The organism is Rhodoferax sp. P2_H8_2, from assembly GCF_056403235.1.
Genome location: NZ_JBFUFW010000003.1, coordinates 285585 through 343255, shown reverse-complemented (window position 1 = coordinate 343255; position 57671 = coordinate 285585). Strand labels below are relative to the sequence as shown.

Genomic DNA, 57671 nt, shown 5'->3' with positions numbered 1-57671 from the left:
GTCAGCCAGGGTCTTCCGATTGGCAGCATCGTGAGCTCATCGATGAGAATGAGATCCAAGGGGGTGTGATCAATTTCGACCCGTTCCAAAATATGACTTACGTCAACGGTTCCTGAAGAAGAGCTGAAATTACGTTTCGCAGCGTCTTTGCCAAGGCGTGCCTCATCTACAAGGTATGTATTCAAGTCGTCCAGCCACCGATATACGGTGCTCTTTGAAGGCAGAGCAACCTGCCCCTCTGGCGGAGCCTTCATATTGGATTTCTGGATTGCCCTGGCAATGTAAGCAAGAACCTCGGACTTCGGCTTCTTTTGCGTTGTCAGATAAACCGAGTCAATTGCCTTTTCAAAGAAAAAATAGGCGCCTGCGTTCGGTCGGCGTCCTGAGCGCCGACGTTGGTCAATCAACCGTGTGGAGTCTTTTGAATGACCCCAAGCTCTGTACCAGCGCTTCAATGTTGCAACATGCGGTGGCACCAAATCACCAATTTTTTGTGCGACTTCGGCGATTTTTGCTCTCAGCCTTCCGGCACTGCTCGCACACATGTCGTTTGATAGCTCCGTCAAATATGTCGATTTGCGGATGGCATCTTTTTGCTGGCTTAGCGTGTATGTCTCCAGATCGCCCGGTGTGGCCATGTAGATCACATCATTTATTTCCTCCAGACATGAATCATCGACCCGCCAGGTACCGCTGTTCCAAAGCACGAGCAGCTCGTTTTTTGTCAATTGCCGAAATGCTCCTTCTGAATCCTGAAGAAGCAGTTTGCGGGTTGGAAGCTCACGGAGAAGCGTCCACTGGCGCGCGTCTTCATTGAAACGCAAACCCTTCTTAAATCTGAAACGTCGCATTGCGGGCCTCCGTCGAAATGAGCTGCAGCTTTGTTTCGTCTGAAATTGGCTGAGCCATATCAAAGCGAAAGCAACCGTGACTCATCAGCCGCATGACGGTCCGGCGGTCGTGCAAGAGGTGACACGCTTTGCCCAGCGTCAGATCTACCACCTGGCTGAGTGACTGCACTTTTGCCCAAAACTCAAAGCTGGTGGGCAGATCTCTTGTGTGGTGTTGAAGCCGCCGCAAATTGCTACGCATGGGTGCGTTGCGTATCTCAACTTCGGTCAAGATCCGAAAGTCTTTGCATTTCATCGCGAAGTGTTTTGCAATGAACCCCAGCCGATACTTGAGCTTTGGGCTGCGAAGCTTTGTCTCCGGTTTGACTTCGACATAGCATTCACACCCGTTACTCAACTTGAGTAAGAAGTCGGGGGTGTACTGAAACGGAGTGCCACTGGCATAGACACTCTCCGTGCAAGGTTGCTCTTCGAACCACAACACATCAGGATCGCGGTCGAAGATTGGAATCGCATCGCCTTCAAGCATGGATTCGCACTCAATCATGCGTTTCATCTTGAGCGAGGGGACCTGGCAGCACATTCCAATGTGGCGCCGCGTCACAACTTTTCTGACAGACATAGATATCTCCTTCGATTTCAAATCGGCAAGGGTCACCCTGACTTTCTCGCCATGGCTTTTGATGCTAAAAATTGCTGAAATTGGGCGTAAGAACACCCATCACCTGAGATATTTCAGGCGATCAGAAGTCACGAAGCGTGCGGGGGCTTGACCGAGATGGGCGCGAAGAGCGATACTGAAGGTTCCAATCTGTCAGCTCGACTGCTTCGGCGGTCACCAAAACGGGACACGCCTTAGGGTTGGTCCCGTTTTACATTGGCGTCTCCTTTTTACGGCGCCTGCGTAGCCGAGTTGGTTGGTGCCGTGGACGCTGCTCTACCTGGTCCTCAACGGCAATCATTGAATGCAAGGCTTGCATCAAAGCAGGATGCATTTGGTCGATCTTGGCCCAGAGGGCATTGCAGAACCGATACGTCTCTGTGGAAGCGTCATGCGGCAAGGAAAAGTGCCTATTCGACGCTGATAGGGCAACCTCGAGCCCCAAGCGATCCTCCTCGCCGAGCTGGACCTTCTCCACCAGGCGATTCAAAAACTCCTGGCTGGGGGTCTTCAACCCTAGCTCGATGGACGACAGATAACCCTGCTCATAGCCAATAGCTTTTGCCAAATCAAGCTGAGTCATGCCGATCCTCAATCGAAGGTCACGGAAATAGAGGGCAATCGGCCGGGTCATAGAAAACAAGTTGGTGGTGGTTGTAAGGGATTTTTCAGAAATATAGACCAGCCTTGGAAAATTCGCAACTATTTGATTTATATAGGTTTTTTGCACTTTTCTTACCTGTTGCGAATATCATTCCAGGCATAGTCATCGCCACTTAGTTTTGGTCGCAAATCAGGTCATGAGACACATCAAAAGATGAAGCTGAAGAACAGCCAAACCAATGCTTCATGGCATATGCCGAAGAGGCAGGATTTCCACTAAGTAGCGTTGGTAGAACGATCAAATTCCCAATGGGTAGGAATACCGATGTCTTTGCATGGCATGATTAAAAAAACCGCTATTGCAGACAACTATGCTGTTGCAACAATAAAAGCGGCTTGACCAAAAGCAACAAGTTAGGGGAGGGGTGAACATATGCGGAATATGAACATCATTGGGTCGAGCAAATGACCCGAACATCAATCTTCATCAGTCATGCGACGCCACAGGACAACGAATTTGTTCGCTGGCTTGGTGCGCGCTTGGAGCTCGCTGGCTACTCCGTCTGGCATGACCTTGCACGGCTTAAAGGCGGCGACTACTTCTGGCCCAAGATCGAAAACGCGATCCGCAACGAGTCCTTTCGTTTCTTGGCTGTGGTGTCCAAGGTTGCGGTGAGCAAGCAGGGCGTCCAGGACGAGTGGAGCTTGGCCAGGACCATCGAGGGCTCCCTGCCCGGTTTTTTGATCCCGCTTCGCCTCGACGATTTCAGCCACTCGCAACTACCCATCGGTATCCATGGCAAGAATGTCATCGACTTTGCTGGTGGCTGGCACATAGGGCTATCTGTTCTGCTCGATACATTGTCAGATGCCAATACACCAAAGGTGTCAGCCCCGGATCCTCGATCAGTCAGGCATTGGCTCGCCGAAATGAAAGAGAGCGCGATTCTGCGTACCGAGTCCAAGGAATCGCTCGACTCGACTTGGCTCAGCGTCGTTTCCTTGCCACCGATCGAAACAGCTCGAATTTTGGGGAGCGGGCGGGAGATTAAGGTCACCGACATCAACCGAGCTATCCCTTGGTTCGAGCATGAGGACCGCATTGTTGGGTTCGCGAAGGCGGCCGATCTTGTATCCAACATGTCCAAGTCGGCCATGCTCAAGGCCTCCACTGGCGTGGACTCGGCCATGTTCATTCAGAGCGGCGCCACCATCGGAGAAAAGCACGTCGATCCGCGTGAAGCCCGCAAGCGCGTCGCCAACCTCGTCCGGCAGGCGTGGGAACTCGCCATGGAGGTCAAGGGCCTCGGCGTCTTCGAGCAGGCAGGCGGGCGCAAGGTCTTCTATGTCACGCCGGAGCTCACCAAGGGGCGTGGCGAGAAGGTCGCTTTCGTCGATGTCGATGGTCGCAAGCGACGCAAAGGGCTAAACGGCCGCAGCGAGAAGAAGAAGGCCAATTGGTGCTACGCCGTGGGCATGGTGCCCCAGTTCGATGAGCCGTGGCGCATCGAACTGCGCTCCACCATCGTCTTCACCGATGACGACGGCAAACCGTTAGACGTGCCGGCAAAGGCGCACCGCCTGCGCATGAGTTTTTGTCGCAGTTGGTGGAACGATCGTTGGCGCGGCTTTCTGCGGGCCTTCCTCGCCCTGGTCGCAGATGGCAAAGCCGAAATAAAGCTGCCGGTGGGTTCCGGGCGCGAGGTTGTCGTGTCCGCCACTCCGATCATTTTCAGCTCGCCAGTGGGCCTCTCCGACTTGGCTCCATCGATCGATGACGATCCCGTCGATGAGCCCGACGACGACTTGGGCGGAGTCGATGACTTCGACGACGAGGAGATGCCGGCATGAGCCTCGAACTCACTCTGATCGAGATTGCTGAGCCCGAGCTGCTGTTCGGCTATGGACAGTCCATGGAACATCCCAAGGACGGCCTTCTGCTCTATGGCCCCAAGGAGAGCCCGCAGGCCGGGTCGAAGCTGCGCATTGGCGTGGTCTCCACAAAGGAAGGCCTGCGCCGCTATTCGGCATGCGTCGCCCGCTTGGCCAAGCCCATCGCCCCGGCGCTGGCCGACAACCCCAACCACACCCTGTTTCCGGGCTTCCAAGCCCTGTTCGGCGTGGAGTGGCCCGTGCAGCCCTCCTCATGGCTGGAAATCGATGCTTCGGAGCTCGCAAACGCGATCCGTATCTCCGACCGCCATCAAGCGATTCACAAGGCCGTCTCGCTCTATTCCGATGCGATCGCCAATCATCTGCGCGACGGCAGCGAATCGACCATCGATCTATGGATGGCCGTGGTGCCCGAAGAGGTCCACAAGTATTGCCGCCCGCAGTCCAAGGTAGAGGCCAGCCAGAAGCAACGCTCCGGCGTGCTGATGGACAAGGCTGCGGCGACCCGGCTGCTCAAGGCTCCGGGCCTGTTCGAGGAAGACAACGTGTCGGCCGAGATCTACCTCTACGAGCTCGACTTTCATAACCAGCTCAAGGCCCGGCTGTTGGAGCACAAGGCGGCGGTGCAAGTGGTCCGGGAGACCACGCTCGCCCCCGAAGAATTCGTCCGCGACAACGGCATGCCGGGACGCGGCCTTCAAGACCCCGCGACTCTTGCCTGGAACCTCGCCACGACCTGTTTCTTCAAGGCCGGCGGCAAACCTTGGCAGCTTGCTGCCTCACGGCCCGGCGTTTGCTATGTCGGCATCGTCTTCAAAAAGGATTCGTCGTCGGCTGAGCCGGGCAATGCCTGCTGCGGCGCTCAGATGTTTCTCGACTCCGGTGACGGTGTAGTGTTTCGTGGCGCGGTTGGCCCGTGGCTCACATCGACAAAGGACGACTTCCATCTTCCCAAGGAGAAGGCCAAGGCATTGATGGCGTTGGTCGTGGAAGCGTATCGTAAGAATCATGGTGGCCTTGCCCCCAGGGAGCTCTTTATCCACGGCAAGACGCGCTTTTCGGCCGAGGAGTGGGAGGGCTTCAAGGAGACCGTGCCGCCTGAAACCAATGTTGTCTGCGTGCGCATTCGCCAAGATGCCGGCATGAAGCTTTACCGTCACGGGACAATGAACATTACCCGAGGGGTCGGCTGGGTCAAGTCGCAGTGGATGGCATACCTATGGACCAAGGGCTTTGTTCCGAGGTTGCAGACCTATGCTGGTCGCGAAGTGCCGAACCCGCTCTCGATTGAGATATGCCGCGGCGTCGCAGACATTAAGCAAGTCATGGCGGACGTACTCGCGTTGACAAAGCTTAACTACAACGCATGTATCTTCGGAGATGGAGTACCAGTGACATTGCGCTTCGCCGATGCCGTGGGCGAAATTTTGACTGCAGCCCCGCGAAAGAACGAGCTTCCGCCGCTGCCGTTTCGTTACTACATATAGATAAGGATGAACTGCGACTAAAGCAAATGAGCTTGAACAGGAATATCAGAAAGGTCTTCTTTTGATAGAGGACATAGGGTGACCTTTTGTTACGCCCAGATCGAATGGCAAATGAAGGCGTTGCGCCCTGTGGCACCCATTGTTGGAGAGCAGTACAAGAACTTGGTGGGTATCTGCTCAGGTACATTTGTGCAAACGACCTCGTGCCCAGATATTTCGCCCGAATAGAACATAAGTGGCTCCCCACAATTCATTCATTAAACTGACCCCCAGCCAATACAAAATACGCGATGCAGCTACAAAACTCCGAGCACCTTGGGACACTCAACGCGGCTCAACTGCGCCGCCTGCTCACCGAACACCTCACTCAACAAAAGCTCGGTCTTTATTGGGAGAGTAGCGCCATTGAGCGCGACCTGGCCCTGAACGCCAATGTTGTGCTGCCCCGCCTAAACGAAGCGTACTCGCATGGCCTGCAAGACAAGGCCACCACCGGCACTGCCAACTTGATTATTGAAGGCGACAACTACGACAGCCTGCGCCTGCTCAAAAGCACCCACGCAGGCAAAGTGCGCGTGATCTACATTGACCCACCCTACAACACCGGCAATAGAGATTGGGTCTACAACGACCGCTATGTTGGCGCCAACGACCGCTGGCGTCACAGCCAGTGGTTGGAGTTTTTGTACCGCCGCTTAACACTGGCCAAAGACCTGCTCACGCAAGACGGCGTCATTATGGTCAGCATCAACGACGAAAACCGGGCGCGGCTGGAGCTGCTGATGGATGAGGTGCTTCCAGGGCGGCGGGTGGGTAGCCTGGTGTGGCGCACCAAGGACACGGGTAACGACCTGTCGCAGCGCTTTAGCCACGTACATGAGCATGTGTTGGTGTATGCCAATCCCGGTTTCAGCTTCAATGGTCGGGCCACCGACCGAAGCAAATTCCGCAACACTGACGGAGACCCGCGTGGCGACTGGTCACCGCAGCCATTGACCAAGGCACACACTTTCACAGAGCGAGAAAATACTTACTACCCTGTCCAAAACCCCGACACCGGCTATTGGTATCCCTGTGATCCAGACAGCGTTTGGCGATACGCCTCTGAAAAGGAAATTCGCCAGCGTCTGGGCAACGACGAAGTCGCCGTTCGAGCCGCTCTGGCGGGCTTGCGCAGCGACACCATGGAAGGGCTGATTTCCAAGAAGTTGATCTACTTTCCGCCCTGCAAACCCGACGACGTAATGCAATTCGACACCAAGGCCGAACTGCTGCAAGCCATTCAAAAAGGCAAAGGGCCGATGCTGCCCAAGAAGAAGACGCCTCTCCTGCGCGCTGACCTGCCCGACCTAGACTTTTGGATAGGCAAGCCTATCGCCACAGGTCGCCCGTCCCGCAAAGAGCACTGGACGGCCAAGCCTGAGGCGGAGCGATTAGCCCCTTTGAGCAGTTGGATTGCGGGTGTGAATGAAGACGTCAAGACGGTGGCAGACGAAGATGAAGACGAGCCGGTGGTGCTGCGCAGCGCACGCGGCGGCGTGGCTACCGACGAGGTGAAAAGCATTTTGGGCTCCAAAGCTTTTCCTTATCCCAAACCTTTGTCCCTCATCCAAGGCCTGCTTTCCCAGGCCACCCGCCCAGGCGACATCGTCCTGGACTTTTTTGCGGGCAGTGGCACCACCGGCCATGCAGTGCTCAATCTCAATGTACTGGAGCCCCACAAGTCGCCACGCAGCTTTATCTTGTGCTCCAGCACCGAGGCCACCGACAAAGAACCCAACAAAAACCTCTGCCGCGACGTGTGCGCGGCACGTATGACCAAGGTCATATCCGCTGACCCAGCATTGGCCCAAAACAGCTTTGCATATTTGCAACTCGACAAACTAGCGCCCGGTGATGCGCTGTTCGAGAGCGACTGTGCGCAGGCCTTCCATTTGCTTACGCTGCGCTTGGGCAAGGTAGCACGGCCCGTTCCCCACTCTGATGCCATGGCAAAAATGGGCATAAAGATCATTGTGCAAAGCGCCGAGCAAGGCAGCATGACCGTATTGATGGACCGCGTGACTCGCTTCGCGCTTGACGTCCTCGCAGCCCTGCCATTGCATCCCGATTCACGTTATGGGCACCTGCGCGTGTACTCCAGTCGCTCAGAGACAGTGCGGGAACATCTAGAGCACTTATGGGAGGGCACCAGTAAGACGGTGGAAAGCCTTTCGCTAGCGCAAGCCATAAAGCAAGGGCAACTCAAACCACGGCGTAAGAGCACCGTCAGCACAATAGACGTTGCAAAATCAATAGCGCCTAGTGCGACATCCACGGAGGCCGCATGACGCAAACCATCATCGTGCCCTCCACTCCCATCATCGCGCCGCAGGGCGAAACGCGCACGCCCAAGGTCTTTCAGGCGCGCATTATCGCCAACCTGTGCGAGTTGCTGCTCTCACCGGCACACCCGCCCTGCCTGCTGCGCAGCCCCACAGGGTCAGGCAAAACCTTCATGCTAACCCGCGCCTTGCAACAGGTGTGCAACCAGCAGCCTACGCTGTGGCTATGGTTTGTACCGTTTGTTAACCTAGTCGCGCAAACGGTAGATTCGATTGACTCCGAAGGCGTGGGTCTAGCTGCCGTGCAAATTGCCAACGCGCTGAACGAAGAGCCTGCCGCTGGCTTGGTACTCATTTCTACCGTGCAAGGCGTAGCCAGCGCTAAAGACCGAAAAACCGGCTACTCTGGCAATGAAGACGATGACAAGCGCAGCCTAGCTGCCTACGTGCAGCGCGCTCGCGCTGCTGGACTATCCATTGGTTGCGTAGTTGACGAGGCTCACATTGCGCTCAAAACTACAACTGAATTTGGCCAGTTTGTGCAGTGGCTCAAGGCCGACTATTTGCTTATGGCCAGCGCTACACCGCGCGATGAACGTTTATCACAGTTCATCATCAGTGCGGGGTACAGCCATTTTGAGTCGTTCAGTGTGAGCCGCGCCGACGTGGTGAAAGAGCGATTGAACAAGGCTTGGATAGAAACCGTGGTGTACGACCTGCGCGCCAGCATGCAGAGTGTGACGGACTTAAAGATGACCGTGCTGCGTCGCGCCTGGCGGCGCAACCAAGCTATTGAGCGCGGCCTGCGCGCCAACGGCCTGACGACTGTACCCCTGCTATTGGTGCAGGTGGGCAATGGCGACGAAGCCATTGGCGAGGCGCAAGACTTTTTGATGCGCGAGCTGAATGTGCCTGCACACGCGATTGGTATCCACAGCGCTGATGACCCTGATCCTGTAATGATGGCCGCTATTGCCAACGACAATACTAAGCAGGCGCTAATTTTCAAACAATCTGCGGGCACGGGTTTTGATGCACCACGCGCTTTCGTACTGGCCTCAACTAAGCCGGTAAATGACGCTGACTTTGCGACCCAGTTTATTGGCCGCGTAATGCGAGTAGCGCCTGAGCTGCAACGCCACTTCCCCAACCCCAATACGGCACCTCCAGAGCTCGATACAGCATATGTGTTTTTGGCAAATGCCGATGCACAAGCCGGCTTTGCGCAGGCGGCCGATGCTATCAAAGCGGTAAAGACCGAGTTAGAAGGCCAAACCGAAGAGTTGCACGCCCGTCGCACTGCGCGCGGCGGCGTGGCCTTGACCAACCGCCCGACAGACCAGGTACCGCTAACTTACGACCTGGGCGCAATTCCCACACGTTCGGCTGCGGGCGAGGTGTTACAGCCAGAAAGTCGAGCTTCGGACCCCCGCCAGTTGTCTACGCTGCCCCATGGCGCAACAGGCGGCTTGTTTGACGATTTTGCAGACGATGCCCAGGACTTAGACAAGCTGCTGGACGAGGCAACAGAGCCGCTGACCACCCACGATGCCGTGCCCGTCAATCGAGGGCGGCCTGCCGCGCCTGCCGCGCGTAAACTGCCGAGCAACTCCGATGAATTGGTAGCGGCATTTAGCGAGGCGGGCATTCGCAGTATTCGTAGGCGGACCGATTTGGCAATCCCCAGCCAGTTTGTTACCGAGACCCGGCCTGTGTTTGATGTGCTGGCCCTGGACGTAGATGCTGCTGTAGAACAGTTGCCTTTGGAGCCAGTGCTTACAGGCCATGCGGTGAAAGCAGCACTCAATCGCATGACCGAGAAGGAAATTTACACCGAGCTTTTTACTGGCGCGCAGCATGAGCAAGACGTGCAGGTGGTGACAGATACCTATGCGCTAGTGGAGACAACCTTGAACAAGCTTCAGGGGCTCGGCCTCGAAGAGCAAGGGGCGATAGATGCGGTCGCAGCTTTGGCCAATCGCATGCTGGACGCTGTAGAACAAGCTTGGGGTATGCAAGACGATGTCGAACCTCCCAAGCCAGGAGCCTTGCGTAGCAAGGCACGTCAAGCAGCCTGTTGGGTACTGCACAAGCGCCTGACTGAATTTCAGGAAATTTTGTACCAGCAGTGGGCCAAACGAGCGACCGAATCCAAGGCGGCGCCACTGCCGGACGCATTGCTGTTGCCTGCACGAGTACCGGTGCAGCCATCTCGCAAGAACAGCTATGGCATTTTGTTTCCAGCAGCAGGCACAGTGGTAACCGCGCGTGAAGCTTTGCGCCCCGAAGCTCGTAACTACTATGAAACCAATGTGTTTGTCTTGTCACCTGACTTGTATAGCGTTGCGGCCATTGATGCCACGTACGAACTAAACGAGCAAGAAATGTTGTTTGCCAAAGCTTTGGATCGTGCTGATTTTGTGACTTGGTGGCACCGCAACCCACAAGGGAAACCATCCAGCGTAGCGCTGATGCGCTCAGACAGTCAAAAAATGTTTTACCCCGACTTTGTGGTGTGTATGGAGCATCTTGCTGGTGAAGCACCGTTGATGCGGCTGGTGGATCCGAAACACGATACTAAAGATGCATCGCGGAAGTCGCAGCATGTGTCTAGCTTTTATGGCAAGGTGCTATTTTTGACGAAGGATTCAGACCGGTTCAAGGTGGTAAATGACGACGGCAGTGTGGGCGAGGTAGTAGATTTTGATGATCTAGACCAGCTTAAAATTTGGATGCGAAAAACTGCACCCAGACATTCAGAGAGCACGAGTTTTCAAAATTAGCGGGCCGATTTTAGTCGGGCACATCCCATATCCGTAGTCTTGACTTCTTCTCGCCTGCGGCGTCATTAATGTTACGAGACTTCAGCCATAAAGCGTGATCGCTGCTGTGCGCGCGTGTCGCCCCAAGGCATCATTCGTGTGGCAGGGTAAGTAAGGTAGAGCAGGCGCTTTGATCTGGTTACGGCAACGAAAGCATTACGCCGCTCTTCCGCCTGTTCCTTGGGACTATTCGCGCGATAGTCGGGGAAAGTACCTTCTGCCATTCCTGCGATAAAGACTACATCGAACTCTAGACCTTTGGCAGAGTGAACTGTGAGAAGCGCAACGCCTTCACGGTTTGCTTTTTGTGTGGCACCCAAAGCCTTGCTACTCATGAAGCTGCTGATCGATTTCAATCCGCTCGCCGATCTTAAATACTGGTCCCACTCCTGTCTAAAAACGGCGGTGTCCTCATAAATTGCAAGGCGATCTGGTTCCTTCATGCTGTCTGCATACTTCTCTAACTCCCTCAAGGCGGGCATTAGGTCTAAGTGGGCCGAACTGCTTGTAACAGCCTTAATTGCCTCGTAGACCGCGAAGGAACCCAATACATTTGCCGAGGACGCCATCGTGTTCAGCAAAGACAAGAAGTCGGAATCTGTCTTTGGATCGGGAATATTCCACTTCTTTGCAAGTGCTGACAAGTGGAGGCGATCCCGTGGGTTTGCCAATACCCTCAGAGCCAACTGAAAATTTTCTACGACCTCTGATTCGTTCTCATGATTCGCAGTCAATCTCTTATAAAACAGGACGTTATGTTTTCGCAACTCCTTCTCGACCGCCAATAGAACGAACCTATTTCTGCCCAGGATGGCGCATTTCGAGGGCTCAATACCGCCCTCAACATCCGGATGTCCGTTGACAAAAAGTTGCTGAAGTTTTTCAACAATAACTTCAGCCTCATTTTCCTCATTGACCCCCGTCAAAATTCTCACTTCTCCTGAAATCGGTAGTTGCGCTTCAACCATGTAGTTGGGGTCGAGTGACTGAGCCATTCGAACCACCTCCTTCGAAGAACGAAAGTTTTCATTGAGCTCTATGACTCTTGGCTCGAAATCAATGCGGAAGCGTTCCATATATTCCGGACCGGAAGTATTGAAGCCATAAATAGACTGCTTTGGGTCTCCAACCATCATTAGGTTTCGATAGCCATCACTGCAAAGCGCACACACAACTGCATACTGCGCTTCATTCATGTCCTGAGCTTCGTCAATGCAGATGAACCTGTATAGGCGTCGATATATGTCCGCCAATTTTGGATTCGCTATTAGCAGTCGATAAGTTAAAAGTAATAAGTCATCGAAATCGTATGCATTGCATGCACGCATTCCGGCTTCGTATGCGTCCAGAACCCGCATCATGGATTCTTCTTCGACTATCGCACAGGTTATGGGGTGAGACTTAATGTGCGATATGGTCTGGAGCCATGCGTCAACTCGCCTAGTGCGATCTTTTGCATCCGCAATTTGACTGATCTCTTCTGACAGATAGGGATCATCGGCAATCGCTTTCAGCAACACCTCTTTCCGGTCTTTTATTTGCTCGAAGATGCTGAGCGTTTCTGTAATGCCAATAGCCTTTCCGCGCTCAGTCAGTAAGTCCAAACAGAAGCTATGCAAAGTTCCGATAAAAGCTCTTTCCCGCACGTCTTCCAAATCAAGCAAGCGGTCGCGCATTTCATCAGCGGCCTTGTTGGTGAAAGTCAATGCAAGCACATGAAAGTGTCCGGACTCACTTGTAAGAAGTGCGCGAACACGTTCTGTTAGTACGCGTGTCTTTCCTGAGCCCGGCCCAGCAATGACTAACAGAGGGCCATCGACGTGATTTACTACTTCGGCTTGTTGGCTTGAAAGCCGCGCCTTAAATGCCTCGCTCATGATTAATCCTCAACTTTGCTTAGGCCGTGAGCTTCGCTCACGATTTCAAATAGATTTCGAATCTTTGTTGGGAATCTTCGCTCTGGTGTTTCAAGTTCAGAAATTACATTAGCTAGATGTTTCGCCAAATTGGTCTTGGCTCCTGACATAGCGTCGAGCGCAGCTCTTTCTCTGCCCCCGGCGGACTTGTAATCACGGAGTACGCCCCCTTTTGCTCGTTGTCCATGCATTGAGTTTATATAGTCATCGAGAGATGCCGCAGAACCACTCATGGCATCGATTGCCAGTTCAATCTCTGCAATGTAGCCCTCGGCAATGAGTTGCGTTTCAAAATTCCTTCCATCTGGAATGACAACAACGTTGGTGCAATCCGCAGCTTTTTGTTCTTCAGCCTTTTTCAGTGCGGCCTCCAGGTCCTTCAGTGGAGTTGCTTCGCCATCTGCAATTACGTACCAAGGTATGCCTAATGCCTTGGAAAGCCACATGAAGGGGAAGTAATCAGTCCCATTGACTCGCACAAAGCAAAAACCCAACTCATGTATAGATGAGCCCCAATACTTCTTCGCCCAAATTGGCAACGCCTGCTCTTCAGTTTGACCCTCGAAGAGAATCACGGCTCTTGCAAAAAGAATATCTCCACGGGAGTCAATAACGGTTTCTTGCAGCTTGCGCCGATCATTTGGATCAGGAAGCGTGCTTAAGTCCAATTTTTTAGTTGTTGTGTCACCCTCACATTTTATGAATAGCCGCAACTCTTCGAGTTGAGCTTGGCCGGCAAAGTACGGCGAGTGTGTGCTTACGATTCGCTGCCCGGGTATTTCTTTTATGTGACCGAATAAGGAGCGTTGCGCCTGAGGATGCAGATGTGATTCGGGCTCCTCGAGCGCCAAAATTGAATGTACTTTGTCCCCGCCTTTAGTAGCTTGTTGGTGACGCCATGAAGCAAAAGCTCGAAAAACTAATAGCGAAGCCAGGCTTCGTGTTCCCATTCCATGTCTAGTAAGTGGGAAGGATTGAGCTCCCAATGTTGTGAATGAAACGTCGACGCCCTTAGAAAGATCTCGCAACTTTCTTGCGACAGGGGCGATGTCCACTTCCCCACCGTCAGCAGACACCACGTTTTGAATGTCCGCTAAATTTGTTTTCAGGTGCCTAAGAATTTCGCTTTTGCCAACAATTGTCTGATTGATTCCGGATAGAGACTCTTCTAGCTCGGTAATGTCAGCAGTTGTGAGCCCCAAGTCATCTGTCATTCGGCGCCAGAAAGATCCGGGGCGGCGAAGATCGTCATCTAAGTCTCTCTTTGCATCCATGTAATGCAATGCCAAAGGCTCAATCTGGCTTGCGCTAATAGGCCTCTCTCGTGTGGTTGCTGAGGTCCAATCGTCGAACGCCTTCCACTCCTTGAGAAACCTGCGCTCGACTATGTACTCGCCTTTGAAATTGTTCCATTTGAGAGTCGTGCGCAATGGGGTAAATTCATTGAAAGTGACATCATCGGTTGCGATTCCCGGCGTACCCCACAGACCTGTCCAAAAGCTACCTTCCGGATATTTGTCTGCAACCTTTCCGTCGTCGGCGATTGGATGAATTTTTAGATCAATCATCACTTCCCGGTCTCTCGGTACGGTGGACTCACCGGGGGCAAGTCGAACATCATCTTGACCGAGCAACTTGCGACCTGCGCCAATCGCCGAGAACAGGGCGTCCAAGAAGCTGGTCTTTCCAGCGTTGTTAGCGCCAATCAAAATTGTTAGATCGCTGAGTTCAACTTCTACGTTTGCAAGTGAGCGAAAGTTGCTCACTCTCACAGTAGTGATCGCGATGCCACTGTCCTTTGCATATAAAGGCATGTTCTCTCCCCAGTTGTTCGCCTGCGACTCTCAGGTCAATTTGCGCAATAGATAGAGCACGATAGCATGCAGCAACACTGAGGGAAATCTTCAATACACGAATTCCGCTCTATGGAAAGCGAAGCCTTTAAGACGACGGCTTGCTTTTGAGGCGTTCCTGATGAAGAGCTAACGCTGAATAAAGGAGAGCTGTTTGGTCGAGCTGTCCACTCCACTCCTCCGGCTTCATTTCGTCATAGTTCGGCATGTCACTGAGCGAACCGATCTTTCGCGCAGCGTACTTTGGAACGATAGTTCGACCAAACATAAGTTGCTCCAGACGAGCTTCAGCCAACTGGACGGTTCGAGAGGCTTTGTGCTCTGTAAATAAATCACCTGGAGAGGTGAATTTCCCCTCTTTGAACCCTACATACAAAGAGTCATTCTTTTGATCATTTCGATAGTCCGCCGCAGCCTTTGTGCTTGCCAAAACGGCATCGAGACTGGGTTCGGTGATGCCAAGTCCCTTTAGCAATAACGCGCTCTCAACTATTTCAAGTTTGAGCTTTGACTTGTGATCTCGCAACCGAACCATTAAGCGCTTCCATTGAATAGGTTGCTGGGCCAGGATGCGGACTGCAGTAGATTGAAGCATCACTGCTTTGGACATTTCTTCGCGAGCTAAATGGGCCAAAGCAAATGCGCGAGCATAGCGAGTGGCATTGAGGAGAAGCCGAGCTTCCTCGCTCAATCCTTGTGCATTGGCAAGCAAGGCGTCGATAGCCTCGTCAATTTGCGCAAGTGAAAAGCTCATAGCCAGTTGAGCGGCATGTGAAACAACAAATCGTCGTCCCTTTCATGCGACATTGAAGGCGTGACTCTGTGGAATGCAATTGACCTCAAACTGCACCCCGTCCAGACCATTGATACCCACTATCAAGGCTCCAGAACAGTTAGTGGGAAAAAGTACAACTATTCTGGGAATCTACACGTTTAAACGTCGATGTTGCCAGCGCGCAAAGCGTTGGTTTCAATGAACTCGCGGCGGGGTTCGACCTCGTCGCCCATCAGCATCGTGAACACGCGGTCCGCTTCGATCGCGTCGTCGATTTGCACCTTCAGCAGACGGCGCACGGTCGGGTCCATCGTGGTTTCCCACAGCTGGGATGGATTCATTTCACCCAAGCCCTTGTAGCGCTGGCGGGAAGTGCCGTTCTCAGCTTGTGTGATCAGCCATGCCATCGCCTCGCGGAAGTCGGAGACCTTTTCTTCCTTCTGGCGCTCGCCCTCGCCGCGCATCACACGCGCACCCTCGGACAACAGGCCCTTGAAGGTGTTGGCGGCTTCGGCCAGCGCGGCGTAGTCGGCGCCATGCACAAAGTCTTGCGTCAGCACACTGCTCTTGACGTTGCCATGGTGGCGGCGGCTGATGCGCAGAATCGGCTTGTCGTTGCGGGCGTCAAACTCGCCAGCCACTTCGGCATCGGGCAGTCGGGCTTGCAATGCGGCTGCAGAAACCTCGGCGTCAGCCACCGTGTCCAAATTCAGTGCGACGCCATCGGCCACCGAGCGCAGGGCCTCGGCGTCCATGAAGTTCTTCAGGCGCGCGATCACAGCTTGTGCCACCTGGTGCTTGCGCGCCAGTTCGGTCAGCGTGTCGCCGTTGATGGTGGTGCCGTTCGGCCCGCCGGTGAACACCGACGCATTGACCAGCGCGATACGCAGCAGGAAGTTGTCCAGATCGCTCGCACCTTGCAGGTATAGCTCTTCCTTGCCGGCCTTGACCTTGTACAGCGGTGGCTGCGCAATGTAGATGTGGCCGCGTTCGACCAGCTCGGGCATCTGGCGGTAGAAGAAGGTTAGCAGCAGCGTGCGGATGTGCGCGCCGTCCACGTCGGCATCGGTCATGATGATGATGCGGTGGTAGCGCAGCTTGGCGACGTTGAAGTCGTCGTTGCCGGTCGTGCCACCGGCTTTGCCGATGCCGGTACCGAGGGCGGTGATCAGCGTCAAAATTTCGTTGCTGGTCAGCAGCTTTTCATAGCGCGCTTTTTCCACGTTCAGAATCTTGCCGCGCAGTGGCAGGATCGCCTGGAACTTGCGGTCGCGGCCCTGCTTGGCAGAGCCGCCGGCGGAGTCACCCTCGACGATGTAGATCTCGCACATCGCCGGGTCTTTTTCCTGGCAGTCGGCCAGCTTGCCGGGCAGGCCCATGCCGTCGAGCACGCCCTTGCGGCGTGTCATGTCGCGCGCTTTGCGGGCAGCCTCGCGGGCACGCGCGGCTTCGATGATCTTGCTGACGATGATCTTGGCATCGTTTGGGCGCTCTTCCAGGTAGTCGGCCAGCAGCTTGCCAACAATGTCTTCCACCGGGCCGCGCACTTCGGATGACACCAGCTTGTCCTTGGTCTGGCTGGAGAACTTGGGCTCAGGTACCTTGACCGACAGCACGCAGCACAGGCCTTCGCGCATGTCGTCACCGGTGACTTCAACTTTGGCCTTCTTGGCCATTTCGTTCTGCTCGATGTACTTGCTGATCACGCGGGTCATCGCAGCGCGCAGACCGGTCAGGTGGGTGCCACCGTCACGCTGCGGAATGTTGTTGGTGAAGCACAGCACTTGCTCGTTAAAGCCGCTGTTCCACTGCATCGCCACTTCAACACCGATGTTGGTGCCCTGGTCGCTCTGGCGGTCGCCCATTGCGTGGAAGATGTTGGGGTTCAACACCGTCTTGCCCTTGTTGATGAAGTTCACAAAGCCCTGCACGCCACCGGCGCCAGAGAAGTCGTCTTCCTTGCCGCTGCGCTCGTCTTTCAGGCGGATCTTCACGCCGTTGTTCAGGAAGGAGAGTTCGCGCAGACGCTTGCTCAGAATCTCGTAGTGGAAGTCGTTGTTCTCTTTGAAGATGTCGGTGTCGGGCAGGAAGTGCACTTCGGTACCGCGCTTCTCGGTATCGCCAATCACCTTCATCGGTGAGACTTCGACGCCGTTCTGCGTTTCGATCAAACGGCCCTGCACAAAGCCCTTGGAGAACTCCAGTGTGTGCACCTTGCCATCGCGGCGAATCGTCAGACGCAACATTTTGGACAGTGCATTCACGCAGGACACGCCTACGCCGTGCAGACCGCCAGACACCTTGTAGCTGTTCTGGTTGAACTTGCCGCCCGCATGCAACTCGGTCAGGGCGATTTCGGCGGCCGAGCGCTTGGGCTCGTGCTTGTCGTCCATCTTGATGCCGGTGGGAATACCACGGCCGTTGTCGACTACGCTGATGGAATTGTCGGAATGGATGGTGACCAGAATGTCATCGCAGTGGCCGGCCAGTGATTCGTCGATGGAGTTGTCGACCACTTCGAACACCAGATGGTGCAGGCCCGTGCCGTCGGAGGTATCACCGATGTACATGCCAGGGCGCTTGCGCACCGCCTCCAGGCCTTCCAGAATCTGGATCGAGCCTTCGCCATAGGCTTCAGTCGCGCCGGCCTGGTTGGTGTCGATGGTGGGCTGGAAGTTGGAACTGTCTGCCCCGCCCTCGCCCGTGTGCACGGATTCGTCGTTATTGGGTGTTGGAACAGACTTGTTTTCTTCAGACATGGCGTACTTCTCTGGCTAATTCGCAAAAAAACTCAAACTCTTCAATGACCAAACCCCCGGAGACCGGGGGTTTGCTTGCTAGGCTGTTCTAAACAGTTGGGGACAGAGCTAAAGATCTGTCCCGCAAACAATTTCGACTTTGTAGCGTTAAATTCTCATCGGCATCACCACGTATTTGAACGTGGCGTTGTCGGGGATGGTGAACAGTGCGGAGCTATTGCCGTCGGACAGTTCCAGCTTGACCATGTCCTGGCTCATATTGGCCAGCGCATCGATCAGGTAAGTCACGTTGAAGCCGATCTCGATGCTGTCGCCGCCGTAGTCGATGTCCAGCTCGTCCACCGCTTCTTCCTGCTCGGCGTTGTTACTTGCTACACGCAGGCTGCCGGGATCGATGTTCAGGCGCACGCCCTTGAACTTGTCGGAGGTCAGAATCGCGGTGCGTTGCAGCGTGGCCAACAGCGCGGTGCGGCCCAGCGTGATGCTGTTCTTGTGGTTCTTGGGAATCACGCGGTTGTAGTCAGGGAACTTGCCCTCGACCAACTTGGTGACGAACTCCATGCCGTCGAATACAAACTTCGCCTGGTTGTTGGCGAATTGCATTTCAATCGCGCCTTCGGCATCCGACAGCAAACGCTGCAGTTCGATCACGGTCTTGCGCGGCAGGATGACTTCCTGCTTTGGCACATCGACATCGAGCGTGGCAGAGGCAAACGCGAGGCGGTGGCCGTCGGTCGCGACCAGGCTCAACTGCTTGCCTTCAGCGACAAACAAAATGCCGTTCAGGTAGTAGCGAATGTCGTGCACCGCCATCGCGAACGCGACCTGACCGAGCAAATCTTTCAGCGTCTTTTGCGGCACGCTGAACACGGGGCCGAAGTTGGCCGATTCCTGCACCAGCGGAAAGTCTTCGGCTTGCATGGTCTGCAGCGTGAACTTGCTCTTGCCGCCTTTGAGGATGACCTTGCTCTGACTGGACTCCAGCGACACGGTCTGGTCCGAAGGCATGGTGCGCAGAATGTCGATCAGCTTGCGCGCACCGATGGTGGTGGTGAAGTTGCCGGTGTCACCGCCGAGGTCGGCGGTCGTGCGGATCTGGATTTCCAGATCGCTGGTGGTCAGTTGCAGGGACGTGCCCGTTTTGCGCACCAGCACATTGGCGAGGATGGGCAGGGTGTGGCGCCGCTCAACAATACCGGCCACCGATTGCAGTACCGATAAGACCTTGTCCTGCGTTGCCTTCAATACGATCATGTCAACCTCTGGTGATTGCTTGGTTTGTTATTTGCTGGCCTTTCGGCCAATGTCGCATTTTCCATTCCGGGAAATACGACATTTTCGCTGTTTTATGGGGCTTTTCCGGGTTTGGAGTGCTTGTTTTTTGATTAGCCCTTGAGCGTTTGCTCCAGGACGTGCAACTGCTGGTTCAGCTCGGTCATTTGCTGGCGCTCGCCGCCAATTTTCCGGACCGCATGCAACACCGTTGTGTGGTCGCGCCCGCCGAACAATTCTCCGATTTCGGGAAGGCTCTTTTGTGTCAGCTCCTTGGCCAGGTACATCGCAATCTGGCGCGGGCGGGCAATGCTGGCCGGGCGCTTCTTGGAGTACATGTCGGCGACCTTGATCTTGTAATAGTCGGCCACCGTTTTCTGGATGTTTTCCACCGAAATCTGCCGGTTCTGGATCGACAGCAGGTCGCGTAGCGCTTCACGGGCCAGCGCAATCGAGATCTCTTTCTGGTTGAAGCGGGAGTACGCCAGGATCTTGCGCAGCGCGCCTTCGAGCTCGCGCACGTTGGAGCGCACGTTCTTGGCAACGAAGAATGCCACTTCCTCGGGCATTTCCGAGCCTTCGGAGCGCGCCTTGTTGATCAGGATGGCGACCCGCATTTCCAGCTCCGGCGGCTCGATTGCCACCGTCAGGCCGGAGTCAAAGCGCGAAACCAGGCGCTCATGGATGTCTGCCAAGCCCTTGGGGTAGGTGTCGCTGGTCATCACGATGTGTGACTTTTTGGCCAGCAGGGCTTCAAAGGCGTTGAAGAACTCCTCTTGCGTACGGTCTTTGTTGGCAAAGAACTGCACATCGTCAATCAACAAAAGATCGAGCGAATGGTATCGGGCCTTGAATTCGTCGAAAGTCTTGCGCTGATACGCCTTAACCACATCCGAGACGAACTGCTCGGCGTGGATGTAGAGAACTTTGCTTCCGGGCTTATCAGCAAGTAAGCGATTACCTACTGCATGCATCAAATGGGTTTTCCCCAGACCGACACCGCCATAGATAAACAAAGGGTTGTAAAGATGGCCCGGAATCGTCGCCACATGCATCGCGGCAGCGCGTGCCATGCGGTTGGCCGTACCCTCCACCAGTGTCTCGAAAGTGAGCATGCTGTTGAGTCGGTTCTTGGACTCGCCGGGGGCTTTTTCCTCGACAAACTCAGGCGTCTCGTCAGCCGCAATGGGTTCTGCCGCACGAGGTCCGGCATTAGATCTGATAACAGCTTCTCTGGGAGTAATCGCTAACTCAACGTGAATTGGCTGGCCATACATCTTCTCCAGCATGGCAGCGATCCGCGTGCTGTACTGGGCGCGAATCCAGTCCAGCTTGAAGCGGTTGGCGACAAAAATTGTGACCCTGGACATGTCCTCCCGCACCTGTGCGTGCAGCGGTTTGATCCAGGTGTTGAACTGCTGTTCCGGCAGTTCCTGGGCCAGTTGGTCTGTGCAGCTTTGCCACAGGCTGGCGCCTATATCCGTACTTGCCGCATCGCCGGCAAGGGGCGTGTTTCCCTCATGCATTGTTCTAGTATCTTCTGTGGATAGATATTCTTGGTTTAACCGGTCATTGTAGATTATCAATAGCTTATCCACAATTTGGGGAAACCACCCGGAACTTGCGGTACTAGGATGTAAAAGACCGCCAAGGTGTTGCCGGGATTAAGAAAGTTTGCGATAATCGTCGGTTCCCCTGATTGTGTTCGGGGCGACTAGATAGAGATTATTATGAAACGCACTTACCAACCTTCCAAAATCCGCCGCGCCCGTACCCACGGTTTCCTGGTTCGCATGAAGACCCGTGGCGGCCGTGCCGTGATCAACGCGCGCCGTGCCAAGGGCCGCAAGCGTCTGGCCGTCTAAGGTTTTGCAAAGCCGGGGCTTGCGCACTGAGCGGCACAGGCTTTCGGCTTACGGACTTGTCTGAACGTATTGCGTGACGGTGCACCGGTTACTGACACGCCCGCAGTTTCAGGCTGTCTTGTCGGGGCGGACTCTGGCCCGTACCGCGCACTTTGCCTTGCATTTCGTGGCTCTGCCACTACCTGCAGACGATGTGCCTACGGCTGTTCATACAGTCCTGTTTGCCGGAACGGGTCCCTGGATGGGGGCCATGGTTCCCAAACGATGGGCCAAACGTGCCGTGACCCGCAACACCATCAAACGCCAGATCTATAACGTGAGTTCGGATTTCAGCCCCCAACTGCAGGCCGGTGCCCATCTGGTTCGCCTGCGTTCGGGGTTTGACCGCACCGTGTTCATCAGCGCCTCCTCGGATGCGTTGAAATCGGCTGTGCGCGCTGAACTGCAACAGCTGTTCACACTGGGCCTTCGGCCATGATGCGCGCTGCGCTGATTGCGGTCGTCAAGGGCTATCGCCTGCTGCTTAGCCCCTGGCTGGGCTCGTCATGCCGGTTCGAGCCTACCTGTTCCCAGTATTCCCTGCAGGCCCTGCAATCGCATGGCGCGGCGGCGGGTGCTTATCTCACGGTGGCGCGTATCGCGCGCTGCCATCCCTGGTGCGAAGGGGGTCACGACCCCGTTCCTGCACAAGCCCCGCGTCTGTTTGGCCGCTGGCTCCCAACACCCTCTGAAAAGAAAACGTCATGAACGATATTCGCCGCACCATCCTGTGGGTGATTTTTGGTTTCTCCATGGTCATGTTGTGGGACCAGTGGCAAGTGCATAACGGTAAGAAGGCCACATTCTTCCCCGGCCCCACGCACAGCGCGGCCCCTGCTGCTACGCCCGCTTCGGCTCCAGTGGCACAAAACGGCGTGCCTTCAGCTACGCAATCGACGGCGACAGTTCCCTCGACCGCCGCGCCTGCACAAGCAGCACCTGCTGCGCCCAAAGAACAGTTCATAGTCACCACCGATGTGCTGAAGATGACCTTCGACACCGAAGGCGGCTCGTTGGTGCGGGTGGAGTTCCTGAAGCACCTCGACATGGCCAAGAAGGATCACAACTTCGTGCTGCTGGATGATGGCGCAGACCGTGTCTATCTGGCGCAAACTGGCATCATTGGCGGCGTTGCTGGCAGCGCAACATTCCCGACGCACAAGACAGTGATGAAAGTCACCGGCGCGCGCAATCTGAAGGATGGCGAGTCCGAGCTCCAATTGAAGTTCGAGTCACCCGAAGTCGGCGGCTTGAAGCTCACCAAGACCTACACCATCCGCCGCGATGCCTATGACATCGCAGTGCGCCACGAAGTCAGCAACCTCTCAGCCCAGCCAGTGGCGCCCCAGCTGTATCTGCAGTTGGTCCGCGACGGCAACAAACCTTTGGGTGAATCGTCTTTCTATTCCACCTTCACTGGTCCTGCTGTCTATACAGATGCCAAGAAATACCAGAAGGTCGAGTTCTCTGACATCAAGAAGAAAAAGGCGGACTACGAGCACAGCGCCACCAATGGCTACGTCGCGATGGTGCAGCATTACTTTGCCAGCGCCTGGATATTGGCCGACGGTGTGTCGCGCACGATTTCTCTGGACGCCACCGACATTGGCTCCACGGTGCCTGATTGCTGCTACCGCGCGTCAATGATCACGCCGATCGACACCATCGCGCCGGGCACCAGCAAGGCGGTCGACGCGAAGTTCTTTGCTGGTCCGCAAGAAGAAAAGAAACTGGAAGCGCTGACGCCTGGCCTGGAGTTGGTCAAGGACTACGGCATCTTCACGATTCTGGCCAAGCCCATGTACTGGCTGCTGGACAAGCTGCACGGAATTATTCAGAACTGGGGCTGGTCCATCGTTGCACTGGTGCTGCTGCTGAAGATCGCCTTCTACTGGCTCAATGCCAAGGCGTACGCCAGCATGGCGAAGATGAAGGCCGTCAATCCCAAGATCATGGAAATGCGCGAGCGCTTGAAGGACAACCCGCAGCAGATGCAGCAGGAGATGATGAAGATCTACCGCGAGGAAAAGGTCAACCCTATGGGGGGCTGCTTCCCCATCATGATCCAGATTCCGGTGTTCATCGCGCTGTACTGGGTGTTGTTGTCCAGCGTGGAAATGCGTGGCGCGCCGTGGATTATGTGGATCCACGATCTGTCGTCGCCCGATCCTTATTTCATCCTGCCTGTGTTCATGACCCTGACCACGCTGCTGCAAACTGCGCTGAACCCCGCACCGCCGGATCCTATGCAAGCCAAGATGATGTGGTTCATGCCGCTGGCTTTCAGCGTGATGTTCTTCTTCTTCCCGGCTGGCCTGGTGATGTACTGGATTACCAACAATATCTTGTCCATCGCGCAGCAGTGGATCATCAACACTCGCATGGGTGTGCCGCCGCAGTTCAATCTGCCAAAATTTAAGTAACCCCCCGAAGCGCCTTCGGCGCCTCCCCCCAGGGGGCGACACCAGTGGCCCGGCAAAGCCGGTTCCACGGTGTCTCTGGCTAAACTCCCCCTCTATGCTTCCCCGCCACAACGATCCGATACTGGCCATCGCCACTGCCCCCGGGCGTGGTTCGGTCGGGATCGTGCGTGTCAGCGGCAAGAACCTTGCGGCTTTCATTGCGGCTTTGCTGGGGCGCAACCTCAAGCCGCGTGATGCGACCTACCTGCCTTTCAACGATGCCCAAGGCCAGCCGATTGACCAGGGCCTGGCGCTGTTCTTCCCCAACCCGCATTCCTTTACCGGCGAAGACGTACTGGAGTTGCAGGCCCATGGCGGGCCGGTGGTGTTGCAATTGCTGCTGGCGCGTTGCCTTGAAGTCGCCGCACAGGTTTTGCCGGGTTTGCGACTCGCAGAACCCGGTGAGTTTTCCGAGCGTGCCTTTCTGAACAACAAACTCGACCTGGCGCAGGCCGAAGCCATTGCCGACCTGATAGACGCCAGTACCGAAGCGGCGGCGCGCAGCGCCAGCCAATCGCTCTCCGGTGTGTTCTCGCGCGAAGTACATGCACTGCGCGATGCCTTGATCCAGTTGCGCATGCTGGTCGAGGCCACGCTGGATTTCCCCGAAGAAGAAATCGATTTCCTGCAAAAGGCAGATGCTGTCGGGCAATTGACGCGTCTGCAAAACGGTGTGACTGGTGTGTTGGCACACGCATCCCAAGGCGCCTTGCTGCGCGAAGGCATACAGGTCGTCATTGCCGGGCAGCCCAATGCAGGGAAGTCTTCGCTGCTCAATGCGTTGGCGGGCGCCGAGTTGGCCATCGTGACGCCGATTGCCGGCACGACGCGCGACAAGGTGCAGGAAACCATACAGATCGAAGGCGTGCCCATCCATGTGGTGGACACGGCAGGGTTGCGTGACAGCAGCGACACGGTGGAGCAAATGGGCATTGCCCGTGCCTGGGACGCCATAACGCAGGCCGACGTAGTGCTTTTTTTGCACGATCTGACACGCGCCGATGCTATAGATTACATAGCTGCTGACGCACAGATTACGGGCGCCCTGGGCCAAAAACTCTCCAAATCCGTACCCGTGATCCATGTCTGGAACAAGGCCGATGCAGCGCAGGGCACGCCACGCGAAGGACTTACGCTATCTGCCAAAACCGGCGCAGGCTTGGATGCGTTGCGCGCGCGACTGTTGCAAGCCGCGGGATGGCAGGCTCCTGCGGGCGGTACGTTCATCGCCCGCACCCGACATCTGCAAGCCTTGCGTCAAGTACAGGCCCATTTGCAGGCGGCGGCAAGCCACCTGGCAGCACAGGCGCAGTTGCTTGACCTGTTGGCGGAAGAGCTGCGCCTGGCGCAGAACGCCTTGGGTGAAATCACCGGGGAGTTCAGCTCGGACGATTTGCTGGGCGTCATCTTCTCCAAGTTTTGCATTGGCAAGTAGGCTGAACTGCACTAGATTTACACCATTACAAGCGTTTGCGAGACAAATACCCATGTCCCTCTTCCAATGGTTGTCCAAGAAGCCCCGACCCAGAGCGGCGCCCGCACCCGAAAGTTCGGGGCTGGGCCACGTGGACGCGACGCTGCACTCATCAGGGCGCGGGCGGATGGATGTGGGTTCAGGAAGCCATGCGGCGACCCGCAAGTCTGAACGTCTGGAGCGCCGGGAGTTGCTATACGCCGTGGTTCGGCAGTCGATGACACGTGCCGGAGTGTTGTCTTCGAGCTACAAATTCAAGGTGTTGTCGCTGGATTCGCGGGGCCGACAGTACTTGATCATGATGGACATTGCCCGGCAGTATGCAGCAGAGACTGCACGCTTTGCGGAGATCGAGGGTGAGGTTACAAAGAACGCCAAGACACACCACGACATAGTGGTGACATCCGTCTATTGGCGCGTCAATGAGCATGTGACCACGGGTCTTTCCAGGCAGGCGGCACCGGTTTCTGCGCCGGCCCCGCTGAGTGCAGCGCCCGCAGTCGCCGCTGCACCTGCCAAGCCTCGCTTCGAGCCGTTGCAAGCGGATGAGGTAGCGGCTTTCAAGCAAGCCTTGGCCAATGGCGTTGCGAAAACACCGTCGCCGTTGCGTGGCGAAGTCGAAAAGTCAGGGCGCCGCAATCCGGCACCACAGCCGGTGTTTCAAGACACCCAGCTTGACGATAGCCACTCCCCATTGAGTGGCACGCAATACGGTGATTTGAATTGAGCCGGCCTCTGGCTAGTGGCCAGCGAAGTCGACCAGCGTAAATAGCGGCAATCCGGAATCGCGCAGTTTCTGTGAACCGCCCAATTCGGGCAAATCCACAATCGCCGCACCTTCGATCACCGTTGCACCCAGGCGCTCCAGTAACTTCTTGCCCGCCATCATCGTGCCGCCAGTGGCGATCAGGTCATCGATCAGTACGACCCGGTTGCCGGGTTTCACTGCGTCGGTATGCAGCTCGACCGTTGCGCTGCCATATTCCAGCTCATAGGTTTCTTCCACCGTCGTGAACGGCAATTTGCCTTTCTTGCGAATCGGGACGAAGCCTACGTTGAGTTCATAGGCGACCACGGCACCAACGATAAAGCCGCGCGCATCCAGCCCAGCCACCACATCAGGGCGCACATTCGCGTCCATGTATCGGTGCACAAACGCGTCGATCAATACCCGAAACACTTTGGCATCCTGTAGCAAAGGCGTGATGTCGCGGAACTGCACGCCGGGTGCCGGCCAGTCCGGCACGGTACGGATATGGTCGCGAAGGTATTGGTTGACGCTCAAGTGCTGCATGGTTGGGCCTGCGTGAATGGGTTGCTTGCTTGGTACCTGAAAGGCACGCTATTGTGCAACGTGCGCGAAGGGGATGAACTCAGGCACCCAGCAGCTTTTGTTCGGCGAGCGCCAGTGCGCTGGCTTTGCCGGACAGGACCAGCGTGTCGCCGCCCATCAGCTCGGTCTCGTCCGCCGGAGCGATGGTCTTGCCGCTGCTGCGCCGCAGACTCACGACGCGCACGTCCAGGGTCGTCAATGCGTAATGCGCCAGTGTCCGATTCGCCGTGTTTGCAGCCTCAGGCAGAGTCACGGTGGACAGACGTTCGTGTTGCAGCTCATCGACCGAATTGTCATCTGCACCATGGAAATATCCGCGCAGCAGGTTGTAGCGCGCATCGCGCTGGTCCTGAACGATGCGGATCACGCGGCGCATCGGCACACCCACCAACGCCAGCGCGTGGCTGGCCAACATCAGTGAGCCCTCAATGGCTTCTGGCACGACCTCCGTGGCTCCGGCGGCTTGAAGCTTCTCCAGGCTATGGTCATCTTGCGTGCGCACGACGACGGGCACTTTGGGTGCGTGCTCATGGATGTGGTGCAGGACCTTGAGGCTACTGGCTTCTTCCAGATAGGTGATCACGACGGCGCTGGCGCGGGCCAGACCGGCAGCCATCAATGCCTGCAGTCGTGCGGCATCGCCAAACACTACGTTGTCGCCAGCGGCAGCAGCCTGACGCACCCGGTCCGGGTCCAGATCCAAGGCCATATAAGGAATGCCTTCAGCTTCCAGAATGCGCGCCAGATTCTGGCCGCAACGGCCGTAGCCGCAGATGATCACGTGGCGGTTCGAGTTGATAGACTTGCGCGCGATTGTGGTCATCTGCAAGGACTGTTGCAGCCATTCGCTGGCAACCAGTTTCATGACGATACGGTTGCTGTACATGATGACGAACGGCGTCATCAGCATGGAGATCACCATGCTTGCCAGAATCGGGTTCAGCAGTGCGGGTGGTACCAGTGCATTTTTTTGCGCCAGCGTCAGCAACACGAAACCGAATTCGCCGGCTTGCGCCAAGTACAGCCCAGTACGCAGCGCAACACCCGGGGAAGAGCCCAGCGCGCGCGACAAACCCATCACCAGTGCCGCCTTGAACAGCGTTGGCACTATCACCAGCAGCAATACAAGCGGCCAGCGCTCCAGCACGAGGCGCCAATCGAGCAACATGCCGATGCTGATGAAAAACAGGCCCAGCAGCACATCGTGGAACGGGCGAATATCGGTTTCCACCTGGTGCTTGAACTCGGTTTCTGAGATCAACATACCGGCAATGAATGCACCCAGCGCCAGGCTCAGCCCTGCCATTTCCGTTAACCACGCCAGCCCCAGCGTGATGAACAGCAGGTTCAATACAAATAATTCTTCGGTCTTGCGCCGCGCCACCAGCGTGAGCCAGCGCCGCATTACATGCTGCCCACCGACCAGCAACACGGCGATCAGCGCGGTAGCTTTCAGGCCGGCAATCAGCAAGGCACTGACCAGACTCTCTCCTGGCGCGGCCAGTGCTGGCACCAACACCAGCAAGGGCACCACGGCCAAATCCTGGAAAAGCAGCACACCCATGACCCGTTTGCCGTGTTCGGACTCCAGCTCCAACCGCTCCACCATCAACTTGACCACGATGGCCGTGCTACTCATGGCCAGCGCACAGGACAGAGCCAGCGCGGCTTGCCAAGACATACCCCATAGTGTTGGGGACAGGGCAGACAGGCCGATCGTGAAGGCGGTGGCAACGACGATTGTGACAGCCACCTGCAATAGCCCAAGACCAAATACGTGGCGCTGCATCACACGCAGCTTGGGCAGGTTGAACTCGAGTCCGATCACAAACATCAGGAACACCACACCAAATTCACCCAGGTAACGCACGCTCTCTGCATCGTGTGACAGCGCCAGCGCGTTGGGCCCAATGAGAATTCCGACGGCAAGGTAGCCCAGCATCGGCGGCAACTTGAAAGAACGGCACACCACGACGCCCAATACAGCGGCGAGCAGGTAAAGCAGTGTGATTTCAAGTGCATGCATGCTGCAATACTAGCAAGCGCAGTGCCACTCTATAAAATGCCAGTATGACCACCTCCCCCGTCTCCAGTTCCGCGACCGTTGCATCGCGGGCGATTACGCTGGCACAAGAGACTTTTGATATTGAGGCGGCAGCCGTACTGGGGCTAAAGACGCGTGTCAACGCATCCTTCGCGCATGCGGTCGAGATGGTGCTGCGCATCCCGGGCCGTGTCGTAGTGATGGGCATGGGCAAGAGCGGGCACATTGGCCGCAAGATCAGCGCGACGCTGGCGTCGACCGGAACGCCCGCGATGTTTGTGCACCCGGCCGAGGCCAGCCATGGCGATCTGGGCATGATTACGCCGGTCGATCTGGTGTTGATGATCTCCAACAGCGGCGAATCCGAAGAGATAGCCGCTATCCTGCCGGTGCTCAAACGGCTGGGCACGCCGCTGATTGCGATGACTGGCTACGCCGATTCGACGCTGGCGCAGCATGCCGACGTCTGGCTGGACGCCGGCGTTGAAAAAGAAGCCTGCCCCTTGAACCTGGCGCCTACTGCAAGCACGACGGCGCAACTGGCTATGGGGGATGCGCTGGCGGTGGCGCTGCTGGACGCGCGTGGATTTCGCGCCGAAGACTTTGCGCGCTCGCACCCCGGTGGCGCGCTGGGTCGCAAGCTGTTAACCCATGTCAGCGACGTCATGCGTTCGGGCGATGCCGTCCCCATGGTGCCGCCCGATGCGAGCTTCAGCGTTCTTATGCGTGAAATGAGCGCCAAGGGGCTGGGCGCGACGGCCGTTGTGGACAGCAATCAACAGGTCATCGGCATCTTCACAGACGGTGACTTGCGCCGCCTGGTCGAGCAAGGTATTGATCTGCGCGAAAAGACCGCGCAAGAGGTCATGCACCGCCACCCCAGTACCGTGAAACAGGATGCGTTGGCGGTGGATGCTGCGGATTTGATGGAAAGTAAGCGCATTACCAGCGTGTTGGTGGTGGATGCGCAGGGCAAGCTGTGCGGCGCACTCAACAGCAACGACCTGATGCGGGCGAAAGTCATTTAATGCAGCCAGTCATTCAATTCGACCCCGCCCTGCTACTGAAAGCACAAGGCGTCAAAGTGGCTTTCTTCGATGTGGACGGTGTGCTGACCGATGGCAGCCTGCTGTATTCCGAAGCTGGCGAAACCCTCAAGCGCTTCAACACACTGGATGGCCACGGACTTAAGCTACTGCAAAAAGCCGGCATTACACCGGTGATTGTTACTGGCCGTGATTCGCAACCCTTGCGCAACCGGCTTGCAGCTTTGGGCATTACCCATGCGCACTTCGGTACGGAGAACAAACTGCCCGCTGCAGAACAATCCTTGCAGGCCTTGGGGTTGGACTGGGGTCAGGCGGCCGCGATAGGGGATGACTGGCCGGATTTGCCCATGTTGCAGCGCAGTGCCTTCGCTTGCGCTCCGGCCAATGCCCATGTTGAAGTTTTGCGGCGCGCCCATTACGTCACGACCGCCCAGGGGGGCCACGGCGCCGTGCGTGAATTTTGCGACGTGCTGATGGTTGCCAGCGGCCGCTACGTCAACCTGTTGCAAGAGTACCTGTCGTAATGCATTTGCTCAAAGACGCGTGGGAGCGGTTTCTGCTGTATTTGCCGTTGGCATTTATGGGTCTATTGGCATTGGGCAGCTATTGGCTGGTGCGCAGTACACCAGCCCCAACGACCTCGGATATTCAGCGCGCCGTTCGGCATGACCCGGATTATTTTCTGGAAGGCTTCACGCTCAAGACCTTTGACGCCAGTGGCCGCATTCGTACCGAAGTATTCGGCGCCAAGGCGCGACATTACCCCGATACCCAATGGCTGGAGATTGACGGCATTCGCATTCGCTCGTTCGATGACAAAGGCCGCCTGACCACGGCCCGTGCCGACCGCGGGCTGACCAACGAAGACACCTCGCAGGTGCAACTGATTGGCGACGCCATTGTGGTCCGCGAAGCCGAAGGCAGCGGCGCCAAGCCCGTACCCCGTATGGAGTTTCGCGGGGAGTTCTTGCATGCGTTCATGCAAACCGAAATTGTGAAATCCCACAAACCTGTGCAATTGCAGCGCGGCGCTGACCACTTCAGCGCTGACAGCATGGAATTTGACAACGTGGATCAGGTGCTACTACTCAAGGGCCGCGCGCGCGCCAGCCTGATGCCAGGAAAACCTTAGATTACGTCACTTGTCAGGGAAAACCGATGGCCCCCCTTATCTTCATCACCGGTGCATCCAGCGGCATAGGCCAAGCTTTGGCGTGGCGTTTTTACACGGCGGGTTATTCGTTGGCGTTGGTGGCGCGTCGCACGGAAGAAACTGCTGCGTGGGCGCAAAGCCAGGGCCTGGACCCCGAGCGCTTCCGTGTTTACGGTGCCGACGTATCGGTCATGGACAACATCATCGCGGCGGGGCAGCAATGCATTGCGGCGCAAGGCGTGCCCGATGTGGTGATTGCCAACGCAGGCATCAGCGTGGGCGTGGACTCTTCCTGCCGTGCCGATCTGGATGACATGGCGCGTACCTTCGCGACCAACAACCTGGGGCTGGCCGCCACGTTTCATCCATTTATTGAAGCCATGACCAAGCGCGGTTCGGGAACATTGGTCGGTATTGGCAGTGTGGCCGGTATCCGCGGCCTGCCTGGGCACGGTGCTTACTGTGCCAGCAAGGCAGCGGTAATTGCCTACTGCGAGTCGTTGCGCGGGGAGTTGAAAGGCGACGGCGTCAAAGTGGTGACGATATGCCCCGGATATATCGACACACCGCTGACGCGCCAGAACCGATACTCCATGCCATTTTTGATGCAGGTGGAAGATTTCGCCGACAAGGCGTTTCATTCCATTGCAACTGGCGACAGCTACCGGGTGATCCCGTGGCAAATGGGCGTTGTGGCCAAGTTGCTGCGCGCATTGCCGAACTGGCTTTATGACAAGGCTCTGGCGGGTAGGCCGCGCAAGCGCCGTAGTCAAGAGACCTGATCAAAATGCGGCAGGCATGAAAAAAGGGCCCGAAGGCCCTTGTTTGATTTGCGTGGCAAATCGGTTTGCTGCTTAGTAGCTGCTACGACCACCGCCGTAACCACCACCGCCGCCACCGCCGGAGCGGCCACCGCCACCACCGCCGCCGTAACCACCACCGCCGCCACCGCCGGAACGACCGCCACCGCCGCCGTAACCGCCGCCGCCAGCGCCACCACCGAAGCCGCCGCCGCCAGTGCGGGGAGGACGGGGTTCCATCGGACGGGCTTCGTTCACCACGAGACCACGGCCACCGAATTGTTGACCATTCATGCCGTTGATAGCAGCTTGTGCTTCAGCGTCAGAACCCATTTCCACGAAGCCGAAGCCCTTGGAGCGGCCAGTGTCACGTTCCATCATGACTTTGGCGCTGGAAACGGAACCGTGTGCTGCAAAAGCTTGTTGCAGATCTTCGTCACGGAAAGAATAGGGCAGGTTGCCCACGTAAAGTTTGTTGCCCATGCTAGGACTCCTAGAAATAACTCAAAACGCGATGGAGTCCATAACCGCAATCAACAAACCAGTGAAGACTTAAAGCAGACGCGAAACTGACTAAACACCGCAAACTAACATACCACCCCGAAGGCAGGCATGCCGACCCATTATGCGTCAGATTATTTTAGTTGCCTAATTTTTTTGCGAAATGGCATCTGATGGGGTGTCGGAACCCACTAAATCCGCGGAATCCGTGTAATTACGCCACAGTTGCATGCTGTTGCGCATGGTGATTACCTGGCGCTGGAACCGTGGGCAGGCCTCGCATGCCGCCATGTGAAATCTTAGCGCCAGACGCTCGGTCAGCCGCAATTCGCGGTCCTCGCCCGCGATCAGCAAGGCTGCGACTTGTTTGCAGGTGCGTTTCAAAGGCATCATGGGGCGTTCTTCTTCATGAACCAGTTGAGTTCAAGGCATTCCCGAAGCCGTAAACGGGCCCGGTGCAGTTGTACATACAGATTGGTCGATGTCAGGCCCAATTCCTTACAAATCTCTTCGCAAGAGAGTTCCAGCCATTCCCGCATCAAGAACAGGCGGCCCTGGGCGGCTGGCAATTGGTTGGCGCAGGCTTCCAGTATCTCGAAAAATTGCCGGGTGTTGGCTTGGCTCTCGGGGTTGCCCCAGTCGGCCGGGGTCTCGGCAAAGTGGCCATCGGCCCTGAAAGCAATGAAATCCAGCGGGTCGGAATCGGAATCCGGATCGGTTTGCGGGGTGCTGACCTCCCGGCTATGGTGTCGCAGCGCGTCCACCACCTTGTGTTTCAGGATTCCGACCAGCCAGGTTTTGAGCTGGGAGCGGCTACCAAAGCTTTGCGGCTTGGCCAGTGCGGCCAGTATGGTTTCTGATACCGCGTCCTCCGCCCAAGTCTCATTGCGCAATTGCAAGCGCGCGAATTTGAGCAAATAGACGTGCAGATCGGCAACCTGTTGTTCAAAGGATGGCATGGCAGGGGGCGCAGCAGGCATGGCCGCCAGTGTACGTTCAGCGCCGGAGCTCCTTTATCCGAAAAATTTTGAGGTGGTTTGTAAGAAACCGCCGACCCCACAGACTAAACATCAACCAGCCAATGCTGCATACACTGCAAGGGCGTTTCTGGTTGTTTTATTTACCTATTCTTCAGGAGTATTCCAATGAACCAACGTGCAATGATCGCCGCGACTGCCGCCGCTGTAATGTCCATGGGTCTGATGGCCGTGCCAGCAGCTGCCCAGGAAAAGGAAAAATGCTTTGGCGTTGCCAAGGCGGGCCAGAATGACTGCTCCACCGGAGCCCATTCCTGTGCCGGCCAATCCAAGGTCGACATGGACAAAGCCGAGTGGAAATATGTTGCCAAGGGCACCTGCAAAGACATGAAGGGCATGACGGCGGACGAAGCCAAGGCGATGAAGAAGTAATGTCTGTCGCGGCCGGATGTGTGGGCATCGGCTGGCGGCACCCGCATTACGCGCAGGTGCTGCATGAGCGGCCTGCGGTGGATTTTCTGGAAGTCCATTCCGAGAATTTCTTTGCCGCAGGTGGCGCAGCCCTCAGTGTGCTCGAACAGGGGCGCAACCACTATCCGGTCAGTTTGCATGGGGTCGGTCTGTCACTGGGGTCGGCCGTCGGGCTGGACGCCTGGCATCTGGACCAGCTTGCCACGCTGGTGAAGCGCATAGACCCGGTGCGCGTCAGCGACCACGCGTCATTTGCGCGGGGCACGTTTCAAGGGGCTATGGTGCATGGCTCTGATCTATTGCCACTGCCTTTTACCAACGAAGCGCTGGACGTGCTGTGCGCCAATGTGCAGCAAGTGCAAGACCGCTTGCAACGCCGCTTCATGGTGGAAAACCTGTCGGCGTATTTGCAGTGGAAACCACAGGGCGAAGCGGTCCTGCAGGAAGCAGAATTTCTGAACACACTGGCGCGGCGCACCGGCTGTTTGTTGCTAGTAGATGTGAACAATATTTATGTCAACGCGCTGAACGCCTGCAAACGTGGGGAGATCGACGACCCGCTGGAGAATTGCCGCGAATGGTTGGATGCGATTGCGCCCGGGTTTGTGAGCGAGATGCACCTAGCCGGTCACCGCCATGTATCCGACATACATGGCGACATCGTGATTGACGACCATGGCAGCCTGGTGTCTGCAGAGGTGTGGGCGCTGTACCGGCATGCCGTTGGGCGGTTTGGCGCCGTGCCAACGCTGATCGAGTGGGACACCGATGTGCCTGCATTGTCGGTGTTGCTGGACGAAGTCACGCGCGCTCAAGCGCTGCAAACCACGCAATGCGAAGGAGCAATCGCATGAGTGCGCTGGCTGCCCAACAAGCCGTATTGCTGGATGCGCTGTTTGCCTGGCCTGCGGAGAATGCTATGGAAAACGTAGCTGCTTACGCACATGATCCGGGCGCCAGGGGCCTAAGAGCCTACCAAGCCAACGGCCACGCCATGGCGCACAGTGTGCTCGGAGCGGCTTACCCAGTGCTTTCGCAAATGGTGGGTGCAGACAGTTTTGCGGACCTTGCGCGGGCGCTGTGGCATGCGCATCCACCGACGTGCGGTGACTTGGGTTGTTGGGGCGCAGCATTGCCAGCCTTTGTTGAGAGCAGCGCGCAACTGCAGGACGAACCCTGTCTGGCGGACGTGGCACGGTTGGAGTGGTGCTTGCATCTTTGCGCTACAGCGCCCGATGCCGCAGCCGACGCTGGCAGTCTGGCATTGCTTACACAGCACGACCCCGCTGAACTGGCGTTGTTGCTGGCACCGGGTTGTGCCGTGGTGCGCAGCGCCTGGCCTATTGCCAGCATCCTGTCGGCACACCTGGATGACGCGCCTAGTTTTGCCGAAGTGGGCGTCATGCTGCGCGAACAAGTGGCGCAAGACGCCGTGGTCTGGCGCGAAGGTTTTCGATCACGCAGCCGCCAAACATGGCTTGGTGAAACTGCTTTTTTGCAGGCGCTGCTGTCCGGTGTGTCGCTGGGGCAAGCACTGGATGCAGGAGGCAGCGCTGCGCTGGACTTTGCCCAATGGTTTCCTCACGCCATTCAGACGGGCCTGGTGCTGGGCGCAGCCCGGTACACACCGTCTACACCTGAGAAATAACATGATCTACAAAACCCAAACTGCCACGCGATGGCTTGCTGGCCCATTCAAAATGTGGCGCGTCCTCAACGCGGGGCTGGATGCGCTGCAGCCACTGGCCTGCCTGCTGGCGCGCCTCTATGTGGCTCGGGTGTTTTTTCTCTCGGGTCTGACCAAGCTGCGGGATTGGGATATCACGCTGGCCCTGTTCACAGACGAATACCACGTGCCTCTGCTGCCGCCTGAGCTTGCGGCCTGGATGGGCACCGCGGGTGAGCTCGCGTTGCCGGTATTGCTCGTATTGGGCCTGGGCGGGCGCTTTGCTGCGCTGGGGCTGTCGGTTGTGAATGTGGTGGCGGTGCTATCGCTGGCCGAGATCGCGCCCGAAGCGCTGCAGCAGCACATCACCTGGGGCGTGCTGCTGGCCATGCTGGCGATTTTTGGCTGCGGACGCTGGACATTGGATACGTTAATTCAGAGACATTTCGGCCGCCAAGGCTCATAGAATGTGCGTAAGTAGCTATTGAATCGATAGCAAATCCAGGGTGAAGCCAGCGTTGCATGGGCACACCCGATACAATTCAAGCTGTCATTGGGGAGTAGCCGCCCTTGCTTTTTGCAGAGGGGCTTGCGTCAACAGACTTGTTTTGCCGTCAAGGCAGACATGGCGCAAGCAGGGCCGCACGGGGTTGTCATCCCATGTGTGTCTTGGCGAGACCTTTGGCTGCACGCCTCCGATTTTTGGCCGGGGGTGTCGTGCAGTCATAGGTTGATCCCCGGCCGTGGAATCCTCATGGAAGCTTTTCTCACCTCCACTGGCATTGTTGCCCTCGCCGAAATGGGCGACAAGACGCAACTTCTTGCACTCATCCTCGCCGCGCGTTTTCGCAAGCCTTGGCCCATCGTATGGGGCATTCTGGTCGCGACCCTGGTTAATCACGCGCTTGCCGGTGCGGTTGGTGCCTGGATCACCACCGTCATCGGTCCCGATCTGCTGCGCTGGATACTTGCGGGCTCGTTCATCGCGATGGCCGTCTGGATGCTGATCCCGGACAAGATCGATGATGAAGACACCAATGCCCAACCGCGCTGGGGTGTCTTCGGCACCACGGTGATCGCCTTCTTCCTGGCCGAGATGGGCGACAAGACCCAGATTGCCACCGTGATGCTGGCCGCCAAGTTCAACGCCTATCTCTGGGTCGTGGCCGGTACCACGCTGGGCATGATGCTGGCCAATGCGCCGGTTGTTTGGCTGGGTGAACGCATGACGCGGCTGGTGCCCATTCGCATCGTGCACATCGTCTCGGCGTTGCTATTTGCAGGGTTGGGCGTGGCGGCGCTGGTGTGGGGATAAATCTACATCGTTGCTATACTTATCCCTAGCGCCAATTTGCTCCAGCTTGCGGGCGCTTTATAAATACAGCTAAACACGGAACACCAGGAAGACCCGGACCGCGTTTAGCGTTTCCGGGTTTTGTTTTTTATGTTGATCGCTACGCCCCAGTCCATGCTGTTTGATGCGCCGCTGCCTTTGCAGAGCGGCACCAGCATTCGCGGCTACTCGTTGAGTTTTGAAACCTACGGCACGCTCAATGCCGATAAGTCCAATGCGGTGTTGATCTGCCACGCGCTCAATGCGTCGCACCATGTGGCGGGCATTTACGCCGGGCAGGACAAAAGCGAAGGCTGGTGGGACAACATGATTGGCCCTGGCAAGTCTGTCGACACTAATCAATTCTTTGTCATCGGTGTCAACAATCTGGGCTCCTGCTTTGGCTCGACCGGACCTATGCACACGCACCCGGATACTGGCGTGGTGTACGGCGCGGACTTCCCTGTAGTGACTGTAGAAGATTGGGTCAACGCGCAGGCGCGCCTGCTGGATGCGTTGGGCATACAGAAATTGGCCGCCGTGATGGGTGGCTCGCTGGGTGGCATGCAAGCACTGTCGTGGACGCTGCAATACCCCGAGCGCGTGGCCCACGCGGTCGTCGTGGCCAGTGCGCCGAATCTGACGGCCGAGAACATTGCCTTCAACGAAGTGGCGCGCCGCGCGATCGTGACGGACCCGGATTTTCACGGCGGTCACTTTTATCAATACGGCGTGGTGCCCAAGCGTGGTCTGCGCATCGCACGAATGATTGGCCACATCACGTACTTGAGCGATGACGTGATGAACGAGAAGTTCGGCCGCCAGCTCAGAGATGCGGTGGAAGGTGCGAAGGCGGGCGAGTACCTGTTCAGCACGCAAGACGTCGAATTCCAGATCGAGAGCTATCTGCGCTACCAGGGTGACAAGTTCGCCGAGTACTTCGATGCCAACACCTATCTGCTGATCACCCGGGCGCTGGATTACTTTGACCCGGCGCGGGCTTTTGGGGGGGATCTAAGCCGCGCACTCGAGCGTGCGACCTGCAAGTTCTTGCTGGTGAGCTTCACGACCGATTGGCGCTTCAGCCCTAAACGCAGCCGGGAGATTGTCAAAGCACTGTTAGACAACAAGCGTGACGTCAGCTACGCGGAGATTGACGCGCCGCACGGACATGATGCCTTTTTGCTCGATGACGCACGCTACATGCGCGTAGTAAGCTCCTATTTCGATAGCATTGCGAAAGAGGTGGCAGCATGAGTGATACCGCCATCCAGCACGCAATTGCCGAACTCGTGCCAAAGGGCTCCCGCGTACTGGACCTGGGCTGCGGTGATGGGGCAATGCTCGAATATTTGCAAAAAGAACGCGCCTGTACCGGCTATGGCGTGGAGCTGGACGACGCGAACGTGCTGGCTTGCGTGCAGCGCGGCGTCAATGTGATCCAGCTCAACCTGGACGAAGGCCTGGTGATGTTTGGCGACGCGTCGTTTGATGTGGTGCTGCAGATCGACACCTTGCAGCACCTGCGCAATGCCGAAGTGATGCTGCGCGAAACCGCGCGCGTCGGACGGCTGGGCATCGTCGCCTTTCCCAACTTTGCGCACTGGCCGAACCGTTTGAGCATTCTGCGCGGGCGCATGCCAGTGACGCGCCGATTGCCCTACCAGTGGTATGACACGCCGAATATCCGCGTCGGCACGCACGCTGATCTGGCCGACTTGGCCGCGCGCAACGGCCTCAAAGTACAGGACAGTTTTGGTCTGCAAGAAGGCCGCGTCGTGCGCCTCGCTCCCAACCTGATGGCAGGAACATCCGTCTATCTTTTGGCGCGTTGACCGTTGGAAGGAAGCGGAGCCATATGCATACTCCGTCCACTCCCGTTTCATTTTCTGAGGCACTGAAGTTCTGGTTCAAACTGGGCTGTATCAGTTTCGGCGGCCCCGCAGGGCAGATCGCCATCATGCACCGTGAGCTGGTGGAGCAGAAGCGCTGGATTTCGGAAAAGCGCTTTTTGCATGCATTGAACTTCTGCATGGTGCTGCCCGGGCCCGAGGCGCAGCAGTTGGCGACGTATCTGGGCTGGTTGATGCACCGTACCTGGGGTGGCGTGGTCGCCGGCGCGTTGTTCGTGCTGCCTTCGTTGATCCTGCTTATCTTGTTGAGCTGGATCTATGTGGCGTTTGGCAGCGTGCCCTGGGTGGCTGGGATTTTCTATGGCATCAAGCCCGCGGTGGCGGCGCTGGTGTTGCAGGCAGTGCACCGTATTGGCAGCCGCACATTGAAGAAACCGGTCACAGCGCCCGTGCTATGGGCGGTCGCGGCTAGCAGTTTTATAGCAATTGCTGCGTTGGGTGTGCCCTTCCCTGTCGTTGTCTTGCTGGCTGCGATGGTGGGTTGGTGGGGGCAAAAAATCTGGCCCGGCCAGTTTGCGGCTGCGTCCAAACATGGCGCAGGCAAGGAAGAGGCCGGCCACCCCGCGGCCTGGATTGACGACGACACGCCGACCCCGGCCCACGCGCAATACAGCCGCGTGCGGCTGCTGCGCCTGCTGACGGTGGGTTTGCTGCTGTGGTTCATGCCGATGGCGGCACTGGTCGCGTGGCAGGGCTGGGACAGCACATTGGCGCAAATGGGCTGGTTTTTCACCAAGGCCGCGCTGCTGACCTTTGGCGGTGCGTATGCGGTGCTGCCCTATGTATTTCAGGGTGCCGTGGAACACTTTGCGTGGTTGAGCCCGGCGCAGATGATGGATGGGTTGGCGCTGGGCGAGACCACGCCTGGGCCGCTGATCATGGTGGTGACTTTCGTTGGTTTTGTAGGTGGCTGGACCACGCAGGTGCTGGGTTCTGACCATCTGGTCTGGGGCGCTGTTCTGGCCGCACTGGTGGTGACCTGGTTTACCTTTTTGCCTTCGTTCATCTTCATTCTGGCCGGTGGTCCGTGGGTTGAGTCCACACATGGCAACCTGCAGCTCACCGCGCCACTGACTGCCATCACTGCGGCGGTGGTGGGCGTGATTGCCAGCCTGGCCCTGTTCTTTCTGGTGCATATTGCCTGGCATCCGGCGCAAGCCGGTGGCGTGGCGCGCCTCGATGTGGTGTCCCTCGGTCTGGCGCTGGCTGCAGCGATAGCGCTGATTCGCTATCAGATGGGCGTGGTGTCCGTGATTCTGGCGTGTGGTGCAGTTGGCTTGGCACTGAGCTTGCTCTGATCGCCTAACCTTTATTGGAAAGAGCAAACCATGCCCCGTTTTGCGGCCAATCTGAGCATGATGTACACCGAGATGCCCTTTATGGAGCGCTTTGCAGCGGCAGCCGAGGACGGTTTTACCGGGGTGGAGTTTCTGTTTCCCTACGAATGGCCTGCTGCGCAGATTGCTGAGCAATTGCAGCAGCACGGTTTGCAGCAGGTGTTGTTCAACGCGCCGCCTGGTTGCGTCGATGTGTCTTCGATAGCTGCAGCTTGGGGACAAGGAATGCGCGGTACCGCGGCATTGCCTGGGCGGGAAGCAGAATTCCAAGCCGGAGTGACACTGGCGCTGCAATATGCCCAAGCGCTGCAATGCCCACGCATCCACTGCATGGCAGGCCTGCTACCGCCCGATGCCAACCCAGTGCTGGCGCAAGCCACTTACGAGAACAACCTGCGCTGGGCCGCACAGGCGGCAGCTGCGCAGAACGTCACGCTGCTGATCGAACCTATCAACACGCGCGACATGCCCGGCTACTTTTTGCACCACCAGGCGCACGCGCACCACTCGGTGGGCCAAGTCGCGGCGGCCAACCTGGAGGTGCAAATGGACCTGTACCACTGCCAGATCATGGAAGGCGACGTCGCCACCAAACTGCGCCACTACCTGCCTGGCGGCAAGGTGGGCCACGTGCAGATTGCTGGTGTGCCCGAACGGCACGAGCCCGATACCGGCGAGCTGAACTACCGCTACCTGTTCGATGTGCTTGATGCCTCGGGCTATGCCGGCTGGGTGGGCTGCGAGTACCGGCCCCGAGCGGGCGCTGTGCCCGGTGGAACGCGGGCCGGGCTGGAGTGGCTGCATGCCCAGCGTTGAGGGTTTCCCGGGAGGCAACCTATGGGCCTGCCGTGGCATGATGGCGGTTTGATTGTCCGGGAGCACTTCATGAACGCCCGCCTACCCCAAGCCGCGCTGGATGCGGCACAAACGCTGGACCAGGTCAGCCGTGTCTGGGACGACGAGATCGTCCCGCAACTGACCGATTACATCCGTATCCCCGCCAAGTCGCCGATGTTCGACGCGGACTGGGAAGCGAACGGCCTGATCGATACCGTTGCGCGCAATGTGGCGGCCTGGATCGAGGCCCAGAAAGTCGCCGGTCTGAAGCTGGAAGTCATCCGCCTCCCCGGTCGCACGCCCGTCATCTTTTTCGAAGTGGCGGCTACCCGTAGCGAGAGCACGCAAACCGTGTTGTTGTATGGCCATCTGGACAAGCAGCCTGAATTCTCCGGCTGGCGTAATGACCTGGGCCCGTGGACGCCGAAGCTGGAGGACGGAAAGCTGTATGGTCGCGGCGGCGCTGACGATGGATATGCGGCCTATGCGGCGATCGCGTCCATCCAGACCCTGAAAAAGCAGAACATCCCCCACCCGCGTCTGGTCGGCCTGATCGAGACCTGCGAAGAAAGCGGCTCCTACGATTTGCTGCCCTATGTCGATGCGCTCAAACCGCAATTGGGCGATGTAGGGCTCGTGGTGTGTCTGGACTCGGGTGCTGGCAACTACGACCAGCTGTGGCTGACGACCAGCCTGCGCGGCATGGCCGCAGGCACGTTGAAGGTCGAAATCCTGACCGAAGGCGTGCACTCCGGTGACGCCAGCGGTCTGGTGCCATCGAGCTTTCGCATCATGCGCCAGGTGCTGGACCGTCTGGAAGACAGCGCCACTGGGCGCCTGTTGCCTGCGAGCTTCCATTGCGAAGTGCCCGCAGACCGCATGGCGCAGGCGCAAGCCACCGCTGATATTTTGGGTGACGAAATCTACAAGCGGTTCCCGTGGGCACATTACGACTGCGGTGGCTCCACCAGCTTTGCGCTGCCCACCACGACGGACCCTTTGCAGGCGTTGCTGAACCGCACCTGGATACCGACGCTCAGCGTGACCGGTGCCGACGGTTTCCCAGAGATGAAAAACGCGGGCAATGTGCTGCGCCCCTACACCGCCTTCAAGCTCAGCCTGCGCCTGCCGCCGCTGGTGGAAGCCGCTACCGCGGTGCAGGAACTCAAGGCCTTGCTGGAAGACAACGCGCCCTACCAGGCCCGTGTCACGTTTGAAGGCTTGTCACAGGCAACCGGCTGGAATGCGCCCAGCAGCACGCCCTGGTTTGAACAGGCGCTCAACGCCGCATCGCAAGCGCAATTTGGCGCGCCTTGCGGCTACATCGGACAGGGCGGCACGATCCCGCTGATGAATATGCTGTCCAAAGGGTTCCCGACGGCGCAGATGATGGTGTGCGGTGTGTTGGGCCCCAAGAGCAATGCGCACGGCCCCAACGAGTTCCTGCATGTTCCTTATGCCAAAAAGTTGACTGCGGCAGTGGCCCAGGTCATTGCCAGTGTCCCCTGAACCCAACGACTTGCCCATGCAATCAGAATCCACGCTCTCCACTTACATCGCCAGCGACGGTGACAACGTCGTGATCCAGGACTGGCCCGTCGCGCCAGAGCTTGCATTGCGCGGAGTGGTCATCATCGTGCACGGGCTGGGTGAACATGCCGGGCGCTATGAGCACGTGGCGCGCAAGCTCAATGCCTGGGGCTTTGCGGTGCGTGGGTACGACCAATGCGGTCATGGTGAGTCTGGCGGTGCGCGCGGCAGTCTGCCGACCGACACGCGTTTGCTGGACGATCTGGCTGACATCGTGGACAGCACGCGCGCGCGCATGCAGCCCGGCACCAAGATCATTTTGTTGGGCCACAGCATGGGGGGTCTGGTGGTGGGCCGCTTTGTCTCGCTGGGTATCCGCCCGGTGGACGCGCTGATCATGTCGTCACCGGCGCTGAATCCCGGTTTGAGTGCGTTTCAGAAATTTCTGCTGGCGGTGTTGCCGGCCATTGCGCCTGACTTACGCGTCGGCAACGGCGTCAAGCCGCAATACATCTCGCACGACCCCGCGGTTGTTGCGGCGTATCGCAACGACCGGCTGGTGCACGACCGCATTTCTGCCCGGCTGGCCCGCTTCATCGCTACCGCTGGCCCGCAGACGGTGGCTCTGGCACCGTTGTGGACCGTGCCCACGCTGTTGATGTATGCCGGCGACGATCGCCTGCTGAATGCACAGGGCAGCCGTGATTTTGCGCAGGCAGCACCCAAGGAACTGGTGACTTCGGTATGCTTTGACAACCTGTATCACGAAATATTCAATGAACTGGACGCCACCCCCGTGTTTTCTGCTCTGCACCAGTGGCTTGATAGCCGCTTCTAGGATAGTGTGAGCAGTTACCAATGAGCTTATTGTCCAGATTGAGGAGCCGATGGCGCGGCGGCTTGCCGTTGCGCTACACCGTGGTGCTGGCCATCATGGCCGGTGTTGCAACGCCAGCGTTGCTGCTGCTGGCCGGAGAGCAGCAACTTACCGAAAAATCCCAGCGCGCGATGCTGGAGCAGGGCGAAGCTGCATTGATGGTGATTGGCAGCGTGTCGATTGCCGAGCCGATGTGGGTGGTCGACCACTTGGCGCTGGACGCCGCTGCGTTGCGCCTGCTGGAAAATCCGCAAGTCGTCGCCGTACGCATTGAAGAAGGCCTGGCCAACTCCAAGCCTCTGCAACGGGTGCGCGAGGGGTATAGCGCTTCGCTGGACGGCGAAACCACCAAGGGCCGCTTGCACCGGCGCACCGGAGAGGTCACTCGCTCCGGCGAGCCGCTGGGCAATCTGGTGATCTGGTTTGATGCAACCTACGGCCAGAGCCTGCTGGAGCAGCGCCGTAGCCAGATGCTGGTGCTGGTGGCGCTGCAGGTGCTGGTCAGCGTAGGCGTGTTGATTCCGGTGTTGGTCTCGCGCGTGCTGCGGCCGATTGAACGCCTGAAGGCGCAGGCCTCGGCGCTGGTAGAAAACGCCTCCGACCAACCGCCTGCGACGTTTGTGTGGAAGCGCCACGATGAGATCGGCCTGTTGGGCCAGCATTTGGGGCGTGTGCAGCAGCAGTTGCGCGAGTTGTTTGGCCAGCTTGGAGCGAAGAATGCGCAGTTGGAGCAGCTCGCCCTGTATGACCACCTGACCGGCCTGCCCAATCGCTCGCTGTTCATTGACCTGGTGCAGCGTGAAATCTTGCAGGCGCGCCGTTCAGGCCAGAAGTTCGGCATTTTCTTTATCGATCTGGACCGCTTCAAGGTTGTCAATGACACCATGGGCCACGCGGCCGGTGATGCGTTGCTGATGGAAGTCTCGCGCCGCCTGCGCGACATGCTGCGCGAGATCGACGTAGTGTGCCGCCAGAGTGGTGACGAATTCCTGGTGCTGGCGCGCGACATTGCGCATTGGGAGAGCCTCGCAGAAATGGCAGACCGCGTGCTGCAGTCCATTGAGCAGCCGCTGGTGCTGGCCGGTGGTTCTGCACGCGTGTCGGCCAGCATCGGTATTTCGCTGTTTCCAGACGATGCGCAAGACTTTGAAACGCTGGTCAAGAATGCGGACATTGCGATGTACCAGGCCAAGTCGCTGGGCCGGGCCCGTTACAGCTTCTTCCATGCCGAGCTGAACACGCGGATGCAGGCCACGATGGAGCTGGAGCATCAGTTGGGCGAAGCCATTGCGGCCGGACAACTGGTGTTGCATTACCAGCCGCAGGTCAATGCCAATACGGGCGCGATGGTCGGTGTGGAAGCGCTGGTGCGTTGGCAGCACCCACAGCGCGGCCTGCTGTACCCCGGTCACTTCATCACGATGGCCGAAGAGTCAGGCCGGATCGCCGAGATGGGCGTCTGGACGCTCAACGAGGCCTGCCGCCAGAAGGCAGCGTGGAAGGCACAGGGGCTGGATGTCGGTTGCATGTCAGTCAACGTCTCGGCACTGGAGTTTCGCGACCACCGTTTGCTCGACAGCCTGCAAACTGCGCTGCGCGTGCATGGCCTGGAGCCGGGCGAGCTGGAGATTGAAATCACCGAGAGCGTGCTGATGACGGAGACCGACACCAGCCAGCGCATCATCGAGCGGGTGCGTGGCTTGGGCGTGGGCATTGCGATTGACGACTTTGGTACCGGTTATTCGTCGTTGTCGTATCTGAAGCGCTTGCGCCCGAACCAGCTGAAGATCGACCGTTCTTTTGTCAGCGACACGGCGACAGACAACGACTCACGCGCGATCGTCAAGGGCGTGATCAGTCTGGCCGATGCGTTGGGGTTGACGGTTGTGGCTGAAGGCGTGGAAACCACGCAGCAACTGATGTTCCTGCGCGAATGCGGTTGCGGTACGTTGCAGGGCTATTACATTGCAAAGCCATTGACCGTTGAGGCTTTGCAGACTTGGATGCAGGATCGCAATACCGACTCCTGGCTGGTCGGCTAATTTCTCGTTTTGTCTTGTGATGGTTGGTTAAGTGGAATGGCAGGCGCACAGGCCGGGGCCTCATGATTTGCTGAAGGCAAATGAAATCGGCCCCGACCTGCACGCCCGCCATTCCACTCAACCAACAACCCGTGTAAACCAACGTTTTAAGACGTAGCTCCCAGAGCCCACCCAAGGACGTAGTCGAGGGCAAGGGAACGCGCCGATTTTATGAGCGCAGCGAATCATGAGGCACGGGCCCTTGCCCCCGACTGCGCCCGGGCGAGCGCCAAGGTATTGAAAACTTCAGCGCGCCTTGGGAGTCTTCTTGGCCGCGGCCTTGCGCGGCGCAGCCTTCTTCGCAACTGCTTTCTTAGCCGCAACCGGTTTGGCTGTAACTTTTTTAGCCACCGCCTTTTTTACCGGCGCAGGTTTGGCGGCGACCTTTATTGGAGCTTTCTTGGCAGGTGCTTTTTTCGCAGCAGTCTTTGCAGGAGCTGCTGTGGAAGTGCCCTTCCAGGTCAGGCGTGCTTTCTTCGCCAGCGCGACCACACGGTTAATGTCTTCGTCGGAGTACACGCCCTTGACGCCGGAAATCGCGGAGAGCTTCATGCCGTGCTTCAGGCCCAGCTTGTAGATCTCCTTGACCTTTTCCCACTCGGTATCGCGGCCCACCGTGAACACTTCAAAGCGGCCCTCCAGTGCCAGCACAATGGTTTCGGCCAGGCAGGCGTAGATCACATTCGGTGGCAGGCCAATGGTCTTCATGCCCTTGACCTTGGTCGGTAGCTCAATCTCACCGGACTCGATCACCAGCACGTCGGGGCGCTTAGCGACTTCGCTCGGTGGCAAGTCCAGCGGCCGCGCCACGTCGGTGATCACACAACCGGGCTTGACCTTGGTGATGTCCAGAATCTTCTTGCCAGCGCCGGAGGTGGACGTGACGATCATGTCCATGTCGGACAGCAGGTTGTCGTAATCAATGGAGCAGGTCACCTTCGCATCCGGGGTGTCCTCCAGAATCGAGGCTTTGAGCTCTTCCAGCTTTTTCAGATCGCGTGCGGCGATGACCACTTCGTCAAACGCCATCGCCAGCAAGCGTGCTGAGACAGAGCCGATGGAGCCGGTGGCACCGATCACCATGGTTTTGGCGGGTACCTTTTTGGAGCCCTTGACCAGTTGCACCAGCCCCATGCGGCGCATCGCGTCGGCAGCGGCCCACAGCGCGCCGGAGGCCGAGTAGCTGTTGCCAGTGGTGATTGGCAGACTGGAGCGTCGCGCGACGGTGACACCGGCGTCGCCGACCACCTTGGTGAACGCGCCCAAGCCCATGATTTGCGCACCCATTTTTTCTGCCATCTTGGCAGCCTGTAATAAGCGCCGGTAGGTGAACTCGGGGCTGCGCGACAGCATTTCCTTGGGCGTGCCGCCGACCGAGATCAACCAGCCTTCTGCTTCGGCGCCGGTGGGCGAGATGATGTTGTCCATCTTGCAATAGACCATGGGTGGCATATGCGCGGCCAGCGTCTCGATCCGGTCCATCACGAATTTTGGCGTGCTCTTGGGGATGGGGAAACCCTTGCGAATGAACTCCTGGCTCAGGGGGTGGATCACAAATGCAAAGCGGCGGATATTGCGGAACTTGCCCGTGGGGTGCAACAGGCGCGGCGTGATGTCCAGTTCGGTCAGGATTTCGTCCAGATCGTCGTCGGACACGGTTTCCTGCGGCTTGGCGATGGTTGCCAGAATCATGGCCTCAATCGTGTTGATGCCAACCACGTGGCTGAACAACTTGGGCGACACATCGACCACCAGATTGACCTTGTGTTTCTTGAAGAACTCCATGCGTTCGTCATCGACGGCCGAGGTGATCAGCGTCTTGCCATCCAGATTGCCACCACGCGCAATGCTCTTGATTTCGGCAAAGGTGCCCACGATCACATGTGACTTGGCCACTGCGCTGGCGACGCGCTTAATCTTGAAATCGGTCAGCGCGTTCTCCAGCATTTCGCCACCGCGGCCGCTCAAAATGAACTCGCTGCCCTTGGCAAACAACTCCAGCTGCTCCAGAGAGCCCAGCATCGTCGGCGCGCCGGTCAGAAAGGTGGCGTCGGCAAAGCTCAGGTTCTTGGTGTAGTCCGACAGCGCCACGGCCATGTCGTAGTTGCGCATTCCGGAGAGGAACAGCACCAGGTTGTTGTTGAAGTACTGGCCCAGCTCCTGTTGCACATAGCGCACTGCGCGCACCTGCAGCAAGCGGCGCAAATGCGCACCGGTGGTGACCGGCACGCGGGTGACCACGTTCATCAGCCGTTGGCTTTCGTTGTTGACGATGGTGCGCAGGCCGACCTGGTAGTGGTCGCTGATTTCGCCCAGGCCAATCGCATCCGCATTGTTCTGCTGGCGGCGCATCAACTCCCAGGCCTTGCCGGTGTCCATGTCGGCGCCCATGCGCTTCACATGGAATGGCTGGCCGAGAAACTGGGTCTTGAATTCGAAATCCTGTTTGGACGAGCCCAGGGTCACGGTGATGATTTTCTTCATGGTGTCTTCCTCTTTATTTCTTCAAACGGTTCTGCGTGCGATCACTTGGCCTTTGCAGACTTCTTAGCTGGAGTTTTGGCAGCCTTGGGCTTGTCTGCACCCTTTGCGTCTTTCGGCAGAGCCTTGCGAATCAGGTTTTCGCACTCCTGCTGCGTCATGTAACGCGGCACCGGGTAGCCGGTGTGGGCTTCGTGGCAGGCGGCTTTGGCCAGCTCGGGGATGTCGGCTTCCTTCAGTGCATCCAGCGTGGTGGGGATGCCCAGATCGCGGTTCAACTGGTCAACGCCATCCAGGAACTTTTGCGCCAGCACATCGTCCGCTTCGCCTTCTTTACCGAGCCTTGCACGCACAGCCAGCAAGGCCAGACGCGGAATGATGGCGGGGGCGGAAAACTTCAGCACCAGTGGCAGCATGATGGCGTTGGCCAGGCCGTGCGGTGTGTGGTACTTGCCGCCAAACTGGTGGGCTATTGCATGCACGTAGCCCACGTTGGCGCGGGTAAATGCAAAACCTGCGTAGGTCGATGCCAGAGCCATCTTTTCCCGCGCTGGCAAGTTCTTGCCATCGGTGTAGCAGGTGCGCAGATTCTCGAAAATCAGGCCAACTGCCGACAACGCCATGCCATCCGAATACGGCGTGGTCCAGTTGCCAACAAAGGCTTCCACCGCATGGGTCAGCGCATCGATGCCGGTGGCCGCGGTGATGTGCGGTGGCAGACCGGTCATCAGTACCGGGTCCAGCGCGGCCATTTTGGGCACCATGCGGGGGTCGACGATCACCAGTTTTCTCTCGCGTTCTGGGTCGGAGATCACTGCGGCCACGGTCACTTCGGAGCCAGTGCCTGCGGTCGTGGGCACCGCGTAAATGCGTACCGGATTGCGCAGGCCTTTGAAGTAGCCGGCTAACTGGCGCAGCCGTTTGCCAGGATTGGCCGCGGCCACCGCAATCGCTTTGGAGGCGTCCATCGACGAGCCGCCGCCGAAGGCGACGATGGCGTCGCAGCGGTGCTCTTCAAAAAACTCGATGCCCTTTTCAATCAGCGGGATCGGCGCATCGGCGGTGATTTCGTCGAACACCACAAACTGTGCGCCGCCGGCCGTCAGTGCGTCGGTCAGGCCTTTGAGCAGCCCCAGCTTGGAGATGATGCTGTCGGTGACGATCAGGATCTTGCGGTGCCCAAAGCCGGCCACCGCCTGCCCGAGGCGGCCACTGGCGCCGGGGCCGACCAGCAGCGTCGGCTGCGGAATAGGGATGTAGCGGGTCACCATGCCGGCGCCCTTCATCAGCGCACCCAAGCCCCTGGCGCGCATGGCATCACTCACTAAATTGGAAATCACGGATTACCCCCGGTTCACAGCGACATGTCAGGTGTCCAGTATGCCCGCGCCAGGCCCTTTCGGGGGCTACGCGGGCCTATGGATAAACCCTGATGCGCGGGCCGGATTCCGCGGGTGTGTTAGACGGCGAGCAGGCTGGCCAAAGCAAACAGCGCGGCGGTTTCGGCGCGCAATACGCGTGGGCCGAGTGTGACCGGCGCGAACCCTGCAGCGAGCGCGGCAGCCTCCTCGGCGGCGCCCAATCCCCCTTCAGGGCCGGACAGAAAGCAACTGGTGGAGTTGGCGTGCCCATGTGTGCGTACCGGCTGGGCGTTGGGGCTCAGCGACAGCAGCAGTCGTTGGGTCTGGGCTGGCAGATGGGTATCTGCGGCAGCGAGCCATGGGGTGAGGTTAGCAACCGGCAACACGGCGGGGACGCGGTTGCCACCGCATTGCTCGCTGGCAGCCACGGCCACGCTCTGCCAATGGGCAACCTTTTTTTCCGCGCGTTCGCCGCTCAAGCGCAGCACGCTGCGCTCGCTCATCAGCGGTTGGATCGCCCAGACGCCCATCTCGGTGGCTTTCTCGATCAGCCAGTCCATCCGGTCATTCGCGGGCATGCCCACTGCCAGCATAACGCGCTGCGTCGGCTCGCGCTCGATGGCGCTATGGGCACCGACCTGTACCTGCACATCGCTGCGGCCCATGCGCGTGACCGTGGCGTCAAACTCGCCTCCCGGTGATGGGCCTGTCCAGCCCGGGCCGTTGTTGAAGAGTGTGATTGCGTCGCCCGGCTGCAGGCGCAGCACCTGTACGTGGCGCGCGGCACCGGCGGGCAATTCCAGCAAGTCGCCAGTGGCCAAAGGAGTCGGGCAGAAGAAGCGGGGCATGATGAGGTTGCTATAAATTCAGTAGCTGCTTACGCACTATCTATGCGCGCTAGCGGCATATTTCATTATGTTCTTCCAAACGCAAACACGTTGGGAACCTCAATACCTTCGATCTTCTCGATCAGGCGCAGCAATGGCTTCAGCTCACGGTAGCGGCCACAGGTGCTGCGGATGTAGTGGATAAAGCGCGGCGTATCGGCCAGATAGTGGGGCTTGTCGTCGCGAATCGTCAGGCGTGCAAAGATACCAGCCACTTTCAGGTGGCGCTGCAGGCCCATCCACTCCACGCCGCGGTAAAACTCCCCGAAGTCATCGCCCACGGGAAGCCCGGCCTTGCGGGCTTTTTCCCAGTAGCGGATGGTCACGTCCAGACAAAAGTCTTCGTCCCAGCTGATAAACGCATCGCGCAGCAGGCTGGCGATGTCGTAAGTGATCGGGCCGTAGACCGCGTCCTGAAAATCCAGCACGCCAAGGTGATCACGCGCGATATTGGCGACGCCACCCGGTCCCACCATCAGGTTGCGTGGCATGAAGTCGCGGTGCACAAACACATAGGGCCACGATTGGTTGTTGGCGAGGATGCAGGCAAAGGCCTCGTCCAGCGTTTTGCGCATGGCTGGGTCTACGGGCGTTTGCCGGTGCTCGGTGATGTACCACTGGGGAAACAGCTCCAGATCGCGGCGCAGCAACGCTTCACTGTAGGGTGGCAGCACGCCTTCTTTGGACGCCAGCTGCCATTGCACCAGCGTGTCCACGGCATCCATGTACAGGCCCAGTGGAGGCGGCGCATCCGCGTCGATGGCTTGCAGCATGGTTTGCAAGCCCATGTCGGTCAGCAGCATGAAACCGCGCGCCTCGTCCCATTGCAAAATCTCGGGAACTTTCATTCCCACGTCGGTCATCAGCTTGGCGATGCTGACAAAGCTGGTGCAACTGCCCTTGTCGGGCGGCGCATCCATGATGATGCGGCTGCCCGCCTGGCTGTCTATGCGCAGGTAGCGCCGAAAGCCGGCGTCGGCAGATGCCATGCGCAGACTGGCAGCATCCAGGTCGTGTACCGGGGCTACCGTCTGAAGCCAGGCATCAAACTCCACTTTGCGTTCAGGATGGGCCCAGGTGACGGGGCTGGCGGGGAAGATGATGTCGGTGCGTTGGCTCATGGATAATCCATTCTACAAACCCGCCTATACCTGCCCTTGTTTTCCACGCCTCCAACCCGGTGCAAGCCTGCCACCCCAATACTTTCCCGCTATCGCATGCATGGTGTAGCGCTGGCCGTGTGGGCCTTGATGGATGTCGCAGGGGCACAGACTGCGCCAGCCCCTGAAACCGCGTCACCGGCTCCGTTGGCCCTGCGCCCCAGCAGCATGCTGACGGAGGCGATCACGCCGGCGCAACGCGAAGCGGCACCTATTTTTGTGCAGGGTGACCGCATCACAGGCCGCGCCGACCTGGAAACCGTGATTGAAGGCGGCGCTGAGTTCCGCAAGGCCGGCACCACCATCCGCGCGGACCGTCTCGAATACGACCAGCCCAGCGACACCGCCAAGGCCAATGGCAACGTGCGCATTAACCGCGGCGGCAATGTGTACTCAGGTCCGCAACTGGAGCTGAAAGTCGACGCCTTTGAGGGCTTTTTCCGATCGCCCAGATACGAATTCCTGCAAAACGATGCGCATGGCGAGGCGGACCGGGCGGACTTTATCGACGAGCGCCACGCGATTATTCGCAACGCGACCTACACCACCTGCCGGCGCCAGCCTGGGCCCGACTGGCTCCCAGCATGGATACTTCGCGCCGCCAAGATCACTTTGGACAACGACGAAGACGTGGGAGTGGCAACGAACGCAGTGCTCAGCTTCCAAGGCATACCCATATTGCCGGTACCGGCCATCAGCTTCCCGCTGTCTGAGAAGCGCAAATCCGGCCTGTTGCCGCCGACCATTGGTGTAGACAACGTCAATGGCATTGAAGTGACGCAGCCGTACTACTGGAATATTGCACCCAACCGCGACGCGACGATCACGCCGACTGTCATGAGTTTGCGTGGTGTCGATTTAGGCGTGGATTTTCGCTACCTGGAGCCCGCCTACAGTGGCATTGCCCGGGTCAACTACATGCCCGCCGATGCGCTGCGTGGCGCCGACCGATGGGGTGTTGCCTATACCCACCAGGGGACTGTGCAGACTGGGTTGGCTTCCGTGGGCGGCGTAGGCGTCAACCTCAATCTGAATCGCGTCAGTGACGACAACTACTGGCGCGACTTTACGCGCGCCAGCAGTACGTTGACACAGCGCCTGTTGCCGAATGAAGTCTCGGCGCAGTGGGGGCAGGGCCCGGTATCCACCACGGTGCGCATGTTGCAATGGCAGACGTTGCAAGACCCGGCCGCACCCATCATCCCGCCGTATGACCGTGTGCCGCAGATCGCTGCACGTTATGAACAGTCGGATTCGCGCGGATGGGACTGGTCGGTGGACGGAGATTTCACCCAATTCCAGTCAGTCAGTGCGTTGACCTTGCAGCCCAATGCACAACGCGTTTACGGCTTGGCGCAGATCAGCCGACCCTGGCTGGCACCGGCCGGATTTTTGACACCGAAGCTGCAGCTGCACGCCAGCACCTACCAGTTCGATGCGCGCCTTGCCGATGGAAGCTCCGCTGCGGACAGCGTGGTGCCGACCTTCAGCCTGGACAGCGGTCTGGTGTTCGAGCGCAATGCCAAGTTGTTGGGCCGCTCACTGGTGCAAACGCTGGAGCCACGCGCTTTCTATGTGTACACACCGTACCGCGACCAGAGCCGCTTGCCCAACTACGACACGGGCGCCAACGACTTCAACTTTGCGTCAATCTACACAGAAAACGCCTTTGTTGGCCATGACAAGATTGCCGACAACAACCTGATGACGCTGGGTTTGACCACGCGCCTGCTGGATGCGGATACCGGAGCGCAACTGGCACGTTTTGGCGTGGCTCAGCGCCTGCGTTTTGAAGACCAGCGCGTCACCCTCAATGCGGGGGAGGCACCGGCGCAGGCGGGCTTTAGCGACATTCTTTTGGGCGCATCCGTCAACGTCAACGACCGTTGGGGCCTGGAGTCCACGGTCCAGTACAACAGCAAGACCGATCAGTCGGAACGGGCAACCGTGGGCGCGCGCTACAACCCGGGCAATTACCGTGTGCTCAATGGCGCGTACCGCTACCAGCGCGATTTCAGCGAGCAGGTCGATGTCAGCTGGCAGTGGCCGCTCAACGATTTGTGGGGCGACAAGGGCAAGGATCTGGGCGCCGGACGTGGCCAGGGGGTAGGGCGCCTCTACTCGGTAGGCCGGCTGAATTACAGCCTGAATGAGCGCCGCCTGGTCGACACCGTGGTGGGCGTCGAGTACGATGCGGGCTGTTGGTTGGGTCGGGTGGTGCTGGAGCGTTTGCAAACCAGTACCACAACGGCCACCGAACGCTTGAGTTTCCAGCTGGAGTTCGTGGGATTTACCCGCTTGGGCTTTGGTTCTCAGAAAACTTTGGATCAGAATATTTCGCGCTATCAGAATTTGCGGGATTCGAGCGGCACAAGCAGCCGCTTCAGTAACTACGACTAACAGACCATGAAAAATTTCCGCTGGGCCATTGCCCTGGCTTGCATTGGCAGCCTCTTTGTTTTCCCTGCGATGGCGCAGCCAGCCGCTTCCACCGCTGCAGCCAAGCAGGTGGATTACATCGTTGCGGTGGTCAACTCCGAGCCGATTACCAATAGCGAGCTGATGTCCGATGTGGGACGCGTTATTCAGCAGATGACGCAGCAGCGTCAGCAAGTACCTCCATTGGAAGAAGTGCGAAAGGGCGTGCTGGAGCGCATGATCAACGACAAGACCCAGGTGCAGCAGGCCCGCGAAACGGGTATTCGCGTTGAGCAGGCTGAAGTCGATATGGCGGAGCAGAACGTCGCCCAGCAGAATCAGATGGATGTGGCTGAGATGCGCAGGCGCCTGGTCAAGGACGGTGTCACGCCGCTCGCATTCCGTATCCAGCTTCGTGACCAGATCACGCTGCAACGCCTGCATGAGCGTGACGTATCTGCCAAGATCAGAATTAGCGATGCTGAAGTAGAGCGGTTTTTGCAGGAACAAAAGGCCAGCAGCTCTGATCCCTACGCCCAGGAAGTCAATCTGGCGCAGATCCTGATCGCCGTGCCAGAGAAGGCCAATGATGAGCAGGTGGCGTATTTCGCTACGCAAGCCAGGAATGTGCTGGCCCGCATCCGCGGTGGCGAGGACTTCACCAAAGTCATGCAAGAGGTGTCCGCCGGCGATCGCGCCAATGGCGGCGCGATGGGTCTGCGCAAGGGCGAGCGCTATCCGGCATCGTTTATCCAGGCGACCTACAAGTTACCCGTCGGCGGCGTATCTGACATCGTGCGCTCGGGTGCTGGATTCCATGTCCTCAAAGTGCTGGAGCGCCGCACCCCCAATGTGGTGGGCGATGCCATTCCTGAAACCCATGCCCGCCATATATTGCTGCGCGCCTCGCCCCAGCTGTCGCCAGCCGCTGCTGGAGCGAAGCTGGAAGAAGCCCGGCAAAGTGTTTTGTCTGGCAAGGCGGATTTCGCCGCGTTGGCACGGGAGATGTCGCAGGATGGAAGCGCACCCAAGGGTGGCGATCTGGGATGGGCGCGGCCCGGTATGTTTGTTCCCGAATTCGAAGAAGTGATGAACCGTTTGAAGGACGGTGAAATCAGTCCTCCATTTGCGTCTCGCTTCGGAATTCACATCTTGCAGGTGACGGAACGACGCAAGGTGGAAATGAAACCTGCAGAAATTCGCGAATTGGTGCGCAACCAGATGAAGGAAGCGCGTTACGAAGAAGCCTTCGCCAATTGGGCGCGTGACATCCGCGACAAGGCCTTCGTGGAATATCGCGAGCCGCCTTTGTGAAACACATCGCGCGCAAGCGCTTCGGCCAGCACTTTCTGACCGATGGCGGCATCATTGATGCCATCGTTCACGAGATCGCGCCCAAGCCGGGCCAGCGCATGGTGGAAATCGGTCCTGGGCTGGCCGCGTTGACGCAGCCCCTGGTGGAGCGCTTGGGCAAGCTGACGGTCATTGAGCTGGACCGCGATCTGGCGTTGCGCCTGCGCGGCAATCCGCAGCTCGAGGTGATTGAGTCCGATGTACTGCGCGTCGACTTCAGCGCTGTTGCCGCCGACGGCCCCAAACTGCGTGTCGTGGGCAATCTGCCTTACAACATCTCCACCCCCATCCTGTTTCACCTGTTGACGCATGTGGCGGTCATTGAAGACCAGCACTTCATGCTGCAAAAAGAGGTAATAGACCGCATGGTGGCCAAGCCCGCCACTTCGGACTACAGCCGCCTGAGCGTGATGCTGCAGTGGCGCTACGCGATGGAAAACGTGCTGTTTGTTCCGCCAGAGAGCTTCGATCCACCGCCGCGGGTGGACAGCGCGATTGTGCGCATGATTCCGCTGGAAGTGCCGCCTGTTCTGAACTTGGCGTTAATGGAAGAAATGGTGCAGGTGGCATTCAGTCAGCGTCGCAAGCTGTTGCGCCATACCTTGGGTCGCTGGTTGACGGAGCGGGAATTTTCCGGAACCTTTGATGTGCAACGTCGGGCGGAAGAAGTGCCGGTTGCTGAATACGTGGCGTTGGTGCAGCAATTGCATTCTGCTGGCTAAGCCTTTTTGCTCGCCCGCAGACGGCGCGGGGTAAGCCCCAAAGCGAATGTCCCCCGGGCCGTGAGGGCCCTCCTCCTTGATTTCGCAATGGAGCTCACCCCGCACCATCCGCTAGAAGCTCTTCGTGGGAGGTGAATTCAAAGACATTGCCATGCCAAAGTTACGTAGGAGTAGTCGGGGTATGTGTTTTGCGCAGGTCAAGGAGGAGGGGCCCTCACGGCCCTGGGGGACGCGGAGCAAAACGCATACCCCGACTGCTCCGAAGCGAATGCGACGCAAACGGACAATAAAAAAGCCCATCGCTAGGACGGGCTTTTTACAGAGGAGTGGATCGCAGCTTAAGCAGCAGCCAACCAGTATCCGGCGTTGAAAGGGCTGCTCATGCGCAGCGCCAAGGGAGATACATCCAACAGTTTGTCGGTGGGCATCTTTTCCCCGTTTTCGGTGGTCAATTCAATGCCGGATACCGCTTCGGCGGCGGTGGCATCGGTGTGGGCCTCGTTCGCCCGTTCTGCTTGGCTGGTGGATGCAGAACGGGCTACAGAAAAGAATAGAAGCACCGGAATGGAATCTTCCGGTCTCCCCAGTAGTCGGCGGTGTCGCGGAAGATGTCCAGCAATTGCTCGCGGGCTTCCTTGTCAAACTTGGCGTTGGCCGGGATGTGTTCCAGCACGGCGACAAAACCGGGCTGTGGGCCCGACTTGTGGACCGGGTCGGTCAGGCTGTCGTACAGTGCATCGAAGTTCTTGCCGACATGGGCAGGCAGCGTGAACTGCTGGCCGATCATGTCCAGCACGTCCTGCTTGCTCTGCGCGTTGGCGAGGTTGGCATACAGGAAGTGGTGCCCCAAACCTTGGGCAGCCTCCTGCAGGTCCGACACCCGGAAGGCGCGGATCGACTGAACGATATTCGTTCTAACGGTTCGAAGTGGCATATCCATCCCCGATTCTCTTTCTCAAAGTACTAAATTCAACTCAGGGCACGATCTTGCGAAAACTCGCATAGTGATCGGCCGTGTAATAACAGGCATCGGGTGTCTTGGCGGGTCCGCCGCACACCATGCGCCGGGCGCCCCGGTCACGAGAACCTGGCGTCTTCACCGTGTATTCACGGTAATAGCCGCGTTTTGCTCTGGGGAGCTGTCGCTCCCGGTTGCCAAACACAACGCCATCTTTCTCAAACGGAAACGGGCCGCCTTGTCGAATCAGTTGGTAGGTTTCCACGCCTTGTGCGGGAAGGGCATTGAGTGCGACTGTTGCGCCGTTGAAGGAAACTTCGGCTTGCCTGGCTTCCACCCCATTCCATGCAATTGCATGAAACATCAACAGGCCAGTAAGCGCTAACTTGTGCAACCCCCTGCCAACCATGAAATCCTTCCAGTGATCCCGGGACGACCCGAAAAATCCAAGGGGCGTAGTGTCGCTTATTTGTCTCGCAAACGCAAGGCCCTGCCCAAAAAATGGGCATCCAGAAAGGGCAAATTTTGAATTGGAGTAACTGCTAACTCTTCTGAATTGCTTTACCGAGTGGCATTTGCATCAGCCACGGTAAGGGCCGTCATATTTACAATTCGGCGTACTGTCGTGCTGGCTGTCAGGATATGCACCGGTTTGGCGGCACCCAGCAAAACTGGCCCGATGGCGATGTTGCCGCCAGCCGCTGTCTTGAGTAAGTTGTAAGCAATATTGGCTGCATCAATATTGGGCATCACCAGCAAGTTGGCATCCCCGACCAGTGAACTGCCTGGCATCAGCAACTTGCGTGCAGCGCCATCCAGCGCCACGTCGCCGTGCATTTCGCCATCGACTTCCAGCCACGGTGCCTGCGCTTGCAGCAAGGCTAGCGTCTCGCGCATCTTGATCGCACTGGGTTCGTTGCTGCTGCCAAAGCTGGAGTGCGACAGCAGTGCCGCCTTCGGGCGAAAGCCAAAGCGCTGCATTTCCTCGGCCGCCATCACGGTAATTTCCGCCAGTTCCTGTGCGCTGGGGTCGTAATTGACGTGGGTGTCGACCAGAAATACCTGCCGTCCGGGAAGCATCAGGCCGTTCATGCAGGCATAAATCTGCGTACCCAGCGCCGCCTCGGCGTTTGTCGGTTTGCGCTTGCCAATGACCTGGTCGATGTACTGCAGGTGGTGCGCAGTCGTGCCCCAGGTGCCGCAGATCAGGCCGTCCACATCGCCCTTGTTCAGCAGCATCGCGCCGATCAGCGTCAGGCGCCGGCGCATTTCGATCTTCGCGATCTGCACCGTCACGCCCTTGCGCGCCGTCATCTGGTGGTAGGTCTGCCAGAAGTCACGGTAACGGTGGTCCTGCTCGACGTTGACGACGT

At 58.0% G+C, this 57671-nt stretch carries 51 protein-coding genes and 1 riboswitch (2 of these 52 cut by a window edge); of the genes, 29 read left to right on the top strand and 22 right to left on the bottom strand.

Annotated elements, in window-relative coordinates:
• The 3 genes from AC1DV6_RS07210 to AC1DV6_RS07200 form a co-directional block, all read right to left on the bottom strand.
• Positions 1-851, bottom strand: partial view of a hypothetical protein gene (locus tag AC1DV6_RS07210; RefSeq protein ID WP_477976546.1) — the 5' end (the start) only. 1144 nt of this gene lie to the left of the window's left edge; the window shows 851 of its 1995 coding nt (coding positions 1-851); it begins with the start codon at positions 849-851; its stop codon lies off the left edge, out of view.
• Positions 832-1473 carry a TnsA endonuclease N-terminal domain-containing protein gene (locus tag AC1DV6_RS07205; protein WP_477976544.1) on the bottom strand — a complete coding sequence of 214 codons (642 nt, stop codon included), beginning with the start codon at positions 1471-1473 and terminating at the stop codon, positions 832-834. Before AC1DV6_RS07205 ends, AC1DV6_RS07210 begins: the two co-directional genes overlap by 20 nt.
• A gap of 250 nt (positions 1474-1723) precedes the next feature.
• The gene (locus AC1DV6_RS07200; protein WP_477976542.1) at positions 1724-2242 is read right to left on the bottom strand and encodes a helix-turn-helix transcriptional regulator; all 519 of its coding nucleotides are present in this window, start codon (positions 2240-2242) and stop codon (positions 1724-1726) included.
• 338 nt (positions 2243-2580) lie between these two features.
• Here AC1DV6_RS07200 and AC1DV6_RS07195 point away from each other — a divergent pair, with 338 nt between their 5' ends.
• The 4 genes from AC1DV6_RS07195 (at position 2581) to AC1DV6_RS07180 (ending at position 10602) form a co-directional block, all read left to right on the top strand.
• Positions 2581-3966: a toll/interleukin-1 receptor domain-containing protein gene (locus AC1DV6_RS07195; protein WP_477976540.1), complete on the top strand. Its 1386-nt coding sequence runs from the start codon at positions 2581-2583 to the stop codon at positions 3964-3966.
• Positions 3963-5495, top strand: a complete 1533-nt coding sequence (locus AC1DV6_RS07190; protein ID WP_477976538.1) for an argonaute/piwi family protein — start codon at positions 3963-3965, stop codon at positions 5493-5495. The genes AC1DV6_RS07195 and AC1DV6_RS07190 overlap by 4 nt, the downstream gene beginning before the upstream one ends.
• A 290-nt stretch (positions 5496-5785) precedes the next feature.
• Complete coding sequence (locus tag AC1DV6_RS07185; RefSeq protein ID WP_477976536.1) at positions 5786-7825, top strand: site-specific DNA-methyltransferase; 2040 nt, start codon at positions 5786-5788, stop codon at positions 7823-7825.
• The gene (locus tag AC1DV6_RS07180) at positions 7822-10602 is read left to right on the top strand and encodes a DEAD/DEAH box helicase (RefSeq protein WP_477976534.1); all 2781 of its coding nucleotides are present in this window, start codon (positions 7822-7824) and stop codon (positions 10600-10602) included. The genes AC1DV6_RS07185 and AC1DV6_RS07180 overlap by 4 nt, the downstream gene beginning before the upstream one ends.
• Positions 10603-10673: 71 nt before the next feature.
• Here AC1DV6_RS07180 and AC1DV6_RS07175 read toward each other — a convergent pair whose 3' ends face one another.
• The 6 genes from AC1DV6_RS07175 to dnaA all read right to left on the bottom strand — a co-directional run bounded on the left by AC1DV6_RS07175 (position 10674) and on the right by dnaA (position 20742).
• Positions 10674-12518 carry an ATP-dependent helicase gene (locus tag AC1DV6_RS07175; RefSeq protein ID WP_477976532.1) on the bottom strand — a complete coding sequence of 615 codons (1845 nt, stop codon included), beginning with the start codon at positions 12516-12518 and terminating at the stop codon, positions 10674-10676.
• 2 nt (positions 12519-12520) lie between these two features.
• Positions 12521-14371, bottom strand: coding sequence for an ATP-dependent nuclease (locus tag AC1DV6_RS07170; RefSeq protein ID WP_477976531.1), 1851 nt, complete (start codon positions 14369-14371; stop codon positions 12521-12523).
• 127 nt (positions 14372-14498) lie between these two features.
• Positions 14499-15164 (bottom strand): AbiV family abortive infection protein, encoded by a 666-nt coding sequence (locus AC1DV6_RS07165; protein ID WP_477976529.1) that lies wholly within the window; start codon positions 15162-15164, stop codon positions 14499-14501.
• Between the two features lie 179 nt (positions 15165-15343).
• Positions 15344-17944 carry a DNA topoisomerase (ATP-hydrolyzing) subunit B gene (gene gyrB, locus AC1DV6_RS07160; RefSeq protein WP_477976527.1) on the bottom strand — a complete coding sequence of 867 codons (2601 nt, stop codon included), beginning with the start codon at positions 17942-17944 and terminating at the stop codon, positions 15344-15346.
• 147 nt (positions 17945-18091) lie between these two features.
• Complete coding sequence (dnaN, locus tag AC1DV6_RS07155) at positions 18092-19198, bottom strand: DNA polymerase III subunit beta (protein ID WP_477976525.1); 1107 nt, start codon at positions 19196-19198, stop codon at positions 18092-18094.
• Positions 19199-19329: 131 nt separating this feature from the next.
• The gene (gene dnaA / locus AC1DV6_RS07150; protein ID WP_477976523.1) at positions 19330-20742 is read right to left on the bottom strand and encodes a chromosomal replication initiator protein DnaA; all 1413 of its coding nucleotides are present in this window, start codon (positions 20740-20742) and stop codon (positions 19330-19332) included.
• A 204-nt stretch (positions 20743-20946) separates the two neighbouring features.
• Between dnaA and rpmH the strand changes: the two genes are divergently transcribed.
• The 6 genes from rpmH to AC1DV6_RS07120 all read left to right on the top strand — a co-directional run bounded on the left by rpmH (position 20947) and on the right by AC1DV6_RS07120 (position 25783).
• Positions 20947-21081, top strand: a complete 135-nt coding sequence (gene rpmH, locus AC1DV6_RS07145; RefSeq protein WP_006299042.1) for a 50S ribosomal protein L34 — start codon at positions 20947-20949, stop codon at positions 21079-21081.
• Between the two features lie 79 nt (positions 21082-21160).
• The gene (locus tag AC1DV6_RS07140) at positions 21161-21559 is read left to right on the top strand and encodes a ribonuclease P protein component (RefSeq protein ID WP_477976991.1); all 399 of its coding nucleotides are present in this window, start codon (positions 21161-21163) and stop codon (positions 21557-21559) included.
• On the top strand, positions 21556-21828 hold the full coding sequence (gene yidD / locus AC1DV6_RS07135) for a membrane protein insertion efficiency factor YidD (RefSeq protein WP_477976522.1): 273 nt from the start codon (positions 21556-21558) through the stop codon (positions 21826-21828). Before AC1DV6_RS07140 ends, yidD begins: the two co-directional genes overlap by 4 nt.
• Positions 21825-23543 carry a membrane protein insertase YidC gene (yidC, locus tag AC1DV6_RS07130; protein ID WP_477976521.1) on the top strand — a complete coding sequence of 573 codons (1719 nt, stop codon included), beginning with the start codon at positions 21825-21827 and terminating at the stop codon, positions 23541-23543. The genes yidD and yidC overlap by 4 nt, the downstream gene beginning before the upstream one ends.
• A gap of 94 nt (positions 23544-23637) precedes the next feature.
• Positions 23638-25017: a tRNA uridine-5-carboxymethylaminomethyl(34) synthesis GTPase MnmE gene (gene mnmE, locus AC1DV6_RS07125; RefSeq protein WP_477976519.1), complete on the top strand. Its 1380-nt coding sequence runs from the start codon at positions 23638-23640 to the stop codon at positions 25015-25017.
• 52 nt (positions 25018-25069) lie between these two features.
• Positions 25070-25783: a hypothetical protein gene (locus tag AC1DV6_RS07120; protein WP_477976517.1), complete on the top strand. Its 714-nt coding sequence runs from the start codon at positions 25070-25072 to the stop codon at positions 25781-25783.
• Between the two features lie 12 nt (positions 25784-25795).
• On the opposite strand, the gene AC1DV6_RS07115 is transcribed toward AC1DV6_RS07120, so the two are convergent.
• Together AC1DV6_RS07115 and AC1DV6_RS07110 are read right to left on the bottom strand one after the other, a co-directional pair.
• Positions 25796-26350 (bottom strand): adenine phosphoribosyltransferase, encoded by a 555-nt coding sequence (locus AC1DV6_RS07115; protein WP_477976515.1) that lies wholly within the window; start codon positions 26348-26350, stop codon positions 25796-25798.
• Between the two features lie 79 nt (positions 26351-26429).
• Positions 26430-28415, bottom strand: coding sequence for a monovalent cation:proton antiporter family protein (locus AC1DV6_RS07110; protein ID WP_477976513.1), 1986 nt, complete (start codon positions 28413-28415; stop codon positions 26430-26432).
• Positions 28416-28459: 44 nt separating this feature from the next.
• Here AC1DV6_RS07110 and AC1DV6_RS07105 point away from each other — a divergent pair, with 44 nt between their 5' ends.
• Genes AC1DV6_RS07105 through AC1DV6_RS07090 form a run of 4 tightly spaced genes read left to right on the top strand, consistent with a single transcriptional unit; the run spans position 28460 to position 31417 of the window.
• A complete protein-coding gene (locus tag AC1DV6_RS07105) occupies positions 28460-29461 on the top strand; it encodes a KpsF/GutQ family sugar-phosphate isomerase (RefSeq protein ID WP_477976511.1) in 1002 nt (333 codons plus the stop codon).
• The gene (locus AC1DV6_RS07100) at positions 29461-30006 is read left to right on the top strand and encodes a KdsC family phosphatase (protein WP_477976509.1); all 546 of its coding nucleotides are present in this window, start codon (positions 29461-29463) and stop codon (positions 30004-30006) included. Before AC1DV6_RS07105 ends, AC1DV6_RS07100 begins: the two co-directional genes overlap by 1 nt.
• A complete protein-coding gene (gene lptC / locus AC1DV6_RS07095; protein WP_477976507.1) occupies positions 30006-30614 on the top strand; it encodes an LPS export ABC transporter periplasmic protein LptC in 609 nt (202 codons plus the stop codon). Before AC1DV6_RS07100 ends, lptC begins: the two co-directional genes overlap by 1 nt.
• Positions 30615-30640: 26 nt before the next feature.
• Positions 30641-31417 (top strand): SDR family oxidoreductase, encoded by a 777-nt coding sequence (locus AC1DV6_RS07090; protein ID WP_477976505.1) that lies wholly within the window; start codon positions 30641-30643, stop codon positions 31415-31417.
• A 72-nt stretch (positions 31418-31489) separates the two neighbouring features.
• Here the strand turns inward: AC1DV6_RS07090 and AC1DV6_RS07085 are convergent, their stop codons facing one another.
• The 3 genes from AC1DV6_RS07085 to AC1DV6_RS07075 all read right to left on the bottom strand — a co-directional run bounded on the left by AC1DV6_RS07085 (position 31490) and on the right by AC1DV6_RS07075 (position 32916).
• Positions 31490-31918: an RNA recognition motif domain-containing protein gene (locus tag AC1DV6_RS07085; RefSeq protein ID WP_477976503.1), complete on the bottom strand. Its 429-nt coding sequence runs from the start codon at positions 31916-31918 to the stop codon at positions 31490-31492.
• Positions 31919-32083: 165 nt separating this feature from the next.
• The gene (locus tag AC1DV6_RS07080; RefSeq protein WP_477976501.1) at positions 32084-32329 is read right to left on the bottom strand and encodes a zf-HC2 domain-containing protein; all 246 of its coding nucleotides are present in this window, start codon (positions 32327-32329) and stop codon (positions 32084-32086) included.
• Positions 32326-32916, bottom strand: a complete 591-nt coding sequence (locus AC1DV6_RS07075; protein ID WP_477976499.1) for a sigma-70 family RNA polymerase sigma factor — start codon at positions 32914-32916, stop codon at positions 32326-32328. Before AC1DV6_RS07075 ends, AC1DV6_RS07080 begins: the two co-directional genes overlap by 4 nt.
• 165 nt (positions 32917-33081) lie before the next feature.
• Here AC1DV6_RS07075 and AC1DV6_RS07070 point away from each other — a divergent pair, with 165 nt between their 5' ends.
• The 12 genes from AC1DV6_RS07070 (at position 33082) to AC1DV6_RS07015 (ending at position 44919) form a co-directional block, all read left to right on the top strand.
• A complete protein-coding gene (locus AC1DV6_RS07070) occupies positions 33082-33345 on the top strand; it encodes a BufA1 family periplasmic bufferin-type metallophore (protein WP_477976497.1) in 264 nt (87 codons plus the stop codon).
• Positions 33345-34238 carry an MNIO family bufferin maturase gene (gene bufB / locus AC1DV6_RS07065; protein WP_477976496.1) on the top strand — a complete coding sequence of 298 codons (894 nt, stop codon included), beginning with the start codon at positions 33345-33347 and terminating at the stop codon, positions 34236-34238. Before AC1DV6_RS07070 ends, bufB begins: the two co-directional genes overlap by 1 nt.
• Entirely contained in the window at positions 34235-35032 is a 798-nt protein-coding gene (locus tag AC1DV6_RS07060; protein WP_477976495.1) for an HvfC/BufC family peptide modification chaperone, read from the top strand. Before bufB ends, AC1DV6_RS07060 begins: the two co-directional genes overlap by 4 nt.
• 52 nt (positions 35033-35084) lie before the next feature.
• Complete coding sequence (locus tag AC1DV6_RS07055; protein WP_477976990.1) at positions 35085-35516, top strand: DoxX family protein; 432 nt, start codon at positions 35085-35087, stop codon at positions 35514-35516.
• A gap of 77 nt (positions 35517-35593) precedes the next feature.
• A riboswitch (yybP-ykoY riboswitch) is annotated at positions 35594-35802 on the top strand.
• A 2-nt stretch (positions 35803-35804) separates the two neighbouring features.
• Positions 35805-36365 (top strand): TMEM165/GDT1 family protein, encoded by a 561-nt coding sequence (locus AC1DV6_RS07050; protein WP_477976493.1) that lies wholly within the window; start codon positions 35805-35807, stop codon positions 36363-36365.
• Between the two features lie 129 nt (positions 36366-36494).
• Entirely contained in the window at positions 36495-37640 is a 1146-nt protein-coding gene (metX, locus tag AC1DV6_RS07045) for a homoserine O-succinyltransferase MetX (protein WP_477976491.1), read from the top strand.
• Positions 37637-38218: a methionine biosynthesis protein MetW gene (gene metW, locus AC1DV6_RS07040; RefSeq protein ID WP_477976489.1), complete on the top strand. Its 582-nt coding sequence runs from the start codon at positions 37637-37639 to the stop codon at positions 38216-38218. Before metX ends, metW begins: the two co-directional genes overlap by 4 nt.
• 23 nt (positions 38219-38241) lie before the next feature.
• Positions 38242-39594 carry a chromate efflux transporter gene (chrA, locus tag AC1DV6_RS07035; protein WP_477976487.1) on the top strand — a complete coding sequence of 451 codons (1353 nt, stop codon included), beginning with the start codon at positions 38242-38244 and terminating at the stop codon, positions 39592-39594.
• 30 nt (positions 39595-39624) lie between these two features.
• Complete coding sequence (gene otnI, locus AC1DV6_RS07030; RefSeq protein WP_477976485.1) at positions 39625-40449, top strand: 2-oxo-tetronate isomerase; 825 nt, start codon at positions 39625-39627, stop codon at positions 40447-40449.
• Between the two features lie 69 nt (positions 40450-40518).
• Positions 40519-41979 (top strand): M20/M25/M40 family metallo-hydrolase, encoded by a 1461-nt coding sequence (locus tag AC1DV6_RS07025; RefSeq protein ID WP_477976483.1) that lies wholly within the window; start codon positions 40519-40521, stop codon positions 41977-41979.
• Positions 41980-41995: 16 nt separating this feature from the next.
• Positions 41996-42838, top strand: coding sequence for a lysophospholipase (locus AC1DV6_RS07020; RefSeq protein ID WP_477976482.1), 843 nt, complete (start codon positions 41996-41998; stop codon positions 42836-42838).
• Between the two features lie 20 nt (positions 42839-42858).
• Positions 42859-44919 carry a putative bifunctional diguanylate cyclase/phosphodiesterase gene (locus AC1DV6_RS07015; protein ID WP_477976481.1) on the top strand — a complete coding sequence of 687 codons (2061 nt, stop codon included), beginning with the start codon at positions 42859-42861 and terminating at the stop codon, positions 44917-44919.
• Positions 44920-45204: 285 nt separating this feature from the next.
• On the opposite strand, the gene AC1DV6_RS07010 is transcribed toward AC1DV6_RS07015, so the two are convergent.
• The 4 genes from AC1DV6_RS07010 to AC1DV6_RS06995 all read right to left on the bottom strand — a co-directional run bounded on the left by AC1DV6_RS07010 (position 45205) and on the right by AC1DV6_RS06995 (position 50808).
• A complete protein-coding gene (locus AC1DV6_RS07010) occupies positions 45205-47442 on the bottom strand; it encodes a dehydrogenase (RefSeq protein ID WP_477976480.1) in 2238 nt (745 codons plus the stop codon).
• Positions 47443-47483: 41 nt separating this feature from the next.
• A complete protein-coding gene (locus AC1DV6_RS07005) occupies positions 47484-48779 on the bottom strand; it encodes an iron-containing alcohol dehydrogenase (protein ID WP_477976479.1) in 1296 nt (431 codons plus the stop codon).
• Between the two features lie 119 nt (positions 48780-48898).
• Positions 48899-49648: a 16S rRNA (uracil(1498)-N(3))-methyltransferase gene (locus AC1DV6_RS07000; protein ID WP_477976477.1), complete on the bottom strand. Its 750-nt coding sequence runs from the start codon at positions 49646-49648 to the stop codon at positions 48899-48901.
• Between the two features lie 65 nt (positions 49649-49713).
• Positions 49714-50808 (bottom strand): aminoglycoside phosphotransferase family protein, encoded by a 1095-nt coding sequence (locus tag AC1DV6_RS06995; RefSeq protein ID WP_477976476.1) that lies wholly within the window; start codon positions 50806-50808, stop codon positions 49714-49716.
• 96 nt (positions 50809-50904) lie between these two features.
• Between AC1DV6_RS06995 and AC1DV6_RS06990 the strand changes: the two genes are divergently transcribed.
• Genes AC1DV6_RS06990 through rsmA form a run of 3 tightly spaced genes read left to right on the top strand, consistent with a single transcriptional unit; the run spans position 50905 to position 55340 of the window.
• On the top strand, positions 50905-53247 hold the full coding sequence (locus AC1DV6_RS06990; RefSeq protein WP_477976475.1) for an LPS-assembly protein LptD: 2343 nt from the start codon (positions 50905-50907) through the stop codon (positions 53245-53247).
• A gap of 6 nt (positions 53248-53253) precedes the next feature.
• Positions 53254-54579 (top strand): peptidylprolyl isomerase, encoded by a 1326-nt coding sequence (locus AC1DV6_RS06985; protein ID WP_477976474.1) that lies wholly within the window; start codon positions 53254-53256, stop codon positions 54577-54579.
• Positions 54576-55340 carry a 16S rRNA (adenine(1518)-N(6)/adenine(1519)-N(6))-dimethyltransferase RsmA gene (gene rsmA, locus AC1DV6_RS06980; RefSeq protein ID WP_477976473.1) on the top strand — a complete coding sequence of 255 codons (765 nt, stop codon included), beginning with the start codon at positions 54576-54578 and terminating at the stop codon, positions 55338-55340. Before AC1DV6_RS06985 ends, rsmA begins: the two co-directional genes overlap by 4 nt.
• A gap of 338 nt (positions 55341-55678) precedes the next feature.
• On the opposite strand, the gene AC1DV6_RS06975 is transcribed toward rsmA, so the two are convergent.
• From AC1DV6_RS06975 to AC1DV6_RS06960, 4 genes are all read right to left on the bottom strand, one after another.
• A complete protein-coding gene (locus AC1DV6_RS06975; RefSeq protein WP_477976471.1) occupies positions 55679-55900 on the bottom strand; it encodes a hypothetical protein in 222 nt (73 codons plus the stop codon).
• A complete protein-coding gene (locus AC1DV6_RS06970; protein ID WP_477976469.1) occupies positions 55879-56280 on the bottom strand; it encodes a barstar family protein in 402 nt (133 codons plus the stop codon). The genes AC1DV6_RS06975 and AC1DV6_RS06970 overlap by 22 nt, the downstream gene beginning before the upstream one ends.
• 34 nt (positions 56281-56314) lie before the next feature.
• Positions 56315-56662: a guanyl-specific ribonuclease gene (locus AC1DV6_RS06965; protein WP_477976467.1), complete on the bottom strand. Its 348-nt coding sequence runs from the start codon at positions 56660-56662 to the stop codon at positions 56315-56317.
• 197 nt (positions 56663-56859) lie between these two features.
• Positions 56860-57671, bottom strand: the end of a protein-coding gene (locus tag AC1DV6_RS06960; protein ID WP_477976465.1) for an NADP-dependent malic enzyme. It continues 1546 nt past the right edge of the window; 812 of the gene's 2358 nt are visible here — the last part of the coding sequence; its start codon lies beyond the right edge, outside the window; it ends in the stop codon at positions 56860-56862.

Coding starts and splice junctions, on each gene's coding strand:
- AC1DV6_RS07010 (WP_477976480.1), bottom strand. CDS start 47,442: ATGAAGAAAATCATCACCGTGACCCTGGGCTCGTCCAAACAGGATTTC.
- AC1DV6_RS07020 (WP_477976482.1), top strand. CDS start 41,996: ATGCAATCAGAATCCACGCTCTCCACTTACATCGCCAGCGACGGTGAC.
- AC1DV6_RS07120 (WP_477976517.1), top strand. CDS start 25,070: ATGTCCCTCTTCCAATGGTTGTCCAAGAAGCCCCGACCCAGAGCGGCG.
- dnaA (WP_477976523.1), bottom strand. CDS start 20,742: ATGCATGAGGGAAACACGCCCCTTGCCGGCGATGCGGCAAGTACGGAT.
- AC1DV6_RS07165 (WP_477976529.1), bottom strand. CDS start 15,164: ATGAGCTTTTCACTTGCGCAAATTGACGAGGCTATCGACGCCTTGCTT.
- rpmH (WP_006299042.1), top strand. CDS start 20,947: ATGAAACGCACTTACCAACCTTCCAAAATCCGCCGCGCCCGTACCCAC.
- AC1DV6_RS07195 (WP_477976540.1), top strand. CDS start 2,581: ATGACCCGAACATCAATCTTCATCAGTCATGCGACGCCACAGGACAAC.
- yidC (WP_477976521.1), top strand. CDS start 21,825: ATGAACGATATTCGCCGCACCATCCTGTGGGTGATTTTTGGTTTCTCC.
- AC1DV6_RS07060 (WP_477976495.1), top strand. CDS start 34,235: ATGAGTGCGCTGGCTGCCCAACAAGCCGTATTGCTGGATGCGCTGTTT.
- AC1DV6_RS06995 (WP_477976476.1), bottom strand. CDS start 50,808: ATGAGCCAACGCACCGACATCATCTTCCCCGCCAGCCCCGTCACCTGG.
- AC1DV6_RS07100 (WP_477976509.1), top strand. CDS start 29,461: ATGCAGCCAGTCATTCAATTCGACCCCGCCCTGCTACTGAAAGCACAA.
- otnI (WP_477976485.1), top strand. CDS start 39,625: ATGCCCCGTTTTGCGGCCAATCTGAGCATGATGTACACCGAGATGCCC.
- AC1DV6_RS07190 (WP_477976538.1), top strand. CDS start 3,963: ATGAGCCTCGAACTCACTCTGATCGAGATTGCTGAGCCCGAGCTGCTG.
- AC1DV6_RS07205 (WP_477976544.1), bottom strand. CDS start 1,473: ATGTCTGTCAGAAAAGTTGTGACGCGGCGCCACATTGGAATGTGCTGC.
- AC1DV6_RS07025 (WP_477976483.1), top strand. CDS start 40,519: ATGAACGCCCGCCTACCCCAAGCCGCGCTGGATGCGGCACAAACGCTG.
- chrA (WP_477976487.1), top strand. CDS start 38,242: ATGCATACTCCGTCCACTCCCGTTTCATTTTCTGAGGCACTGAAGTTC.
- mnmE (WP_477976519.1), top strand. CDS start 23,638: ATGCTTCCCCGCCACAACGATCCGATACTGGCCATCGCCACTGCCCCC.
- AC1DV6_RS07185 (WP_477976536.1), top strand. CDS start 5,786: ATGCAGCTACAAAACTCCGAGCACCTTGGGACACTCAACGCGGCTCAA.
- gyrB (WP_477976527.1), bottom strand. CDS start 17,944: ATGTCTGAAGAAAACAAGTCTGTTCCAACACCCAATAACGACGAATCC.
- AC1DV6_RS06970 (WP_477976469.1), bottom strand. CDS start 56,280: ATGGATATGCCACTTCGAACCGTTAGAACGAATATCGTTCAGTCGATC.
- lptC (WP_477976507.1), top strand. CDS start 30,006: ATGCATTTGCTCAAAGACGCGTGGGAGCGGTTTCTGCTGTATTTGCCG.
- AC1DV6_RS07085 (WP_477976503.1), bottom strand. CDS start 31,918: ATGGGCAACAAACTTTACGTGGGCAACCTGCCCTATTCTTTCCGTGAC.
- AC1DV6_RS07000 (WP_477976477.1), bottom strand. CDS start 49,648: ATGCCCCGCTTCTTCTGCCCGACTCCTTTGGCCACTGGCGACTTGCTG.
- AC1DV6_RS07105 (WP_477976511.1), top strand. CDS start 28,460: ATGACCACCTCCCCCGTCTCCAGTTCCGCGACCGTTGCATCGCGGGCG.
- AC1DV6_RS07055 (WP_477976990.1), top strand. CDS start 35,085: ATGTGGCGCGTCCTCAACGCGGGGCTGGATGCGCTGCAGCCACTGGCC.
- bufB (WP_477976496.1), top strand. CDS start 33,345: ATGTCTGTCGCGGCCGGATGTGTGGGCATCGGCTGGCGGCACCCGCAT.
- AC1DV6_RS07015 (WP_477976481.1), top strand. CDS start 42,859: ATGAGCTTATTGTCCAGATTGAGGAGCCGATGGCGCGGCGGCTTGCCG.
- metX (WP_477976491.1), top strand. CDS start 36,495: ATGTTGATCGCTACGCCCCAGTCCATGCTGTTTGATGCGCCGCTGCCT.
- AC1DV6_RS07075 (WP_477976499.1), bottom strand. CDS start 32,916: ATGCCTGCTGCGCCCCCTGCCATGCCATCCTTTGAACAACAGGTTGCC.
- metW (WP_477976489.1), top strand. CDS start 37,637: ATGAGTGATACCGCCATCCAGCACGCAATTGCCGAACTCGTGCCAAAG.
- AC1DV6_RS07050 (WP_477976493.1), top strand. CDS start 35,805: ATGGAAGCTTTTCTCACCTCCACTGGCATTGTTGCCCTCGCCGAAATG.
- AC1DV6_RS07180 (WP_477976534.1), top strand. CDS start 7,822: ATGACGCAAACCATCATCGTGCCCTCCACTCCCATCATCGCGCCGCAG.
- yidD (WP_477976522.1), top strand. CDS start 21,556: ATGATGCGCGCTGCGCTGATTGCGGTCGTCAAGGGCTATCGCCTGCTG.
- AC1DV6_RS07115 (WP_477976515.1), bottom strand. CDS start 26,350: ATGCAGCACTTGAGCGTCAACCAATACCTTCGCGACCATATCCGTACC.
- AC1DV6_RS06990 (WP_477976475.1), top strand. CDS start 50,905: ATGCATGGTGTAGCGCTGGCCGTGTGGGCCTTGATGGATGTCGCAGGG.
- AC1DV6_RS07090 (WP_477976505.1), top strand. CDS start 30,641: ATGGCCCCCCTTATCTTCATCACCGGTGCATCCAGCGGCATAGGCCAA.
- AC1DV6_RS07070 (WP_477976497.1), top strand. CDS start 33,082: ATGAACCAACGTGCAATGATCGCCGCGACTGCCGCCGCTGTAATGTCC.
- AC1DV6_RS07110 (WP_477976513.1), bottom strand. CDS start 28,415: ATGCATGCACTTGAAATCACACTGCTTTACCTGCTCGCCGCTGTATTG.
- dnaN (WP_477976525.1), bottom strand. CDS start 19,198: ATGATCGTATTGAAGGCAACGCAGGACAAGGTCTTATCGGTACTGCAA.
- AC1DV6_RS07175 (WP_477976532.1), bottom strand. CDS start 12,518: ATGAGCGAGGCATTTAAGGCGCGGCTTTCAAGCCAACAAGCCGAAGTA.
- AC1DV6_RS07170 (WP_477976531.1), bottom strand. CDS start 14,371: ATGCCTTTATATGCAAAGGACAGTGGCATCGCGATCACTACTGTGAGA.
- AC1DV6_RS06985 (WP_477976474.1), top strand. CDS start 53,254: ATGAAAAATTTCCGCTGGGCCATTGCCCTGGCTTGCATTGGCAGCCTC.
- AC1DV6_RS06965 (WP_477976467.1), bottom strand. CDS start 56,662: ATGTTTCATGCAATTGCATGGAATGGGGTGGAAGCCAGGCAAGCCGAA.
- AC1DV6_RS07080 (WP_477976501.1), bottom strand. CDS start 32,329: ATGATGCCTTTGAAACGCACCTGCAAACAAGTCGCAGCCTTGCTGATC.